Below are 57,671 nucleotides of genomic sequence, written 5' to 3'. Positions count from 1 at the left end.
CCTTCCATCACCCTGTTTCACATCGGCGTTCATGCCCAGTCGTGTCAGATTCTCATTAACCCGTTTCAGGCGCTGTGCATCAACGTCGACCGCCAGCACGCTGGCTTCAGGCGCGATTTCGAGAATATGGGTAGTTTTACCGCCGGGCGCCGCACACAGATCCAGAATCTGTTCGCCATTTTGGGGTTCAAGCAGCAGGGCGCAGCGCTGCGCGGAGACATCCTGCACGGTTACCCAACCCTGTTCGAATCCGGGTAACTGGCTGACCGGCGCCGGGGTATTGAGCCGCAGCGCATCCGGCACGTCGTCAGCGGGTTGCGCACTGCGGCCGTTTTCGGCCAGCAAGGCGAGCCAGGCATCGCGATCGTGGTGCTGACGATTGACCCGCAGCCACATCGGTGGACGCTGATTATTCGCTTCCACAATCTGCTGCCACTGCGCTGGCCAGGCGTGCTGCAGGCGTTTCAGCAGCCAGCCCGGATGCAGATAACGCTGCGGACCGTCCTGAATGCTGGCGAGCAAGGTTTCCCGCTGGCGCTGAAACTGGCGCAGCACGCCATTCAGCAGACCTTTCATACTGGTACGCTTCAGCGCCTCGGCACCCGCGACAGTTTCTGCCAGCGCGGCATGGGCAGGAACGCGGGTATACTCCAGCTGATAGAGCCCGACCATGATCAGATAGTGCAGTACCCGCTGTTTACCGGTCAGTGGACGTTCCATCAGTTTACCGATCAGAGCTTCCAGCTGCGGTAAAGTGCGCAGGACGCCGAAACAGATCTCCTGCACCAAGGCACTGTCTTTATCGGAGAGTTTTTTCTGGGCGGCAGGCAGGGCGGTATTCAGGGATTCACCTTTGTCGACGACGCGCTCGATAAGCTGAGCGGAGAGGCTACGCAGGTTGATTGATTTAGTCATAGGGTTTTGTCATCAAACAAAAAGCCCGGCGAGTCACCGGGCCAGAGAGTCAGTCCAGAAGGGTTCCAGGTTCAAACCATTCCCGGCGCGAGTTGAGAAGATCCTGAGCCGACATCGGTTTTTTACCGGCGGGCTGTAACTGCAGCAGGTTCAGAACACCCTGCGCCGTCGCAACCTGGATGCCTTGCTTATCGGCGCTGATGATTTCGCCTGGCGAGCGATCACAGTGCGGCAGAACACTTGCCTGCCAGACTTTGATCGGCTGATCGCCGACAGTGAAAAAGCTCATCGGCCAGGGATTAAATGCACGGATGCAGCGTTCAAGCTGCTCTGCAGAGAGGGTCCAGTCCAGACGGGCCTCTTCTTTGCTGAGCTTTTCAGCATAGTTCGCCTGCGTCTCATCCTGTTTCTCTGGTGAAGCCTGCTGCGTATTCAGTAACGTCAGCGTCTCCAGCAGTCCCTGCGGCCCGAGCCCGGCCAGCCGGTCATAGAGCGTGGCGCTGGTATCCTGAGCAGTAATCGGACAGGCAAGCTTATAGAGCATATCGCCGGTATCCAGACCCACATCCATCTGCATGATGGTGACGCCGGTTTCGCTGTCGCCTGCCCAGAGCGCACGCTGAATCGGCGCGGCGCCGCGCCAGCGAGGCAGCAGCGAGCCATGCACGTTGATACAGCCCAGGCGGGGCATATCAAGCACGGCTTTTGGCAGAATCAATCCATAGGCCACCACCACCATCACATCAGCCTGTAAATCAGCGACCAGCTGCTGATTCTCTTCAGGTCGCAGAGATTTAGGCTGAAAGACCGGGATGTCATGCGCCAGGGCCAGCGTTTTGACCGGACCAGGCGTTAATTTGTTACCGCGACCCGCGGGGCGGTCGGGCTGGGTGAATACGCCGATAACCTGATGTTCAGATGCAAGCAGCGCGTCAAGATGACGCGCTGCAAAGTCAGGTGTGCCGGCAAAAATGATTTTTAGCGGGGCAGACACGTTTATCCCTTTTTGAGTTCTCAGGAAGACTGGGCGTTCTGGCGCGCCAGCTTCTCTAACTTCGTTTTTATCCGTTGACGCTTCAGCGGCGACAGATAATCGATAAACAGCTTACCTTCCAGATGATCGATCTCATGCTGGATACAGATGGCCAGTAGCTCGCTGGCTTCCAGCTCGAAACTTTTACCGTCGCGATCCAGCGCGCGGACCTTCACCCGCTCGGCGCGCGGAACAAAAGCACGCTGTTCCGGAATAGAGAGGCAGCCCTCTTCAATACCGGTTTCACCGCTTTTTTCCAGCAGTTCAGGGTTAATCAGCACTAACCGCTCTTCGCGACTTTCAGAGACATCAATCACGATAATGCGCTGATGAATATCGACCTGCGTTGCCGCAAGACCGATACCTTCTTCGGCGTACATCGTGTCGAACATATCATCAACGATACGCTGAATGTCTGCGTTAACTTCTTTAACGGGCGCGGCGACTTTGCGCAGGCGCTCGTCAGGGAAATGTAATACCTGCAAAACTGACATAAATATCCAGATCTGTATTCGGTTATGAAAAGATTACTACCCCATATTGTAGACTTTTCGGGACCTGATTGACAGCATTGTGCGGCAGGAAGCCGGGGCGATCAGGGAGCCAGAGATGGAGAGATTAGCGCACTATATACGGCTGGCGGCCGTAAGTGGAATGACAGGGAAACGCTGGGTTGATGCGGTGCAGAAAACCGATACCGGAGCAGCAGACCCTGAGACTCTGATTCGGGCTGGATTAGATGCGAATCAGCGTCAGCAATATGATGGTTTCAGCGATCAAAAGGTTGCAGAGGTATACGCCTGGCTGGCGCAAAGCCCGTCCCATCATCTGGTCACGGCTTTGGACGTTGCCTACCCTCTCCGTCTCAGAGAAACGCGTCACTTTCCCCCGTTACTTTATATTGATGGCGACCCTGGCGTACTTAGCACCCCTCAGTTAGCCGTAGTGGGGAGCCGGAATGGTTCGCACAATGGACGATACTGGTGCGACTGGTTTACCCGGCACCTGTCGCTCAGCGGCCTGACCATCACCAGCGGACTGGCGCGGGGGATCGATGGTGTGGCTCACCAGGCCGCACTGAGCGCGGGCGGAAAAACGGTGGCGGTGTTGGGCAGTGGCCTGCAGCGGCTCTACCCAAAAAACCATACCCGGCTGGCCGCAGAGATCGTTGAGCAGGGCGGGGCTGTCGTGTCGGAGTTTCCACTGACGGCTATCCCGCATCCGTTTAACTTTCCGCGCCGTAACCGCATCATCAGTGGGCTGAGTCATGGGGTGCTGGTGGCAGAGGCAACGCTCAAAAGTGGCTCGCTGGTGACGGCCCGTTATGCGCTGGAACAGAACCGCAACGTCTACGCTTTGCCTGGCGCGCTCGGCAACCCTCTCAGTGAAGGCGTAAACTGGCTGATCCAGCAGGGAGCACTGCTGGTGGCACATCCGAATAACATCCTGGAAGACCTGGCCAGCGCACTCCACTGGCTGCCACCAATCCAGACCAGTGAAATTTATTCTGAGATGAGTGACGCTGCTCCATTGCCATTTGCTGATGTGTTGGCTAACGTAGGTGATGAGGTTACACCTGTTGACGTTGTCGCTGAACGTGCCGGCCAATCTGTGCCAGTTATCTCAGCTCAGTTGCTGGAACTGGAGTTAGCAGGATGGATCGCAGCTGTACCCGGCGGCTATGTCCGATTGAGGAGGGCATGCCATGTTCGACGTACTGATATATTTGTTTGAGACATATATCCACAACGAAGCAGAAATGGGTGTTGATCAGGACAGATTAACAGACGACCTGACGGATGCCGGGTTCCATCGTGAAGATATCTACAGTGCGCTCAACTGGCTGGAAAGACTGGCCGATTACCAGGAAGGACTGATTGCGCCAGTTTTGATGACGAATGATCCGCTCTCTATGCGCATCTATACCGATGAAGAGAGCAAGCGTTTAGATGCTGATAGCCGCGGTTTCCTGCTCTTTCTGGAGCAGATTCAGGTGCTGAATCTGGAAACCCGTGAAATGGTCATCGAACGCGTCATGGCGCTGGATACTTCTGAATTCGACCTTGAAGATCTCAAATGGGTGGTGCTGATGGTGCTGTTCAACATCCCGGGATGTGAGAACGCGTATCAGCAGATGGAAGAACTGCTATTCGACGTCAATGAAGGTATGCTGCACTGAATTTCCTTTCATGCATTGATCGCTATGAGTAAAGCTGCACTTTTCACAGTGCCTAAACAGGATCCCTGCCCCGCTTGCGGGGCAGAACTGGTTATCCGCTCCGGTAAACATGGTCCATTCCTTGGCTGTGCGAACTACCCGGCGTGCGACTATATTCGTCCTTTAAAAAGTCAGGCCGATGGCCATGTGGTTAAAGTGCTGGAAGGGCATTCCTGCCCTGAATGCGGTGCAGATAAAGTGCTGCGGCAGGGACGTTTTGGCATGTTCATTGGCTGCAGTCACTATCCGGAATGCGGATACACGGAAACTATCGACAAGCCGGATGAAACCACGCTGGCCTGTCCACAGTGTCATGAAGGTCACCTGGTTCAGCGTCGCTCCCGCTATGGCAAAACGTTTCACGCCTGCGATCGCTATCCGGCCTGCCAGTTTGTCGTAAACCTGATACCCGTTGCCGGAATCTGCCCTTATTGTCAGTATCCGCTGCTGGTTGAGAAAAAGACGGCGCAGGGCGTGAAACGCTTCTGCGCCAGTAAGCGTTGTGGCAAAGCCATTACTGAAGAGAATTGATCGTTCATGGAAAATCAACACCTCGCCGATTCGCTTGAAACCTGCTTAGCGCAGCTGAATCGACAGGCGGTCATCGCCTATCCCACTGAAGCCGTATTTGGTCTGGGCTGTGACCCTGACAGTGAATCTGCCGTTATGGCCCTGCTGGCACTGAAACAGCGTCCGGTTGAGAAGGGACTGATTCTCATCGCGGCTGATTACAGTCAGCTGGAGCCTTACATCTCTGCACGCGAACTCTCTGTGATCCAGCGGGAACGGATGTTTGCATGCTGGCCGGGCCCGGTCACATTTGTTGTTCCCGTTCCGCCTCAGACGCCACGCTGGCTTACCGGACAGTTTGATTCACTGGCGATTCGCGTCAGCGATCATCCGGATGTGCAGGCGATTTGCCGGGCATTTGGCAAACCGCTGGTATCAACCAGCGCAAATCTGACCGGTCTGCCTCCCTGCCGTACGGCAGAAGAAGTAAAGCGCCAGTTTGGTGAGCACTTCCCGGTGCTGTCAGGAAAAACGGGCGGACGACTCAATCCTTCCGAAATCCGCGATGTCATCAGCGGCGAACTTATACGTCAGGGTTAATGCATGGACCACTTCGCCGTTTTCGGTAATCCGATCAACCACAGTAAATCTCCGCTGATACATCAGGCTTTCGCTGAACAGACGGGCATCGAACATCGATATGGCCGTATCTGCGCACCGACAGAGGCGTTTCCTCAGGCGCTGACGGCTTTTTTTGAACAGGGCGGACGTGGCGCCAACGTGACGTTGCCTTTCAAACAGCAGGCATTTGAGTTTGCCGATCGGCTCACCGAACGTGCCGCAATGTCCGGCGCAGTAAACACGGTGAAGAAGCTCAGCGATGGGCTGATTCTGGGAGATAACACGGATGGTATTGGCCTGCTAAGCGACCTTGAACGGCTGGGGATGATCAATGCCGGTGACAATGTGTTGCTGGTGGGGGCAGGGGGGCAGCACGCGGGGTCATCCTGCCACTGCTTTCATCAGGCGTCACACTGACGGTGGTCAACCGCACCGCCGCGCGGGCAGAAGAGCTTGCCGGCCTGTTTAATCAGAGTGGCACTATCCGCGCATCTGACTTCGGCCAGCTGGCAAATCAGCGCTTCGATTTAATCATTAATGCCACCTCCAGCGGGGTAGAGGGGAAAACCCCTCCTTTACCTGCAGAACTCATCCATTCAGGCATGCGCTGTTATGACATGTTCTATCAAAGCGGGCTGACGCCGTTTCTGCACTGGTGCCAGGCGCACGGTGCGCAGCATCTTGCCGATGGCGCAGGCATGCTGGTTGGCCAGGCCGCCCACGCGTTCTATCTGTGGCACGGTGTGATGCCAGCAATCGCGCCAGTCATTGTTCAGCTTAAACAGGCTATGCAGTCGTGAATCAGGCTATCCAGTTTCCGGATGATGTAACCTATAACGCGGAATGGGACGCTGTTTGTTTCCCGGTGCTGGTCAACGGTATGCGGCTGAACTGTGCTATCGGCGCTACGTCGCTGGTGGCACGTTTTGGTGAAGGGGAGGCGGTGGCGCTATTTCAGCACCACCGCTGGGATCTGGAAGATGAGGCCGAAGCCGCGATAGGTCAGGATCGTATTGACGATCAGGGCTGGATCTGGTTATCGCCAGCCAGATAATCATCTTTCCAGGTAACGTAGTTGTTAGCGGAATAGCGTAAGCCTTCTTTCTCACTCTCATTCAGTGGCCTGATCTGTCTGACCGGGCTCCCCAGATAGAGATAGCCGCTCTCCAGTCTTTTACCCGGCGGCACCAGACTGCCGGCGCCAATCATCACCTCTTCTTCTACTATCACGCCATCAAGCAGAATAGATCCCATACCAACCAGCACGCGATTACCAATGGTACAGCCGTGAAGCATGGCTTTATGTCCGACCGTGACATCCTCGCCAATAATAAGCGGAAAGCCCTGTGGATTAGACGCAGACCTGTGCGTCACATGCAGAACACAGCCGTCCTGAACATTGGTGCGGGCGCCGATGCGAACCTGATTCACATCTCCCCTGATAGCAACCAGCGGCCAGATGCTGACGTCATCCTCCATAATCACATCGCCGACGACGACACTGCTGGGATCCACCATGACGCGCTGACCGGTTTGCGGAAAAAGATGCTTATAGGGACGTAGAGCGGAACTCATTATGTTCTCCTTTATCATGTTTTCAGCTCAGCCTGATGCGATTTCAACCAGCTGACAAGCCAATTCTTGCCTGGATCGCTGGCGATCTCATCAATCTGGATCATTTATAACCATTCAGAAAAAAGATCTAAAAAAAGGGTTGTGCTCTGAAACGGGATCCCTATAATGCGCCTCCATCAACACGGCACACCGGCAACGGGAAGCGTGCTGAGAGGTTCAGGAGACTGACCCGCCGGAGAAAAACTTCTGAAAAAGAGGTTGACTCTGAAGGAGGAAAGCGTAATATACGCCACCTCGCGACAGGACGCTAACGCACTGTTCGCGCTGCTCTTTAACAATTTATCAGACAATCTGTGTGGGCACTCGCAGGATTGATATCAGCGTCTCCGGACGCAAAAAATATCAAGTCTCACGAGTGAACACATAATGACATTCATTATGACGTTTTACAGATGAGCATCGCTGCACTGGTTGCAGCAAATCAAACTTTAAATTGAAGAGTTTGATCATGGCTCAGATTGAACGCTGGCGGCAGGCCTAACACATGCAAGTCGGACGGTAGCACAGAGGAGCTTGCTCCTTGGGTGACGAGTGGCGGACGGGTGAGTAATGTCTGGGGATCTGCCCGATAGAGGGGGATAACCACTGGAAACGGTGGCTAATACCGCATAACGTCGCAAGACCAAAGAGGGGGACCTTCGGGCCTCTCACTATCGGATGAACCCAGATGGGATTAGCTAGTAGGCGGGGTAATGGCCCACCTAGGCGACGATCCCTAGCTGGTCTGAGAGGATGACCAGCCACACTGGAACTGAGACACGGTCCAGACTCCTACGGGAGGCAGCAGTGGGGAATATTGCACAATGGGCGCAAGCCTGATGCAGCCATGCCGCGTGTATGAAGAAGGCCTTCGGGTTGTAAAGTACTTTCAGCGGGGAGGAAGGCGGTGCGGTTAATAACCGCGCCGATTGACGTTACCCGCAGAAGAAGCACCGGCTAACTCCGTGCCAGCAGCCGCGGTAATACGGAGGGTGCAAGCGTTAATCGGAATTACTGGGCGTAAAGCGCACGCAGGCGGTCTGTTAAGTCAGATGTGAAATCCCCGGGCTTAACCTGGGAACTGCATTTGAAACTGGCAGGCTTGAGTCTCGTAGAGGGGGGTAGAATTCCAGGTGTAGCGGTGAAATGCGTAGAGATCTGGAGGAATACCGGTGGCGAAGGCGGCCCCCTGGACGAAGACTGACGCTCAGGTGCGAAAGCGTGGGGAGCAAACAGGATTAGATACCCTGGTAGTCCACGCCGTAAACGATGTCGACTTGGAGGCTGTGCCCTTGAGGCGTGGCTTCCGGAGCTAACGCGTTAAGTCGACCGCCTGGGGAGTACGGCCGCAAGGTTAAAACTCAAATGAATTGACGGGGGCCCGCACAAGCGGTGGAGCATGTGGTTTAATTCGATGCAACGCGAAGAACCTTACCTACTCTTGACATCCAGCGAACTTTCCAGAGATGGATTGGTGCCTTCGGGAACGCTGAGACAGGTGCTGCATGGCTGTCGTCAGCTCGTGTTGTGAAATGTTGGGTTAAGTCCCGCAACGAGCGCAACCCTTATCCTTTGTTGCCAGCGATTCGGTCGGGAACTCAAAGGAGACTGCCGGTGATAAACCGGAGGAAGGTGGGGATGACGTCAAGTCATCATGGCCCTTACGAGTAGGGCTACACACGTGCTACAATGGCGCATACAAAGAGAAGCGACCTCGCGAGAGCAAGCGGACCTCACAAAGTGCGTCGTAGTCCGGATCGGAGTCTGCAACTCGACTCCGTGAAGTCGGAATCGCTAGTAATCGTGGATCAGAATGCCACGGTGAATACGTTCCCGGGCCTTGTACACACCGCCCGTCACACCATGGGAGTGGGTTGCAAAAGAAGTAGGTAGCTTAACCTTCGGGAGGGCGCTTACCACTTTGTGATTCATGACTGGGGTGAAGTCGTAACAAGGTAACCGTAGGGGAACCTGCGGTTGGATCACCTCCTTACCTTAAGATACAGTCCCGCGCAGTGCTCACACAGATTGTCTGATAAAAAGTAATGAGCAGGACGGCTGCGAAGTCGTGACACTATCGTGTCCCCTTCGTCTAGCGGTTAGGACTCCGCCCTTTCACGGCGGCAACAGGGGTTCGAATCCCCTAGGGGACGCCACCTGCTTGGTGACAGGTGAAAGGTGTCTCCACAGTATCTCAAAACCGTTTCCGCTGCGCGAGCAGGGAGACGCGTCTGAGATATTTGCTCTTTAACAATCCGGAACAAGCTGAAAATTGAAACGACGCGTCGCTTTCATTCTCCGTAATAAGAATGAAAAAGGCGATGCGTACGAGTCTCTCAAATCCCTGCAGTCCGCAGCGTGAAAAACGCCTGTGGGTTGTGAGGTTAAGCGACTAAGCGTACACGGTGGATGCCCAGGCAGTCAGAGGCGATGAAGGACGTGCTAATCTGCGTAAAGCGACGGTAAGGTGATATGAACCGCTACAGCCGTCGATGTCCGAATGGGGAAACCCGGTGCACTCTGTGCATCATTGCAGCATGAATACATAGTGCTGCAAGGCGAACCGGGGGAACTGAAACATCTAAGTACCCCGAGGAAAAGAAATCAACCGAGATTCCCCCAGTAGCGGCGAGCGAACGGGGAGCAGCCCAGAGCCTGAATCAGCCTGTGTGTTAGTGGAAGCGTCTGGAAAGTCGCAGGGTACAGGGTGATACTCCCGTACACAAAAGCACACACGCTGTGAGCTCGATGAGTAAGGCGGGACACGTGGTATCCTGTCTGAATATGGGGGGACCATCCTCCAAGGCTAAATACTCCTGACTGACCGATAGTGAACCAGTACCGTGAGGGAAAGGCGAAAAGAACCCCGGCGAGGGGAGTGAAAAAGAACCTGAAACCGTGTACGTACAAGCAGTGGGAGCCTCTTTTATGGGGTGACTGCGTACCTTTTGTATAATGGGTCAGCGACTTATATTCTGTAGCAAGGTTAACCGTATAGGGGAGCCGCAGGGAAACCGAGTCTTAACTGGGCGTTAAGTTGCAGGGTATAGACCCGAAACCCGGTGATCTAGCCATGGGCAGGTTGAAGGTTGGGTAACACTAACTGGAGGACCGAACCGACTAATGTTGAAAAATTAGCGGATGACCTGTGGCTGGGGGTGAAAGGCCAATCAAACCGGGAGATAGCTGGTTCTCCCCGAAAGCTATTTAGGTAGCGCCTCGTGAACTCATCTCCGGGGGTAGAGCACTGTTTCGGCTAGGGGGCCATCCCGGCTTACCAACCCGATGCAAACTGCGAATACCGGAGAATGTTATCACGGGAGACACACGGCGGGTGCTAACGTCCGTCGTGAAGAGGGAAACAACCCAGACCGCCAGCTAAGGTCCCAAAGTCATGGTTAAGTGGGAAACGATGTGGGAAGGCACAGACAGCCAGGATGTTGGCTTAGAAGCAGCCATCATTTAAAGAAAGCGTAATAGCTCACTGGTCGAGTCGGCCTGCGCGGAAGATGTAACGGGGCTAAACCATGCACCGAAGCTGCGGCAGCAGTAGCAATACTGTTGGGTAGGGGAGCGTTCTGTAAGCCGTCGAAGGTGTGCTGTGAGGCATGCTGGAGGTATCAGAAGTGCGAATGCTGACATAAGTAACGATAAAGCGGGTGAAAAGCCCGCTCGCCGGAAGACCAAGGGTTCCTGTTCAACGTTAATCGGAGCAGGGTGAGTCGACCCCTAAGGCGAGGCCGAAAGGCGTAGTCGATGGGAAACAGGTTAATATTCCTGTACTCGGTGTTACTGCGAAGGGGGGACGGAGAAGGCTATATCAGCCGGGCGACGGTTGTCCCGGTTTAAGCGTGTAGGTGTGTGTTCCAGGCAAATCCGGTTCACTTTACACTGAGGCGTGACGACGAGGCACTACGGTGCTGAAGTGATAAATGCCCTGCTTCCAGGAAAAGCCTCTAAGCATCAGGTAACACAGAATCGTACCCCAAACCGACACAGGTGGTCAGGTAGAGAATACCAAGGCGCTTGAGAGAACTCGGGTGAAGGAACTAGGCAAAATGGTGCCGTAACTTCGGGAGAAGGCACGCTGGCGCGTAGGTGAGGGGACTTGCTCCCGGAGCCGAAGCCAGTCGAAGATACCAGCTGGCTGCAACTGTTTATTAAAAACACAGCACTGTGCAAACACGAAAGTGGACGTATACGGTGTGACGCCTGCCCGGTGCCGGAAGGTTAATTGATGGGGTTATCCGTAAGGAGAAGCTCCTGATCGAAGCCCCGGTAAACGGCGGCCGTAACTATAACGGTCCTAAGGTAGCGAAATTCCTTGTCGGGTAAGTTCCGACCTGCACGAATGGCGTAATGATGGCCAGGCTGTCTCCACCCGAGACTCAGTGAAATTGAACTCGCTGTGAAGATGCAGTGTACCCGCGGCAAGACGGAAAGACCCCGTGAACCTTTACTACAGCTTGACACTGAACATTGAGCCTTGATGTGTAGGATAGGTGGGAGGCTTTGAAGCGCGGACGCCAGTCTGCGTGGAGCCATCCTTGAAATACCACCCTTTAATGTTTGATGTTCTAACGTGGCCCCGTGATCCGGGGTGCGGACAGTGTCTGGTGGGTAGTTTGACTGGGGCGGTCTCCTCCCAAAGAGTAACGGAGGAGCACGAAGGTCAGCTAATCACGGTCGGACATCGTGAGGTTAGTGCAATGGCATAAGCTGGCTTGACTGCGAGAGTGACGGCTCGAGCAGGTGCGAAAGCAGGTCATAGTGATCCGGTGGTTCTGAATGGAAGGGCCATCGCTCAACGGATAAAAGGTACTCCGGGGATAACAGGCTGATACCGCCCAAGAGTTCATATCGACGGCGGTGTTTGGCACCTCGATGTCGGCTCATCACATCCTGGGGCTGAAGTAGGTCCCAAGGGTACGGCTGTTCGCCGTTTAAAGTGGTACGCGAGCTGGGTTTAGAACGTCGTGAGACAGTTCGGTCCCTATCTGCCGTGGGCGCTGGAGAATTGAGGGGGGTTGCTCCTAGTACGAGAGGACCGGAGTGAACGCACCGCTGGTGTTCGGGTTGTCATGCCAATGGCACTGCCCGGTAGCTAAGTGCGGAAAAGATAAGTGCTGAAAGCATCTAAGCACGAAACTTGCCCCGAGATGAGTTCTCCCTGACCCTTTGAGGGTCCTGAAGGGACGTTGAAGACGACGACGTTGATAGGCCGGGTGTGTAAGCGCAGCGATGCGTTGAGCTAACCGGTACTAATGACCCGTGAGGCTTAACCTTACAACGCCAGAGGCGTTTTTGAGAGACGATTTTCAGCCCTGTTTTCCGGATAAGAATTTGCGGAAACGAAAGATTTTGCGGCGTGACAAGGCGCAGAGCGAAGACATCAGCGGGAGCATACTGACGTATGTGACCGGTGTGGCTGAGCGATGGCAACGCGGTCATAACGTAAAAGATTCGTTTCGTGCACCAAGATTTGCCTGGCGGCTTTAGCGCGGTGGTCCCACCTGACCCCATGCCGAACTCAGAAGTGAAACGCCGTAGCGCCGATGGTAGTGTGGGGCCTCCCCATGCGAGAGTAGGGAACTGCCAGGCATCAAATTTAGTGTGCTGATATGGCTCAGTTGGTAGAGCGCACCCTTGGTAAGGGTGAGGTCCCCAGTTCGACTCTGGGTATCAGCACCAGTTAAGACACGAGTTCGGTAAATAAAAGAATTTGCCTGGCGGCTGTAGCGCGGTGGTCCCACCTGACCCCATGCCGAACTCAGAAGTGAAACGCCGTAGCGCCGATGGTAGTGTGGGGCCTCCCCATGCGAGAGTAGGGAACTGCCAGGCATCAAATAAGAGAGAGCCCTTCGCGTATGCGAAGGGCTTTTTTCGTTGGGCGCAATAAATACTTTCAGCCTTCCTGATCTCTGTTGACCCATCACTCCGCTGTCTGGGCATCTTATACCTGTTAAAAAGCAAAGCTGTCTGTGGGATTCAGGCCATAAAAAACCCGGCACCAGGCCGGGTTAACAGACTGTCTGAACGGCTTGTCAGTGGATAACCTGCGACAGAAACGCTCGGGTGCGCTCCGATTTCGGATTGGCAAAGAACTCCTGAGGTGGCGCGACTTCGACGATCTCACCCCGATCCATAAAGATCACCCGGTCTGCGACCGTCCGGGCAAAGCCCATCTCATGTGTCACGCAGAGCATCGTCATTCCATCCTCAGCCAGGCCAATCATTGTATCCAGCACCTCTTTCACCATTTCAGGATCCAGCGCCGACGTTGGCTCATCGAACAGCATAATTTTCGGCTTCATACAGAGCGAGCGGGCAATTGCCACACGCTGCTGCTGCCCTCCCGAGAGCTGTCCCGGAAACTTATGCGCATGTTCAGCGATACGCACGCGCTGCAGATAGTGCATGGCCAGTTCATCCGCTTCCTTCTTTGGAATCTTTCTCACCCACGATGGTGCCAGCGTGCAGTTTTGCAACACGGTCAGATGGGGGAAGAGGTTAAAGTGCTGGAAGACCATACCGACTTCGGTGCGCACGCGCTCAATATTACGCACATCATCGTTAAGATGAATACCATCCACCACGATGCGCCCCTGCTGATGCTCCTCCAGATGGTTGATGCAGCGAATCGTGGTCGATTTACCGGAGCCGGAAGGGCCGCACAGCACGATACGTTCGCGGGGTTTTACCTGCAGATTGATGTCTTTCAGTACGTGGAACTGCCCGTACCATTTATTCACGTTCTCAAGCGAGATCATCAACGGGTCGGAAGAGTGTGTCATAGAGTCAGTCATGTAAAACCTCAGTGCGGTGTACGCCCGGTGTGAAAGCGCTTTTCCAGATACTGGCTATAGCGCGACATGCTAAAACAGAAAATCCAATAGACCAGCGCAGCAAAGACATAGCCTTCGGTCGACATGCCCAGCCAGGCCGGATCGACCGTGGCCTGCTGGACGCTGCTGAAGAGATCGAAAAGGCCGATGATGATGACCAGACTGGTGTCTTTAAACAGGGCGATGATGGTGTTCACCAGGCCGGGGATCGTGAGCTTCAGTGCCTGTGGCAGAATCACCAGCATCTGCGTCTTCCAGTAGCCCAGCGCCAGCGACTCGGCGGCTTCATACTGCCCTTTAGGCAGTGCCTGCAGGCCGCCGCGAACCACCTCGGCCACATAGGCGGACTGGAAAAGGATCACCCCAACCAGCGCGCGCACCAGCTTGTCGATCGTTGTTCCTTCTGACATAAACAGCGGCAGCATCACGGATGACATAAACAGCACCGTAATCAGCGGAACGCCACGCCAGAACTCGATAAAGATAATCGACAGTGTACGCACCACCGGCATCCGTGAACGGCGACCCAGCGCCAGCAGAATACCCAGCGGCAGCGCACCGGCAATCCCGACCGAGGCGATGATCAGCGTCAGCGTTAATCCGCCCCATTGACGGGTTTCAACCCGATCCAGCCCCAGATAACCGCCATAGAGCAGGAACCACACTGTCAGTGGATAGATGACCGCCCAGGCGGCGATATAGCGTCCGCGATAAGGCAGACTTTTCACGAACATCGGCACAATCGACAGCAGGCCAATCACCAGTGCCAGGTTAATGCGCCAGCGCAGTTCATGCGGGTAGAGCCCATACATGAACTGACCGAATCGTGCATGGATAAAGACCCAGCAGGCGCCCTCTTTGGTGCAATCGGCACGCGTGGAGCCAATCCAGTTGGCCTGAAAGACCAGCCAGTTAAGCGCCGGCGGAATGACATGCCAGATTATCCAGAGGCACAGCAGCGTCAGTAAGGTATTAAACCAGCTTGAAAACAGATTTTTACGAGCCCAGAGCCAGGCGCGACTGAACAGCGTCGTTGGGACGGGGGGCGTTTCATGTGTAGTGACAGACATAAGGATCCCGTTCTCTTAACGCTCAACCAGCGCAATCTTGCGGTTGTAGACGTTCATAAGCAGCGATATCAGCAGGCTGATAATCAGGTAAACGCCCATCGTGATTGCGATCGTCTCGATAGCCTGGCCGGTCTGATTCAGGACCGAACCGGCAAACAGCGACACCATATCGGGATAACCGATGGCGGCGGCCAGAGAGGAGTTCTTCACGATGTTCAGGTACTGGCTGGTCAGCGGCGGAATAATTACCCGCATGGCCTGCGGAATAATCACCTGACGCAGTGTCACCGGGTTTGGCAGGCCCAGCGATCGTGCGGCTTCATGCTGACCATGCGGCACCGACTGGATGCCGGATCGGATGACTTCCGCGATAAACGACGAGGTATAGATCGACAGTGCCAGCGTCAGTGCCGCCAGCTCCGGAATCATCACCGAGCCCCCGCGGAAGTTGAACCCGCGCAGTTGCGGCACATCCCAGTGCGTTGCCGGGCCAAACCCGATATAGGCCAGCAGCGGAAAGAGGATCAGCATCCCCACCCCAGCGGGCCATGTGCGACGTAACTGACCGGTTTTCAGCTGGTGCGTCCGGTTGAAGCGGAACAGACCATAGCTCACGGCTAATGCCAGAAGCAATGCGATAATAAACGGCCAGCTGCCCGGTGCGTAGGTCGGCCACGGCACGTAGAGCCCGCGATTGCTGACATAGGCCAGATCGAAGGCGTTCAGTGCCTGGCGCGGGCCGGGCAGGTTGCGCAGTACCGCAAAGTACCAGAAGAAGATCTGCAGCAGGGGCGGGATGTTACGGAAGGTCTCGATATAGATATTTGAAAGCTTCCGCAGCAGCCAGTTATCAGACAGGCGGGCCAGACCAACCGCAAATCCAATAATCGACGCGAAAACAATACAGAGCGCAGACACCAGCAGCGTGTTGGTTAATCCGACCATAAACACGCGCGCGTAGGTATCTCCCTCCGTGTACTCAATCAGGTGTTGCACGATGCCGAAACCGGCCGTGCGCTCAAGAAATCCAAATCCCGATGTAATGCCGCGACTGGCAAGGTTGATAATGGTGTTGTGTACCAGATAACCCACCACACCAAGCACCGCGACAACGGCGATGAGCTGATAAATCCAGGCGCGAACCGTGGGATTACCAAATGAAAAATCCCTTTTCACGGTTGGGCGTTGTGACATGTTGAAACCTCAGTAACGAAAGCTGGGGTAGGGCACCGCAGAATACGGTGCCCGATTGGCGAGGTCTGTTAACGTACCGGCGGAGCGTACTGAATGCCGCCCTGGTTCCACAACGCATTCTGACCGCGAGCGATCTTCAGTGCGCTATCTTTACCGACGTTACGGTCAAAGCTTTCCTGATAGTTGCCCACCTGCTTGATGATGTTGTAGGCCCACTTATTATCCAGCTTCAGATCTTTACCAAAATCACCTTCTGCGCCCAGCAGGTGCGCCATATCAGGCGTCGTTGGCTTCGCAGCCATCTGGTCGACATTCTTCGAGGAGATACCCATCTCTTCCGCATTCAGCATGGCGTAAAGAGACCATTTCACAATAGTGAACCAGTCATCATCACCGCGGCGTACCAGCGGTCCTAACGGCTCTTTGGAAATCACTTCTGGCAGCACAATGAAGTCGTCAGGCTTGCCCAGCTTGATACGCAGTGCATAAAGCTGCGACTGGTCAGAGGCCAGCGTGTCGCAGCGGCCGCTATCCAGCGCTTTGGCCGACTCATCGGAACGGTCAAAGGTCACCGGGGTATATTGCATTTTGTTGGCTTTGAAGAAGTCTGCCACGTTCAGCTCAGTGTCGGTGCCCGCCTGGATACAGACAGTGGCGCCATCCAGCTCTTTTGCACTTTTCAGACCGGCTTTCTGGTGAGTCAGGAAGCCGATACCGTCGTAATAGTTCACGCCCGCAAACAGAAAGCCCATGCCGCCATCGCGTGATGAGGTCCAGGTGGTGTTACGTGACAGCACATCGACTTCGCCGGATTGCAGGGCGGTAAAACGCTCTTTGGCGGTCAGCGGGGTATATTTCACTTTGGTGGCATCGCCAAATACTGCGGCAGCCGCAGCACGACAGACATCCACATCGATACCCGTGAACTTGCCACTGGCATCGGCATAGGAAAAGCCCGGCAAGCCGTCACTGATCCCACATTGAACAAATCCTTTTTTCTTTATCGCATCCAGTGTGGTGCCTGCGTGTGCCTGCTGAGCAAGGCCAGCCAGCGAGGCCGCGGCGATCAGCGTAGAGAGCATCATCTTTTTCATAAAGCATCCTGTGTGGCGGGATTATGTTGTTATGTTTGCGCACTTTACTGTGCGTTTTTCCTGTCTGTGGCTGTCAGCCATCCACGACTCTGCAAAGCTGGTGCCAGGTTTGCAGAGGCCTGAACAAGGCTGAAAGAACGGTTAATAATCGGAAGCACCTGGAAAAGTTCCGCTAATATCGCGCACCAAAAGGAAGCAATGCGAGTCGACCCGATCACAATTAGTGCAAATAGTTTCACTCTATGAGAGCAGTGTGAGCGTTCACTCAGGCAGGAATGTATGAAAAGAATCTGTTGCTTTTTAATGCGCAGAAAATCACACAATCAGTGATGACAGGGAAAGAGAGCCAGATCAGAAATAAACAGTCGCGAAAGGAGGAAAAGAAGAGAGGGCAAAATATCACGTCAGCAACTGCAACTATAGTTACCATAATACGGGAAACTGTTTCATGCTCATTGCCGTGACTTTGTGGGATGACGCACAAATAAAAACGCCAGCCCGAAGGCTGGCGTGATTAACAGACTGAACTAAAACTCAGTTCATGCCGTATTTTTTCAGTTTCTTACGCAGCGTGCCGCGGTTGATACCCATCATCAGGGCAGCACGGGTCTGGTTGCCACGGGTATACTGCATCACCATGTCCAACAGAGGCTGCTCGACTTCAGCCAAAACCAGCTCATACAGGTCGCTCACATCCTGACCATTCAGTTGAGCAAAATAGTTCTTCAGTGCCTGTTTAACCGAATCACGTAAAGGTTTTTGAGTTACCTGATCCTGTGAGTTAACGGTAGAAACGGTCAGTACGTCAGAATTTACGCGTTGTTCGAACATAGTTCTTTCAGCTCTTTATTTCGTTACGCAAGATTTTCGAAGTATGCCTCCAACGCCTCCAGCTGTTCGCTGGCATCCTCAATGGCGTTGAATGTGCGCCGAAACTGGTCATTAGGGGCATGCTCCTGCAGGTACCAGGAGACGTGCTTACGCGCTATACGGTATCCCTTGCCTGAACCGTAAAAGTCGTGCAGCTCACGTATATGCGAAACAAGCAAGCGCTTGACCTCTGCCAGTGGCAGCGGGGCAAGCAGCTCCCCAGTGTCCAGATAATGCTGGATTTCCCGGAAGATCCACGGTCTTCCCTGAGCAGCGCGTCCTATCATCAGAGCATCGGCCCCTGTATAGTCGAGCACCGCTCTGGCTTTATGCGGGTCAGTTATGTCTCCATTCGCGATAATCGGAATGGAAACACTCTGCTTAACTGTCCGAATGCTGTCATATTCAGCTTCTCCGTTGAACAGGCAGGCACGAGTGCGGCCATGTATCGTCAGAGCCTGAATACCGCAGCGTTCAGCCAATTGGGCAATCGCGACACAGTTCCTGTTTTCAGGATCCCAGCCAGTACGAATTTTCAGCGTGACCGGCACGTTCACTGCATTAACCACTGCGGAGAGAATGGACTCCACCACGGCAGGATATTGCAGCAAGGCTGAACCCGCCATTTTGCGGTTAACCTTCTTGGCAGGGCACCCCATATTAATGTCGATGACCTGTGCACCAGCCTCGACATTAATGCGTGCAGCTTGCGCCATTTCGCTGGGATCGCAACCGGCAATCTGCACGGCGCGAATGCCTGGCTCATCACTGTGCACCATACGTAATCGAGATTTGTCGCTTGCCCAGACTTCGGGGTTAGATGACAACATCTCAGAAACTGCCATGCCTGCGCCCATTTCATGACACAACGTCCTGAACGGCCTGTCGGTAATACCGGCCATAGGCGCTGCAATCAGTCGATTTCTCAGCTGGAGGTTTCCAATACGCATGAAGTCAGAATGGCCATACTGTGTCTGCAAGGCGGCGTATATTACGCATTTTTGCAGGAAGATGAAAGGCCAAACTTTGAACAATCAGCAAGAAAGATCAATGAAAACCGGGCGATGATGGGAACTATTAATAATTATTCTTTAATATCATAAGCTTACTAATTTATGCTGAAATTGTGAGCAAAAATTTTTCCAGAAAAGTACGGCAATTCACCAGATAATAAACGTCACATGCCGTGATTAACGATACAAGCATCCAATTCAGGTAAAAAAAGCCCGCAACTTACGCTGCGGGCTGGTCGAATATGCTGTTACGACGCTTTGCGCCTGAAACCACGCTATCTGCGGGGAAGACCTGAGCAAAAAATCAGGATTTAATTCCGGTAATCCGACACCACTCCTCTTTAACCGCCACCGGGTCAAGCGCAAATTCGCTGGCGTAAGCTTCGCAGACGCCCTCTGCCTGACTCTCTAACACCCCGGACAGTCCCAGATGACCACCAGACTTCGGCAGCACGCTAATCAATGGCGCCAGCTCACGCAGCGGACCAGCCAGAATGTTGGCGACAACCACATCTGCCTGCAGATTGTCGGGCTGCTGGTGGGGCAGGTAGAGCGACAGACGGTCGGCAACGCCGTTGCGCTCGGCATTATCCCGGCTGGCCTGAATCGCCTGAGGATCGATATCAATGCCGATCGCCTGAGCGGCACCCAGCTTCAGGGCGGCGATCGCCAGGATCCCCGAACCACAGCCGAAATCGATCACGGTCTTGCCCGCCAGATCCAGCCCGTCAAGCCAGGTGAGGCAGAGCGAGGTCGTGGGATGGGTGCCAGTGCCAAACGCCAGGCCGGGATCCAGCATCACGTTGACGGCGTCAGGTTCCGGCACGTCGCGCCAGCTTGGACAAATCCAGAGGCGCTCACCAAAACGCATCGGGTGGAAGTTTTCCATCCACTCGCGCTCCCAGTCTTTGTCTTCGATCTGCTCGATCCGGTGGCGAAAACCTGCGCCCAGCAGCGGATGCTGAGCCAGTTCGGCGGTTACCACAGCCATATCTGTTTCTGCATCGAACAGGCCGATAACATCGGTATCGCCCCACAGGCGCGTTTCACCCGGCAGCGGCTCATAAACCGGCGTGTCGTTGGTATCCTGAAAAGTCACGGAAACGGCACCGATCTCCATCAGTGCGTCGCTCAGCGTTTCCGCATGTTCACCTGAGCTATTTATCTTGATTTGAATCCACGGCATAACGTCTCTCTTTCCGTCAATGTTGCGGCGCGTCGACCCTATGCGGCGCGCGTCCAAACAGGTTGCCCACTAAAAAGGCCAGCAGGCTCAGAATCAGTGAGGGCACGATGGGGTGAAACCCCAGAATCTGCAGGTTGAGGCTCGCCAGAAAGGCGTAGCACCCTCCGCCTGCCACCATGCCGGTAATGGCACCCGCGGCATTAGCGCGTTCCCAGTAGAGGCCCAGAACCAGTGGCCAGAGGAACACCGCCTCAAGGCCGCCAAATGCCAGCAGGTTGAGCCAGATAATCATATCGGGCGGGTTCCATGCTGCAATCAACAGCAGAAGGCCCAGTGCAAAGGTAATGGTGCCAGACAGGCGTCGCAGCCGCGGCTCATTCTCCAGATGTTGCGGGGCGACACGCAGATAGAGATCTTTGATCAGCGTAGCCGACGCCTGCAACAGCTGGGCATTGATGGTCGACATAATGGCGGCCATTGGTGCAGCCAGAAACAGACCGGCTGCCAGCGGGGGCAGGACGGTAATCATCAGGGTCGGTATGACACTGTCCGGCACGGTCAGATTCGGCAGCACCGCGCGGCCCAGGGCTCCGGCCAGATGCATACCCAGCATCAGGATTACCACCACAATGGTACCCAGAATAATGGCCCGATGGACGGCCTTGCTGTCTTTATAGGAGATGCAGCGCACCGCCGTGTGGGGCAGGCCAATGACGCCAAAGCAGACCAGAACGATAAACGAACTCAGAAAAGTCGGGGTGATAATCTCGCCGGGTCCCTGCGGCGACAGCAGCGCAGGGTCAATCGCATGCAGTTTTTCAACGGCCATGCTGAGGCCGCCAGCCTGATGGATCACCGCAAACAGCAGCAGGAAAGTGCCAATCAGCATTACGATGCCCTGCATCGCGTCGTTGAGAACGCTGGCACGGAAGCCGCCAAACGCCGTATAGAGCGCGATGGTGCCGCCAAAAATCAGCAGTCCCTTGTCATACGGGATGCCTGCGGCGGTTTCGAGCAGCCGGGCACCGCCGATAAACTGCACCGTCATGGCACCGATAAAGGCAACCAGCAGGCTCAGACTCGCCAGCCAGATCAGCAGCGGGCTCTGATAACGGGCATAGAGCATGTCATTCAGCGTGACCGCATTGTATTTGCGCGCCAGGATGGCAAATTTTTTGCCCAGTACCCCCAGTGAAAGCCAGACGGCGGGCACCTGAACCATCGCCAGCAGAACCCATCCCAGCCCATATTTGTAGGCTGCACCCGGTCCGCCGATAAACGAGCTGGCGCTGATGTAGGTGGTGGTGAGGGTCATCGCCAGCACAAATCCGCCCATCGAGCGGCTGCCAAGAAAATATTCTGTCAGAAAGCTGCCCTGACGCCTTTTGCGGACGGCAAAGATCGACAGCGCGGCGATCAGCACCAGATAGATCAGTAACGGCAGGATAATTTCACCGTTCATTTTTATCCTCCAGCGGCATATCGCGGAAAATCACCCGCACCATCAGCCAGCATAGAAAAATGAACAACAGGGGAGCAAACAGGCAGGAGAGTTCAAACCAGCGCGGCAGTCCGGTCACACCGCTTGCGCTGCCACCCAGCCAGGCGGAAAGCCCCCAGGCAGCGAGCCAGAGCAGGGTGAGATAGAGAGACCAGCGCGCCTCTTTATGTGCCTGGATAAAACGAGCATCCATGATTCAACCTTAACGCCAGCGGCAAAAGAAAAAGGCCGGATTAACCGGCCTCTGACTGACTCAGCGTTGCGATTACTTCTCGTGCAAGCCGAGTTTTTTCTCCAGATAGTGGATATTGGTTCCACCGTGCTGGAAATTCTCATCGGACATGATTTTCATCTGCAGATCAACGTTGGTCTTGATACCGTCGATGATCAGTTCCGCCAGCGCATTCTTCATGCGGGCGATGGCCACGTCACGCGTTTCGCCATAGGTGATCAGCTTGCCGATCATAGAATCGTAATACGGAGGAACGGTATAACCGGAGTAAATATGCGACTCCCAGCGCACGCCAAAACCGCCTGGCGCGTGGAAGCGGGTGATTTTACCCGGGCTTGGCAGGAAGGTCACCGGGTCTTCGGCGTTGATACGGCACTCAACCGCATGTCCGCGAATTACCACTTCATCCTGTTTGATCGACAGGGGCTGACCGGCAGCAATACGCAGCTGCTCTTTGATCAAATCCACACCAGTGATCATTTCTGTCACCGGGTGTTCCACCTGAATACGGGTGTTCATTTCAATGAAGTAGAACTCACCGTTTTCATACAGGAACTCGAAGGTGCCTGCGCCACGATAGCCGATCTCAATACAGGCTTTTGCACAGCGATTGCCGATGAAGCTGCGCAGCTCTGGCGTGATGCCTGGGCCTGGTGCTTCTTCAACGACTTTCTGGTGACGACGCTGCATGGAGCAGTCGCGCTCGCCCAGATAGATCGCATTGCCCTGGCCATCAGCCAGAACCTGAATCTCGATATGACGCGGATTCTCCAGATACTTCTCCATATACACCATGTCGTTGTTGAAAGCCGCTTTGGCTTCCGCTTTCGTCATGTTGATGGATTGTTCCAGATCTTTGTCGCTGCGCACGACACGCATACCGCGACCGCCGCCGCCGCCGGATGCCTTGATGATGACCGGATAACCGATGCGCTTAGCAAAGGCACGGTTCTTTTCCATATCATCCGTCAGCGAACCGTCAGAGCCTGGTACGGTCGGAACACCGGCTTTCTTCATCGCGTTGATCGCAGAAACTTTGTCGCCCATCAGGCGAATCGTGTCGGCTTTCGGACCGATGAAGATAAAGCCAGAACGCTCAACCTGCTCGGCAAAATCGGCATTCTCAGACAGGAAGCCGTAGCCCGGGTGAATCGCTACCGCACCCGTGATCTCTGCAGCAGAGATCAGCGCCGGGATGTTGAGATAACTTTTAACTGACTGCGCCGGGCCGATGCAGACGGTTTCATCTGCCAGCAGCACGTGCTTCAGGTCACGATCCGCGCTTGAGTGTACCGCAACAGTCTTGATGCCCAGTTCTTTACAGGCACGCAGAATGCGCAGCGCAATCTCACCGCGGTTAGCAATAACAATTTTATCCAGCATGATCTGCCCCGTTACTCGATGATAACCAGTGGCTCGTCAAATTCGACCGGCTGACCGCTCTCAACCAGGATCGCTTTCACCACGCCTGATTTGTCTGCTTCGATCTGGTTCATCATTTTCATGGCTTCGACGATGCACAGGGTATCGCCTGCATTCACTTTCTGACCGACTTCCACAAAGGCTTTCGCATCCGGGCTCGGCGTGCGGTAGAAGGTACCTACCATCGGTGAACGCACGATGTGACCGCTGATCTCAGCCGGTGCCGCTTCGGCAACCGCGGCAACAGGCGCAACCGCCGACGCCAGCGCAGGCTGCTGAACAGGCGCAGCGTAAGCCTGCTGCATCATCGGGTAACCGCTATTTGCAGGTGCACGGCTGATGCGAACGGACTCTTCACCTTCAGAGATTTCCAGCTCAGAAATGCCAGACTCTTCAACCAGTTCGATCAGTTTTTTAATTTTACGAATATCCATGAGTGGGGTTCCGTACTCAGTTTGATTAATTAGTTTGAGACAGGCGTTTGACTGCCGTTTGTAAAGCCCAGGTGTAGCCGTCAGCGCCCAGCCCGCATATCACGCCAGCAGACACATCAGAAAGATAGGAGTGATGACGGAAGGGCTCGCGGGCATGCACATTAGAGAGATGAACCTCAATGAAGGGTATTTCTACCGCTAACAAGGCATCACGCAGTGCGACACTGGTATGGGTAAACGCGGCAGGATTAATGATGATGTAATCCACCTTGCCTTTGGCCTCATGAATGCGATCAATCAGCTGAAATTCAGCATTACTTTGCAGGTGGCTCAACTCCACATTCAGCTGGTCTGCCTGCCGGGTCAAATCGTCAACGATCTGACGCAGCGTAGTGTGACCATACTTCTCAGGTTCACGGCTTCCCAGCAGATTAAGGTTGGGTCCGTTCAAAAGCAGAATATGTAATTTATGCGCCATCGTGCTGCCATCTCCCGCAATCATTGAGGCATCGCGTAAAATACCTTGCGAATCTTCATTTGTCACCTTTCAGAATGAAAAAGAAGACCCGACGAGCAATAAAGCCGGGCATTATATCCGTTTCGTGTCATTTCGCAGCAAAATACTGGTCTTATCTGCGAAGATGATCGGATGTGACCGGGAGGCCACATCTTTTATCAGAAAACAGCAGCGGAAAACAACGGGCGATGCGCTAGCGGGACCACCATCTGAGCACTTTTTTGTAACGCCAAGCTAACAGGATCGCGGCCAGCAGCGCATAGATAAGTGGCTGGGGAGAGAGGATTTTCACCGACCAGATGTAGTGGATTGGCACCAGAATAGCGACCAGATAGACCAGATTGTGCAGGGTCTGCCAGCGTTTGCCGAGTTTGCGCTGCGCACGCTGAAACGAGGTTATCGCCAGGGCCAGTAATATCAGCCAGCTGATAATGCCCAGCGTCAGATAAGGACGTGAGATCAGCTCGCTGCCCAGCAGACGCAGGTTATCCACGCCCAGTTCCAGCAGGTAGTAACTCAGCAGGTGGAGAGAGGCCCAGACAAATGTCCAGACGCCCAGCAGACGACGGGTGCGGATTAACAGCGGCTGCTTGCCGTAACGGGCCAGCGGCGAAACCAGCAGTGTCCCCAGTAGCAGCTTCAGCGCCATGCGGCCGGTAAAGTGCTGAATATCTTTTGCCGGATCCGCGCTGAGCCCCCCTGCATCGCAGCAAAAACCAGATAAACCAGCGGCAGAAACGCCGCCAGATGCAGAATCACCTTCAGCCACACGATCTGTTTTATCGACAGGCGCACCACTTAGTAGTTCTCCCGTAAGTCCATGCCACGATAGAGTGAGGCAACCTGATCGGCATAGCCGTTGAACAGCAGGGTGGGCTGACGCTCAACCTTCAGCGTACCGCCCGGACCGATGAACCGCTCAGTCGCCTGTGACCAGCGTGGATGATTAACGTGCGGATTCACATTGGCATAAAAACCATATTCATCAGCGGCGATCTGGTTCCAGGTGGTCGGCGGCTGTGTCGCGGTCAGCGTGATTTTGACGATCGACTTGATGCCCTTAAAACCATACTTCCACGGCACGGTCAGTCGAATCGGCGCGCCGTTCTGTGGCGGCAGCGCTTTACCATAGACGCCGGTCGTCAGTATCGTTAGCGGATGCATTGCTTCATCCAGACGCAGGCCCTCGACGTAGGGATAATTGAGGCCGCCGCCGATAAAGCGATCTTTCTGGCCCGGCATCTGCTCGGGATCATACAGGGTCTGGAAGGCGACAAAGCGCGCCTTGCTGGTGGGTTCTGCCAGAGAAAGCAGCTTATTCAGTTCAAAGCCTATCCAGGGCACGACCATCGACCAGGCTTCGACGCAGCGCATGCGATAGATTCGCTGCTCCATGGCGAACTTTTTAAAAATGTCATCTATATCCAGCGTCACAGGTTTTGCAACTTCCCCGTCGATGGTCAGTTTCCAGGGTTCCGTTTTCAGCGTCCCGGCATTGGCCGCCGGGTCGGCCTTGTCGAGCCCGAACTCATAGAAGTTGTTATAGCCGGACACTTTATCCGCGGGTGTTAACGTGAGATCGGCCTGATATTGCGCGGGTTTAGTGAAGTCTAGTGGCCGGCCTGCGGGAGCAGCCGGACGGTCGTTGCCTTTAAACCAGCTGAGAATATCGGCATTTGCCACGCCTGGCATCCCCATCGCCGCCGCGCTGAGTCCCAGCGTTTTCAGCACCTGACGGCGCTTCATATTAAAAATGCTTTCTGGCGTTACGTCGCCTTCGGTCAGATAGGGTATGCGTTTCATGGGTCTTCTCCAGACAGGATGTCATCAACCAGCATGATGACTATTACTGATATCAGCCATTTTCGCCGCAAAAATGTGAAATTTCCTGGCTGTGGTTAACGATGAGAATGCACTGAAAAGTATCCCGGCCAGCGTCAGCTGCGCTATCCCGACGATATACTTCGGCTTCATGCGACCCGGCGCTGTCGACAGCGGCAAATTATGCTATTTTTGCTCGCGTTTTCGTCAGGCTGACGGTACAAGGTTGGGTGATCCGGTTATCACCCCAGTAAGACAGGCACAGGGATGCGACTAACCACAAAATTATCGGCGATTATCACGTTTTTAAGTCTGCTGGCCATGTCACTGATGCTGGCGGGCTGCGCATTCAGTGTTTTCTGGTTCAGTCATGAACGGGTTGAACATCGGGCGCAGGCGCTGGCTACGGAGGTGGATCAGGCGATGTTCACCCAGACGCCGTCAGAAATGCAGCGCTGGCTGGTGCGCATGATGCCAGTCATGAATGCCGAGCAGATCCTGCTTCACAACGGCAGGCAGACGTTTCTTACCCTTTCCCGACATGAAAACCCGATGCTGGAGGATGAGCCAAACCGGTTTATCCAGGTCGATGTGCCGCTGATACATCAGACCGGGTTAACCCTGCGGGTCGTCACGCTCGACCCTGCCAGAACCTGGCTGGGCTCGATCACCGGCACCTCCACGCTGACCCTGCTGTTTGTCATCATGCTGATAATGAGTCTGATGCTGCTGATGATGCATCGCTGGCTTGCACGCCAGTGGCGCGGCATGGAGCATCTTGAGGTGCGGGCTGAGGCGATTATCAGCGGTGAGAGGGGCGTGGTGCCGAAGCGCGCAATAGATGAGTGGCCACCCCAGGCCAGCCGCGCACTGGATGTGCTGCTGGCCGATTTGCAGGAGGCGGGCGAACAGCGCCTGCGTATCGACACGCTGATCCGCACCTTTGCCGCTCAGGATGGCCGCACCGGCCTGAATAACCGGCTCTTCTTTGATAACCAACTGGCGACGCTGCTGGAGGATCAGGAAAATGTCGGTACCCACGGCGTGGTGATGATGATCCGTCTGCCCGATCTGGACACGCTGAGAGACGTCCTGGAGCCCGGTCTGCCAGAGGAATACCTCTTTAACTTCGTCAATATGCTCTCTACCTTTGTGCTGCGCTATTCCGGTGCGCTGCTTGCGCGTTACTTCCGCAGCGATTTTGTCGTGTTGCTGCCGCATCGCAGCCTCAAAGAGGCTAACGCGATTGCCGATCAGCTGATCAATGCGGTGGATTCTCTGCCTCCGATGCGACTGCTGAATCGGGATGATCTGATTCATATCGGCATCAGCGCCTGGTGTAGCGGTCAGACCGTGCCGCAGGTGATGGAAAACGTTGAAATGGCCACCCGGCGCGCAGCCCTGCTGGGCGGTAACAACTGGACTAACGGCGCCGGTAATCCTCAGGATGCGGGGCGGGGGAGTGTGCGCTGGCGAACGCTGCTGGAGAACACGCTAAGCCGTGGCGGTCCGCGGCTGTATCATAAACCTGCTGTAAACACCGAAGGAAAGGTGCAGCATCGGGTCATGCTGACCCGCATTTTCGACGGAGATAAAGAAGTCCTGGCCGCAGAGTATATGCCACTGGTTCAGCAGCTCGGCATGGCAGAAAGCTGGGATCGTCAGCTGATGACCCGCATCGCGGCGCTCTCTGAACTCTGGCCTGAAGAGACGCTGGTGATTCCGGTGACAATCAACTCGCTTCTGCAGCGTACCTTTGTGCTCTGGCTACAGAACATGCTGTTGCAGTGCCCGAAATCGCAAAGAAAGCGATTTTTATTTGAACTTGCCGAGGCAGATGTTTGTCAACACATCAACCGGTTAGCGCCGGTATTCCGTGCGCTAAAGGCCTTTGGCTGCCGGATTGCTGTTAATCAGGCCGGTTTAACCGTGGTCAGCAGTGCCTATATACGGCAGCTGCCACTGGAAGTGATCAAGCTTGATGCCGGACTGGTGCGCAACATTGAGCGGCGGACTGAAAATCAGCTGTTTGTACAGAGTCTGCTGGAGGTCTGTAAGAGCACGGATGTTCAGGTATTTGCGGCTGGCGTCCGGACCAAAGCAGAGTGGCAGACGCTGCTGTCGCTGGGTGTGGCAGGCGGACAGGGCGACTTTTTTGCCCCTTCGCTTCCGGTTAACAGTAACGTGAAAAAGTATTCACAACGTTACCGTATTTAATCTATTGCCTTCATACCGAGGGCAATATGCGGTTTTTTTATGTTTAGCCGCGTCTGAACTGCGGCCCGTTCTGCCGTAAATGTTAGATTTTATGTCGGGAAGAAAGCGGGCAGTAATCGGGAAAGGCAGTGCTGATGGCCTCTGGTCGCCATTCTGCCATGATGAATCATGAGTTCAGATGACTTAAACGCAATCAGGCGTCTTTTTTCACCGAAGCAGAACGTTTTTGCGCCTTGTGGCTGCTTCGTGTGGTTGGTAAAGTAAGCGGATTTTATTTTCCGCCCCCAGCTTGCAGGATTATCCCTTAGTATGTTTAAAAAATTTCGTGGCATGTTTTCCAACGACCTGTCCATTGACCTGGGTACTGCGAATACCCTGATTTATGTAAAAGGACAGGGCATCGTGCTGAACGAGCCTTCCGTTGTCGCTATCCGACAGGACCGTGCCGGTTCACCGAAAAGTGTCGCGGCCGTAGGTCATGACGCCAAACAGATGCTTGGCCGTACGCCCGGTAATATTGCCGCTATCCGTCCGATGAAAGATGGCGTTATCGCTGACTTCTTCGTGACCGAAAAGATGCTGCAGCACTTCATCAAACAGGTTCACAGCAACAGCTTTATGCGTCCCAGCCCTCGCGTGCTGGTCTGTGTACCCGTGGGTGCAACGCAGGTTGAACGCCGCGCTATTCGTGAATCCGCACAGGGCGCAGGCGCACGCGAAGTCTTTCTGATTGAAGAGCCGATGGCTGCCGCGATCGGTGCAGGACTGCCCGTCTCTGAAGCGACCGGTTCAATGGTAGTTGATATTGGTGGCGGTACCACTGAAGTCGCCGTGATTTCTCTGAACGGCGTGGTTTACTCCTCCTCCGTCCGTATTGGCGGCGACCGCTTTGATGAAGCTATTATCAATTATGTGCGTCGTAACTACGGTTCACTGATTGGTGAAGCGACCGCAGAGCGCATTAAGCATGAGATCGGTTCAGCCTATCCGGGCGACGAAGTGCGTGAAATCGAAGTGCGTGGTCGTAACCTGGCAGAAGGTGTGCCGCGTGGTTTCACGCTGAACTCCAACGAAATTCTGGAAGCACTGCAGGAGCCGTTAACCGGCATTGTGAGCGCGGTAATGGTTGCCCTTGAACAGTGTCCGCCTGAGCTGGCGTCTGATATCTCAGAACGCGGCATGGTGCTGACTGGTGGTGGCGCGTTGCTGCGTAACCTGGACCGTCTGCTGATGGAAGAGACAGGTATTCCGGTCGTCGTCGCTGAAGATCCGCTGACCTGTGTGGCACGCGGTGGCGGCAAGGCACTGGAAATGATCGACATGCATGGCGGCGATTTGTTCAGCGAAGAATAATTGCCTCAACCGGCTGAGAACGCGATGATCATGCAAGGGAGCGGCATGTGAACCGGCGATGTCTTTACCGGTACATTGCGTTCAGCCCAGGGAAGCACGGTATTCTGCCGCTGCTTCCTCTCCTGTTGTCGAGGATCACGCAGATTATATGAAGCCGATTTTTAGCAGGGGGCCTTCCCTGCAGTTGCGTCTTTTTCTGGCGGTCATTGTGGCAATTGCCATCATCATCGCCGACAGCCGTGTCGGGTCTTTCACCCAAATACGCAACTATCTGGATACGTCGGTCAGCCCGTTTTACTTCCTGGCCAATGGGCCACGTCAGCTGCTGGATGGCGTGTCAGAGTCGCTGGCGTCCCGTCAGCAGCTGGAGCAGGAAAATAAAGCCTTACGTCGCGAGCTCTTCCTGAAAAACAGTAACCTGCTAATGCTGGGGCAATATAAGCAGGAAAACGCACGTCTGCGTGAACTGCTGGGTTCACCGCTGCGCCAGGATGAGCAAAAGATGGTGACGCAGGTCATTTCGACCGGCACCGATCCTTACACGGATCAGGTCGTGATCGACAAAGGCAGCGTTAACGGCGTCTATGAAGGGCAGCCGGTGATCAGTGATAAAGGCGTGGTCGGTCAGGTCATTGCAGTCGGACAGCTCACCAGTCGCGTGCTGCTGATCTGCGATGCCTCACATGCTCTGCCGATTCAGGTTCTGCGTAATGACATTCGTGTGATTGCGGCGGGTAACGGCTGTACCGAAGATCTCCAGCTTGAGCATCTGCCAGGCAATACGGATATCCGGGTCGGCGATGTGCTGGTCACGTCTGGCATCGGCGGGCGTTTCCCTGAAGGGTATCCGGTCGGGGTGGTTTCCTCGGTGAAAGTGGATACGCAGCGTGCTTACACGGTGATTCAGGCTCATCCGACCGCCGGCTTGCAGCGTCTGCGCTACCTGCTGCTGTTATGGGGTGCCGATCGCAATGGCGATATGCCGTTGCCGCAGGATGAAGTTCATCGCGTAGCGAATGAGCGTCTGATGCAGATGATGCCGCAGGTCTTACCGCCTGCGGGGGAAATGGGACCGCCTGCGCCTGCCACGCAGATGGGGCCGCCTGCACCGTCAACCAGCAGCAGTGGGCAGAGCGGTACCTCGCGTTCACGCGGGGGCCAGCCTTGAGTCGATATCGCAGCCAGGGACGTTGGGTCATCTGGCTCTCATTCCTGGTGGCGCTCGTTCTGCAGATCATGCCGTGGCCGGATGATATTTACATGTTCCGGCCTTCATGGCTGCTATTGATTCTGATCTACTGGGTGCTTGCTCTGCCGCATCGGGTCAATGTCGGCACCGGTTTCGTGCTGGGTACCATCATGGACCTCATCGCGGGCTCCACGCTCGGTGTGCGGGCGCTGGCGCTCAGTATCATCGCCTACCTGATTGCTTTTAAGTTTCAGCTATTCCGCAACCTGGCATTATGGCAGCAGGCGCTGATGGTAATGGTCCTGTCGCTGGCGATGGATGTGATTGTCTTCTGGGCGGAATTCCTGGTAATCAACGTTTCATTCCGACCTGAAATTTTCTGGAGCAGTGTTGTCGACGGTATTCTCTGGCCCTGGCTATTCTTGTTAATGAGAAAAATTCGTCGTCAGTTCGCTGTCCAATAAGGAAATTTATGGTATCCCTCTATCTTGCTTCCGGTTCACCGCGTCGTCGTGAGCTGCTGACTCAGCTTGGCCTGACATTCGAACGCATCGTGACTGATGTTGAGGAGCAGCGTCAGCCCGGTGAAGCGGCGGCGATCTATGTCCGCCGTCTTGCTAATGACAAAGCGCAGGCGGGCGTCAGACTGGCCGCACAGGATCTGCCTGTACTGGGTGCGGATACAATCGTGATACTGAATGGCGAGGTGCTGGAAAAACCGCGCGATGCCGCCGATGCACACGCGATGCTGCGCAAACTTTCCGGACAGACGCATCAGGTGATGACCGCTGTGGCGCTGGCCGACCGTCAGCAGACGCTGGATTGTGTTGTGACAACGGATGTGACTTTCCGCACCTTAACCGGAAGCGACATCGACGACTACATCGCGACCGGCGAACCGATGGATAAAGCGGGCGCGTACGGTATTCAGGGCAGGGGAGGAAACTTTGTCCGTAAAATTAATGGAAGTTATCACGCAGTGGTGGGACTGCCTCTGGTGGAAACGGCAGAGCTGATCAGCCATTTCCAGTCACTGCGTGCCGTAAGGGGTCAACATGACGGCTGAATTACTGATTAACGTCACGCCTTCTGAAACGCGTGTCGCCTATATCGACGGCGGCATCCTTCAGGAGATACACATTGAGCGTGAAGCGCGGCGCGGCATTGTTGGCAATATCTATAAAGGCCGTGTAAGCCGTGTTCTGCCGGGTATGCAGGCTGCCTTTGTTGATATCGGTCTGGAAAAAGCGGCGTTTCTGCATGCTTCGGACATCATGCCACACACGGAATGTGTGGCAGGCGATGAAAAGAAAAACTTTATCGTGCGCGACATCGCCGAACTGGTACGCCAGGGCCAGGACCTGGTAGTACAGGTCGTTAAGGATCCGCTCGGCACTAAAGGTGCCCGTCTGACGACAGATATTACGCTGCCCTCGCGTTACCTGGTCTTTATGCCCGGCGCGTCGCACGTAGGAGTTTCTCAGCGTATCGAAAGCGAAAAAGAGCGCGACCGGCTTAAAGCGGTGGTGGCGGACTATTGCGATCATCTGGGTGGCTTTATTATCCGTACGGCAGCAGAAGGGATTGGCGAAGAGGAGCTGGCACAGGATGCCGCTTTTCTTAAACGTCTGTGGACCAAAGTCAGTGAGCGTAAAAAGCGCAATCAGACCCGCTGTCTGCTTTACGGCGAGCTGGCGCTGGCCCAGCGTATTCTGCGCGATTTTGCCGGTGCCGCGCTGGACCGGATCCGGGTAGACTCGCGTCTGACCTGTGACATGCTGGTGGAATTTACCGGTGAATATATTCCGGAGATGGCCGGTAAACTGGAGCTCTACAACGGCAAACAGCCTATTTTTGACCTGTTTGACGTCGAAAATGAGATTCAGCGCTCGCTGGATCGCAAAGTTGAACTAAAGTCAGGCGGATATCTGATCATCGATCAGACCGAAGCGATGACGACGATAGATATCAATACCGGTGCCTTTGTCGGACATCGCAATCTGGATGAGACAATATTTAACACCAACGTTGAAGCCACTCAGGCGATTGCGCGCCAGCTGCGACTGCGCAATCTGGGCGGCATTATCATTATCGACTTCATTGATATGAGCAACGAAGACCATCGTCGGCGGGTCCTGCATTCGCTGGAGAGCGCACTCAGTAAAGACCGGGTCAAAACCGGCATCCACGGTTTCTCTGCGCTGGGACTGGTAGAGATGACGCGTAAGCGAACCCGTGAAAGCATCGAGCATGTGCTGTGTCAGGATTGCCCGGTCTGCAAAGGACGCGGTACGCTGAAAACGGTTGAAACCGTCTGCTACGAAATCATGCGTGAAATTGTCAGAGTCCATCACGCCTACGATTCTGACCGTTTTCTGGTCTATGTCTCACCGACGGTCGGTGAGGCGTTGAAAACCGATGAGTCACATGCGCTGGCCGAAGTGGAAATCTTTGTCGGCAAGCAGGTTAAAGTGCATGTCGAAGCGCTCTACACGCAGGAGCAGTTCGACGTCGTTATGATGTAATGTCAGCCCGGGCGTCGGGCTGACTCAACGCCCTTGTTGGAGATAAAATGCGTGCGGGCGCTTTTATCTTAAAACGATCGGGTACACGAACCATCTATCCATCGTTTACGGAACACAAGGAGAGGCGTGAGTGAGGCAGTTGCCGAGGATTTTGTTACTGCTGGTCGCGACAATCATTGTGATTGTTGCGCTGCTGGTCAGCGGAATGCGTCTGGTCATGCCGCATCTCGACAGCTATCGCAGCAACCTTCTGCAATTCATCTCAGACCGCAGCGGGGTGCCGGTCGATGCCAGCCAGCTTCAGGGCAAATGGGAAAGTTTCGGCCCGACCCTGCAGGTGCGCGATCTCCGTGTCGATCTGCACGACACGGGCAGACTTTCCATCAGGCGCATCAATCTCGCACTCGACGTCTGGCAATCTCTGCTGCACTGGCGCTGGCAGTTCCGCGATCTCACCTTCTGGCAGCTCCATCTCGACAGCAATCGTCCACTGTTGGATAACGACAAAGAGAAAAACAGTTTCCGTCCGGCGCAGATCAACGAACTCTTCCTGCGTCAGTTTGACCACTTTGATCTGCGTGACAGCACCATCCGTTTCCGGACCCCCTCCGGTCAGCACGCTGAGCTGGCAATCCCCCGGCTGACCTGGCTCAACGAAGATAATCGCCACCGGGCCGAGGGCGAAGTCAGCCTGTCGAGCTTTACCGGCCAGCATGGCGTGGTTCAGGTGCGGCTCGACCTCAATGACAGTAATGGTCTGCTGAACGATGGCCGGATCTGGATGCAGGCCGACGACGTGGATATGCGGCCGTGGCTGGGCCGCTGGATGCGTGATAATACCCGTCTGGACAGTGCCCGGTTCAGCCTGGCGGCCTGGGTGAACCTGCGCGATGGCGACATCTACGCGGGCGATCTGCTGTTACGTCAGGGCGGCGCCAGCTGGCAGGGCGAAACCGGCCAGCATCAGATAACGGTTGACGGACTCACCGCGCATCTGTCCCGCTTCCAGAATGGCTGGGTGGTTAATGTGCCGCAGACCCGCCTCAGTACCGACAACCAGCCCTGGCCCGCAGGCCACTTTTCGCTGTTATGGCGTCCTGAAGACAAGCAGCTGCTGGGCACCGCGAGTCAGGCGGAAGTCCGCGTGCGCGCCACGCAGCTGGTGCTGAAACACATTGCGCCGATCGTTCCGCTGTTCGCGCCGCTCTCTCCGGCACTGTTTGAGAACTGGCAGGCGCTGCAGCCGCAGGGCACCGTCGAGGGTCTGGCGCTGGATATCCCGCTGCAGCAGCCTGAACAAACCCGCATGCAGGTGAAGTGGCATGATTTCAGCTGGCAGCACTGGAAGCTGCTGCCGGGCATCAGCCACCTCAACGGCGAGGCGCGCGGCAGTCTGACTAATGGGCAGGTCAGCGTCGATATGGGCGCGGCGACCGTTCCCTATGGCGACATGTTTCAGGCCCCGCTGGAGATTAAAGGGGTAACCGGTGCGCTGCGCTGGCTGCGTGATGAGCATGGGCTGACGCTGGCGGGCGAAAATCTGGATCTGCAGGCGCGTTCACTCCACGCGCGCGGTGATTTCCGTTACCAGCAGAATAGCGGGGGCGAGCCCCGTCTGGATATTCTGGCCGGTATACGGGTGACGGATGCGGGTGATGCCTGGCGCTACTTCCCGGTTCCGCTAATGGGCAACGGCCTGACGCACTATCTGAGCGGGGCCGTAAAAGGCGGTAAAGTTGATAACGCCACGCTGCTGTTTGCCGGGAATCCGGCGCTGTTCCCGTTTAAGCACAATGACGGCATGTTCCAGGTCTGGGTGCCGCTGCGCCAGGCGACCTACGCGTTTCAGCCGAAATGGCCCGCGATCAGTCATCTCGATATCGATCTCAACTTCCTGAATGATGGCCTGTGGATGAACGCGCCGGTGGCCAGGCTGGGCGAGGTGGAGGCGCGCAACGTCAGTGCGGTGATCCCGGACTATCTTAAAGAGAAGCTGATTATCGATGGCGATATCAGCGGGCAGGGTCCGCAGGTCGCCGGTTACTTCCAGCAGACCCCGCTGAAACCCTCTCTGGGTGCCGCGCTGGAGCAGCTGCAAATCAGCGGGCGGGTCGGCGGTCATCTGAACCTGGATATCCCGCTGGATGGCAGGCAGGTGCATGCCCGGGGCAACGTCGACCTGAAAGATAACGCGCTGTTTATCAAACCCTTAAAAACCACAATTGACCATCTCTCCGGCCGCTTCCGCTATGACAACGGCAATCTGGTCAGCGACGATTTGCGCGCGACGTGGTTTGGGCAGCCGATGGGCGTACGTTTCAGCACCCAGGAGAACCCGGATGACTTCGGCGTCGACGTCAGCCTTCAGGGCGACTGGCAACCCGCTAAAATCCGCGAGATCCCGGCCGCCGTCAGCAGACAGCTGGGCGGACATCTGCCGTGGCAGGGTAAAGTCGGTATCACGTTACCGCATCAGGGCGGCGCGCGGTATGACGTCGCGCTGAACGGAAATGCAAAAGAAGTAAGCAGTCGCTTACCTGCGCCACTGGAAAAACAGGCGGGTGAGTCGATGCCTGTGGCCATTCAGGCCAGTGGCGACCTGCACCATTTCGATCTCAGCGGCAGCATCAATGGCAGCCAGCGTTTTAACAGCCGCTGGCTGCTGGAGCCGACGCTGCGGGTGGATCGCGGCATCTGGCTGAATGATGCACACAAAACCCCGGCACTGCCTGAACACACGGGGATGGTGCTGAATCTGCCCGCGCTGAATGGCGAAGCCTGGGTGGCGATGCTGGCCGCCGGAGATTCCGCTGGCGGACGGCAGTCGGGCAACGGTGATTTCCAGACCGGCGGCGTCACGCTGCCTGGCAACGTCACCCTGCGCAGCCCGGCGGTCACCCTGGGCGGACAGCAATGGCATGATGTCGATGCGACGCTGGCACAGCGTGCGGGCGGCAGGAGTCAGGTTAGCGTTAATGCGAAAGAGCTGCGCGGCAGACTGACCATGGCCCCTGCGTCACCCTGGCAGGTCAGCCTGGATTATCTTTATTACAATCCGCAGTGGGAGAACGGGAAGCACGAAGGCGGCACAGGGTCTTCTCAGCAGGCCACGCAGATCAACTTCAGTCAGTGGCCTGCTCTGCAGCTCTTCTGCAAAGAGTGCTGGGTACTCGGCCAGAAATATGGCCAGGTCTCCGCGATGCTTCAGCCACGCGGAGATACGTTAGTGCTTACTAACGGCAAGGTGGATACCGGCAGTTCACAGCTGAAAATCGACGGCGAGTGGGTCAATCGTCCGGGCGATCAGCGCACCTCACTGAAAGGCACGCTGAAAGGGCCGAATATCAATAACGCGACCAACTGGTTTGGCATGAATACACCACTGCGCGATGCGCCTTTTAACATCGCCTATGATTTACACTGGAAATCAGCGCCGTGGCAGCCTGCCGCAGAGACCCTGAGCGGCACCCTGAAGACCCACTTCGGCAAAGGTCAGATTGCGGATGTGAACACCGGCACGGCGGGGAAAATCCTGCGTCTGGTGAGCTTTGATGCGCTGTTACGCAAGCTGCGTTTTGACTTCAGCGACACCTTCACCAACGCCTTCTACTTTGATTCCATCAACGGTACGGCATGGATCGAAAACGGCGTCATGCGCACCGACAATCTGCTGGTGGATGGACTGGAAGCCGATATCGCAATGCAGGGTAAACTCGACCTGGTGAAGCGCCAGATAGATATGCAAGCGGTTGTCGCACCTGAGATATCCGCCTCGGTCGGCGTGGCAACGGCGTTTGCTATTAACCCGGTGATTGGTGCGGCCGTCTTTGCGGCCAGTAAAGTACTGGGGCCACTGTGGAATAAGATCTCTCTGCTGCGTTATCACATCAGCGGCCCGCTGGATAAACCAGAAATTAACGAAGTGCTGCGGAAACCGCGTGAAACGGATAACAAGTGAATTTGACGCCGTACCGGAATTACCGCAGGCTATGATTATCTGAGCACATAATGAGTGAGAAACGATGACTCTGAACCTGGTAAGTGAGCAGTTACTGACTGCAAACGGCATTAATCAGCAGGACCTATTTTCCCTGTTAGGGCAGCTTTCAGAACGTCGTCTGGATTATGCCGATCTCTATTTTCAGTCCAGCTTTCACGAATCCTGGGTGCTGGAAGATAAAATCATTAAAGATGGCTCATACCATATCGATCAGGGTGTGGGCGTGCGCGCGGTCAGCGGTGAGAAAACCGGCTTCGCCTATGCGGACCAGATTACGCTGAATGCGCTGCGTCTCTCGTCTGATGCGGCACGCAGCATCGTGCGGGAACAGGGCAATGGCAAAGCTCACACGCTCTCAGCCGTGATGAACCGCTCGCTTTACCCGGCGGTCGACCCGCTGAGCAGCCTGACGCGGGAAGAGAAAATTGCCCTGCTGCATCGCGTTGATAAAGTGGCCCGTGCCGAAGACCCGCGCGTGCAGGAGGTGAATGCCAGCCTGACCGGCGTCTACGAGCAGGTGCTGGTGGCGGCGACCGACGGCACGCTGGCCGCCGATGTGCGACCACTGGTACGCCTTTCTGTCAGCGTTCAGGTAGAAGATCAGGGTAAGCGTGAGCGCGGCGCAAGCGGCGGTGGCGCCCGAACCGGCTATGCGTTTTTCCTGGCGGATGAAAACGGTGAAGTCCGCGCTGACGCCTGGGCGCGGGAAGCGGTACGCATGGCGCTGGTCAATCTCTCTGCGGTCGCCGCGCCAGCCGGTGCCCTGCCAGTGGTGCTGGGGGCCGGCTGGCCTGGCGTCCTGCTGCATGAAGCGGTCGGTCACGGCCTGGAAGGCGACTTCAACCGTCGTGGTACCTCCGTTTTCAGCGGTAAAATCGGTCAGCAGGTCGCGTCCGAGCTTTGTACAGTGGTTGATGATGGCACCCTGGAAGGCCTGCGCGGATCGCTGGCAGTCGATGATGAAGGTGTGCCGGGTCAGTACAATATGCTGATCGAGAATGGTGTGCTGAAAGGCTACATGCAGGATAAGCTGAATGCGCGACTGATGGGCGTGAGCCCGACCGGTAACGGCCGTCGGGAATCTTATGCGCACCTGCCGATGCCGCGTATGACCAACACTTATATGCTGGCGGGTAAATCCTCACCGCAGGATATTATCGAAAGCGTGGATTATGGCATCTATGCGCCGAATTTTGGCGGCGGCCAGGTCGATATCACTTCCGGTAAATTTGTCTTCTCAACTTCTGAGGCCTATCTGATCGAGAACGGCAAAATCACCAAACCGGTTAAGGGCGCCACGCTGATTGGCTCCGGTATCGAAGCGATGCAGCAGATCTCGATGGTGGGTAATGATCTGGCGCTGGACAAAGGCGTCGGCGTCTGCGGCAAAGAGGGGCAGAGCCTGCCGGTCGGCGTTGGTCAGCCGACCCTGAAACTGGATAAACTGACCATCGGCGGCACCGCCTGATGTGACCTTGACAACCCGCCGCCCGGCGGGTTGTCAGCTTTTACGGTGCTGCTGATACTGTTCAGCCACCTGCTCAAAATAGCCAGTCAGATAATCGATACAGACCTGCACCTTCAGCGGTAACTTATCTTTCTCGGTGTAAAGCGCATAAACCGGACGCGGATCGGACTGATACTGCGGAAACAGAATATCAATCTTACCTGCGGTGATCTCATCGATAACCCACATCATCGGGACATAGGCGATGCCATTACCCGACTTCAGCCAGCGCAGCAGCGTCAGCGAATCGTTGGTGACAAAGCGCCCCTGTGGTGCCAGACGGGTCACTAATCCTTCCGGTGCAATCAGCTCGAAGTTGTTGTCGGGCCGCACGCTATATTCCAGCCAGGAAAAATTGTCGATGTCACCCGGTTTCTCCGGCGTACCGTGTTGCGCCAGATAGCTTTTGGCGGCGCAGACCACCATTGGCATCGCGCCAAGACGGCGTGAAAAGAGGCTGGAATCCTTCAGCGCGCCGACGCGAATCACCAGATCCAGACCGTCGGCAATCAGATCCGGTGCCGGCACGCCGGTCACCAGGTTCACGCTCAGCCCCGGATACTCCCGCAGCATCTCGCTGGTCATGCCGGCTAACACGTTTTGCGCCATGGTCGAGGAGCTGCCAATTCGCAGTACACCAATCGGTGTATTGTTAAACGCATAGAGCTGTTCATGCACCTGTGTCGCTTCCGCCAGCATCCGGCGGCAGCCCTGATAGTAGATTTTGCCCGCCTCAGTCAGCCCGATACTGCGGGTACTGCGATTCAGCAGCTTGACCTGCAGGGCATCCTCCAGTCTGGCGACGATCTGGCTGATTGAGGAGACACTCAGATGAAGCTGACGCGCCGCGGCGGTGAACGAACCCAGTTCGACCACCCGGGCAAAAACGGACATACCTTTCAGTCGTTCCATTATTTACTCTGGCTTAAAAGTGATTTAGATCACATTCTGTAGAAAATGGTTAGTAATGCACGTTATTATAAGCGGGCCGGGGTATTTTCCGGTGATTCTTCATTGCCTGATACCCCTCGATGATACGCTATTATTAAGCCAGCTGCGGTTCAGATAGCGCTGGCAGAGGGGTTTCCTGTGGCATCTGCAGAAGGCAAAGGCGTCTCCCGGCAAGGTCGAACTAAGGATTTCTGATGAGTGTGCTTCCGGTATTTGTCATGTTTGGGCTCTCTTTCCCGCCCGTTTTCATCGAACTTATTATTTCACTTATGCTGTTCTGGTTAGTGAAACGCGTGCTGACGCCGAGCGGCATCTACGATCTTGTCTGGCATCCGGCACTTTTTAATACAGCGCTTTACTGCTGTGTGTTTTACCTTGTCTCCCGTTTATTAGTCTGAGGTTTAAGTGAAAGCACTCATAAGAAAAATCGCGCGTTACGCGATTACGCTCCTGCTGGTCATCATCGCAGTGGTTATCATCTTTCGTGCCTGGGTCTTCTATACCGAATCCCCCTGGACGCGTGATGCACGTTTTGCAGCTGACGTAGTGGCGATCTCGCCTGATGTCACCGGCCTGATCACCGATGTTCCGGTGCACGATAACCAGCTGGTGAAGAAGGGCGATACGCTGTTTGTGGTGGATCGGCCGCGCTATCAGAAGGCGCTGGCACAGGCTCAGGCGGATGTTGAATATTACCAGGCTCTGGTCAGCGAGAAACGTCGCGAAGCCGGACGTCGTAATCAGCTTGGTACCTCCGCAATGTCGCGCGAAGCGATTGAACAATCCAATAACGATCTGCAAACCAGCGAACATCAGCTGGCGAAGTCGATGGCGACTCGCGATCTGGCGGAGATCGATCTGGAGCGCACCACCATCAAAGCCCCGTCCGATGGCTGGGTCACCAACCTGAATGTCTATCAGGGCGAGTTCATCACCCGGGGTTCCGTGGCGGTGGCGCTGGTTCAGCAGCACTCCTTCTATGTGCTCGCTTATCTGGAAGAAACTAAACTCCACGGCGTGGAGAAGGGCTTCCGCGCCGAGGTGACCCCGCTCGGCAGCAACGTCGTACTGCGCGGCACCGTCGACAGCGTGGCTGCCGGCGTCACCAACAGCAGCAGCTCGGTTGACAGCAAAGGGATGGCGACGGTGGACTCCAACCTGGAGTGGGTCCGTCTGGCACAGCGTGTGCCGGTACGCATCCGGCTGGATCAGCAGCCCGGCAACCGCTTCCCGGCAGGCACCACGGCGACGGTGGTGATCACCGGGCCGGGTGACCGCCAGCCCGAACAGGTTTCCCCGCTGGTCCGTCTGCTGAATCGCCTGCGTGAGTTTGGTTAAGAGGGCGATATGATCGAGTTCCTGCGGTTCCCGGTAAAGCTCACCTTCGCGCTGGTTTTAGCGCTGATGGTGGGTTTCCACCTTAACCTCGAAACGCCACGCTGGGCGGTGATGACCGCCGGGATTGTGGCGGGCGGCACCGCCTTCGCTGCCGGTGGCGACCCCTATTCAGGGGCGCTACGCTACCGCGGTGTTTTGCGTATTATCGGGACCTTTATCGGCTGTATCGCCGCGCTGACTATTATGATCGCCACTGTCCGTGCGCCGGTCGTGATGCTGCTGCTGTGCTGCATCTGGGCAGGACTCTGCGTCTGGCTCTCCTCGCTGATCAAAGTTGAAAACTCATACGCGCTGGGTCTCGCGGGCTACACCGCGCTCATTATCGTCGTGACGGCGAACGCCAGCGGCGGGCTGACGCTGGTGCCACAGTATGCGGTCGAGCGCTGCAGTGAGATTGTGCTCGGCATCCTGTGCGCCATCCTGGCCGATATGATCTTCTCGCCCCGTTCGATCAAAAAAGTGATCGATGCGGAGGTCGATTCGCTGCTGGTGGCGCACTATCAGCTGCTGCAGCTCTGCGTAGCGCACGGTGACAAAGAGGAGGTCGATAAAGCCTGGAGCGCGCTGGTCCGGCGCACCACCGCCCTTAACAGCATGCGCAGCCAGCTGATGATGGAGTCGTCACGCTGGAAGAACAGTCACCGTCGGCTGCAGATGCTGAATACCCTGTCGCTGACCCTGATTACTCAGGCAGCCGAAACCTTTCTGATCCAGAACTCTCGCCCTGACTACATCCCGCCTCAGTATCGTTTGATGGTTGAGAAGCCCGCTACAACGGTGGAGGAGGTGCACAAGCGGATGAAGGTGATGCGGCGGGTGATGCGGGCCAGAGATAAAACGGCCCCGGTGACGCTGAGCAGCTGGGTGGGTGCCGCAACGGAATATCTGCTGCTGCTGAAAGGCATCCGAAGTAACAGCCGGATCACGTCGCTGGAGGAGGAGATTTTGCAGCGCGAGGTGGTGATTCAGGCGCGTTCTGCTGAAACGCACCACGCGATGATCAACGGAGTCCGCACTTTCGTGGCGACCGCGCTGGGTTCGCTGTTCTGGCTCTACACCGGCTGGACCTCCGGCAGCGGCTGCATGGTCATGCTGGCGGTGATCACCGCGCTGGCGATGCGTATGCCAAATCCGCTGATGATGGCGAAAGACTTCCTCTACGGCATGACAGTGGCGGTTCCGCTGGGGGCGCTCTACTTTATGTATGTTCTGCCCGCCACGCAGCAGAGCGCGCTGTTGCTCTGCATTGCCATCGGGCTGCTGGGTTTTATTGGCGGAATCTTTATTCAGCGGCGTCAGCTCGGCACGCTGGGGGCACTGATTGGTACGCTCAACGTACTGGTACTCGATAATCCCATGCAGTTCCACATCAACGTCTTTCTCGATAACGTGCTTGGCCAGGTCATCGGCTGCTTCGTGGCGATGATGGTGATCCTGCTGATCCGCGATAAATCGAAAGCGCGCACGGGCCGCAAACTGCTGAACCGCTTTATGTACGCGGCGGTGTCGGCGATGACCACTAATCAGGCGCGCCGGCGTGAAAACCATTTACCGGCGCTCTATCAGCAACTGTTTCTGCTGCTGAACCTGTTTCCCGGTGATATCAACAAATACCGTATCGCCCTGACGCTGATCATCGGTCATCAGCGGTTGCGGGACGCGGAAGTGCCGGTCAATGCTGATCTTTCGGCATATCACCGGCAACTGCGCTACACCGCAGATCGGGTCATCTCCGCCAGCAGCGATGACAAGCGTCGTTACTACTTTACACGGCTGCTAAAAGAGCTGGAGGTCTATCAGGAAAAACTGGCCCATTACGAGGCGCCTGAAAGCGTTACGGAGCCGGTCAAACGGCTGGCGCTCATGCTCGATAAATACCAGAACACCCTCATCCAGATCTGAATCCGGCCGCTGCCACCGGCAGCGGCCTGCCCAATCCCCGTCCGTCATAAAACCTGTCGCGTTTGCCAACTATACTCTTCATACGGAAGCGTAAAACTGACAGGAGCATATCAATGAAATCACTGCAAGAGAGCGAGCTGTTCCGGACCGGCTATTTAGCTGATGGCCAGTGGCATCAGGCGGCCTCCACCTTCGATGTCACTAATCCGGCGACTGGCGAAGTGATTGCGCAGGTGGCAAAAGCAGGCAAAGCAGAAACGGAACAGGCTATTGCCGCCGCTAAGCGCGCTTTTCCCGCCTGGCGGGCGCTCACTGCAAAAGCGCGCTCAGAGATTCTCATGCGCTGGTACCAGCTGATTATTGAAAACAAGCGCTGGCTGGGTGAGCTGATGACCACGGAGCAGGGCAAACCGGTGAAAGAGGCGGAAGGGGAAGTTGAATATGCCGCCAGCTTTATTCAGTGGTTTGCCGAGCAGGCGAAACGGGCTAACGGTGAGATCATTCCGCCCGCCAAACCAGGCTCCCGTATTCTGGCTACCCGCGAACCGATTGGCGTGGTGGCAGCCATTACGCCGTGGAACTTCCCGATGGCGATGCTGACCCGCAAACTGGGGCCAGCCCTGGCTGCAGGCTGCACCGGCATCATTAAGCCCGCCAATAACACGCCGCTCTCCGCTTTTGCGCTGCTGGCGCTGGCGAAACAGGCGGGTGTACCTGATGGAGTACTGAATGCAGTAGCCGGTGACACCCATGCCATCAGCGACGCGATCATGGCCAGCAGCGAGGTGCGCAAAATCTCGTTCACCGGTTCGACGCAGGTTGGCAAACTGCTGATGCGCAATGCCGCTGAAACCATGAAAAAAGTGTCGATGGAGCTGGGCGGCAATGCACCCTATATCGTGTTTGAGGATGCTGACATTGATGCCGCCGTAAAGGGCGCGATCGCCAACAAATTTCGTAACGCAGGCCAGGTGTGCGTCAGCGTGAACCGCTTTTACATTCACAATGCGGTCTATGATCGTTTCACGCAGCAACTTGCGGCTGAAGTGAACAAGCTGAAGGTCGGCAACGGCATGGATGAGGGCGTGATTGTTGGTCCCCTGATCGAAGCCTCGGCGGTGGAAAAGGTGGAGCAGCACGTCAAAGACGCCGTTGCAAAAGGTGGCAAATTACTGGCGGGGGGCGGACGGCACGCGCTGGGCGGCAATTTCTGGCAACCCACGGTGATTGCCGAAGCCCACGAAGAGATGCAGCTTGCGCAGGAGGAGACGTTTGGCCCGGTGGCGGCCTGTTTCCGCTTTGATGATGAAAAGGATGTCATCCGCCGCGCTAACGCCACGCCGTTTGGTCTGGCCGCCTACTTCTACACCCAGAATCTGCAGCGGGTGTTCCGCGTTTCAGCGGCGCTGGAGAGTGGCATGATCGGCATTAACGAATGTGCCGTTTCGACCGAACTGGCGCCCTTTGGCGGCGTGAAAGAGTCGGGACTGGGCCGTGAAGGGTCGGTGCTGGGGATGGAAGAGTATCTGGAGGTCAAAGCGCTGCACCTGGGCGGTTTGAGCTAACGGAGAGGAACGGGCGGCTGAGGCCGCCCGCAGACGGAGCATGGGAGCGGTCAGCATGAAAATCGAGCGTTTTGATTTTAATGAAATTGTCGATCAGGCCCATTTTTTCCGGCAGTTCAGCGAGCGATTTGCGCTGGAAGAGCGCCGCATCTGCGATCTGGATGGATTATGGGATGTGGTGACAGGCGATCTGTTACCCATGCCGCTGGAGATTGAATTTGTCAATCTGGGCAGAGGGCAACGACGGCGTTATGGCGCGCTGATTTTGTTGTTCGATGAAGCGGAAGAAGAGCTGGAAGGGCAGCTTTACTTTAACGTCAGATAAAAAAAGGCCCCGGAGAGCGGGGCCAAAGGGTTCGTCATCTGTCTGACGAGGAATTACTTATAAAGCTGAGCGGTGATGTGGTAGTTATCACCAGTGCGTGCCTCGATAACTTTATAGGCGCTGGCACCCTGCGCATCGGCTTTCTGAGAAAGCTCAGCACGGTAATCCATTGGCGCACCCGCCGTACCACTGATGGTTACAGTTCCCGCAGGCTGCAGACTTTGTGTCTGGTCGCCGGTTACCAGCTGAGCGGCAGAAGCGCCGAACGCCATAACGGAAAGCAGGCTGACTGTCGCGATGGTTGTTTTGATATTCATGTTCATCTCCTCAATAGGGTCAACAACCTGCGGTTAATCGTAAAGGCGGGTCGTCGATATTTTTAACGCCGTTCTGGCGTCATCATAGTCGGTTATTTATAGAGTTCAGCGGTGATATGCCAGGTGTTATCCTGGTTGTTTTCGATGATGCGATAGTGGCCAGCACCCTGGGCATCCGCTTTCTCTGACAGCACCTGACGTACGTGCGTCTGGTCGCCATTGCGGCCGCTGATGCTGATGGTCTGGTTCATCGACTGCAACCCCTGAGCTTCCTGATTGGTCACCAGGCTGGCAGCGCCAGCACCCATTGAAATCAGGGAAAGGCCAAGGGTGGCGATAGCTAATTTCATTTTCATGATTCACTCTCCTGCAATATCTGTTTCTGTCTCTGCTCTCCGGTGCGGCTGTGCGCATCTGACAGAGAGCGGCAGGCTAAACCAGGCTGCGTTTTAGTTATAAAGCGCGGCGGTGGCGTGATAGTTGCCGTTGTTATAAGCCTCGATCACACGATAGGCTTTTGCGCCCTGCTGATCGGCTTTGTCACTCAGCTGCTGACGGATATCCATCGGTGAACCCGCGACGCCGCTGACGCTGATGGTGCCTGCGGGCTGAAGATTCTGCGCCTGAGCAGCATCAATAGATTCTGCTGCTACAGCACCAAATGAAAGCGCAGAAAGGATGCTCAGGGTGGCGATAGTAGTTTTAACGTTCATAGATATTTCCTCGTCTTCTGTTTTTATCTTTCTGGTTTGTGTGATTTGGATCACGAAAAGAAGTATAGAACTAATAACGAGAGAAATTAATACCCCGCTAATAATGTTTTCTTGTGATACTTTATCGTTATGGCTACTTTTAATAACTCAACGTTATAAAAAACGTTTAAAAAATAGCCTTTATGCTGCTTTTAATTGCAAAAACAGTGATATAAATCACTTTAACTTTTAGTGCGAAATGCAGTGGAGTTTCAGGCTGGGGTTTGATCTGGATCCGGGCGATGGCGCCGTATTAATGATGTAGAGCAGCGTAAAATAGCGCAGAAAGTGAAGAAGAGGACGATTATCGCTTAGCGGCACAATGGCTGATGTGGACGCCTGCGCGCGGACGGGCGGTTATCTGAAGAGCCATTGTCAGGCGAAAGACGCTGACGGCCCGGTCTGTACCGGAAGCCGTCAGTCTGCCCTCAAAGCTCCTGCTCAAACAGGTTGAGAATGGCGCTGTGCAGTTGCTTAACGGTGAAGTCGCGCGCACGGGTAATGAAAATTGTATCATCACCGGCAATGGTTCCCAGAATCCCTTCTGATTTACCCAGTGAATCCAGCAGGCGGGCTATCAGCTGTGCGGCGCCCGGGCTGGTATGGATCACCACCAGCGCATCGTTGTAATCGATATCCAGTACCAGGTTTTTCAGTGGGCTGGTGGTGGTTGGTACGCCCAGTTCTGCCGGCAGGCAATAAACCATCTCCATTTTAGCATTGCGCGTACGCACGGCACCAAACTTAGTCAGCATGCGAGAGACTTTGGACTGATTGATATTTTCAAAGCCTTCATCCTGCAGCGCCTGAACAATTTCGCCCTGGGAACTGAATTTTTCTTCTTTTAATAAGGCTTTGAAAGCCTTAATCAGATCGTCTTGTTTCGATGGGTTTCGCATAGGTTACCAGTGTAGAGAGAAAATAACCGCGCACCCGCCCGCGGCAGAGTGGTGATTATGCATTTAAATGAATTTTTATGCAATCGTTCAATGGGTAAGCAAAGGTCAGGCGGCTGGCGGGCGGCGATAATAGCAAATAAATTCGCTCAGACCAAAACCCCCGTCACAGCCGCAAAAAGCGAAGGTTGCAAAGTTGTTATATTATTGGTGGTGTAGTAACGGAAAATGCACGCAGCCGTTCTCTGTCTGACGACGGCAAAGTTGTCGGTCATTCAGGCGTCATGATAAGTAACTTTTGAATCCGGAGATTAAGTGCAAAAGCACGTAGAATTAACAGCGGATAATTATCATTGCCTGAGCAGTTGATTAAGGTCTGACACAGATAGAATTTCGGCCCATCTCTGCCCCACCTTAATAAGGAGTTAAGAATGAAAGTTGCCGTTCTCGGTGCCGCTGGCGGCATAGGCCAGGCGCTCGCACTTCTGCTCAAAACCCAGCTTCCTGCAGGTTCAGAACTCTCACTGTATGACATCGCGCCGGTTACACCTGGCGTTGCCGTTGACCTCAGTCATATTCCGACTGCCGTGTCTGTTCAGGGATTCAGCGGTGAAGATGCCACACCGGCCTTACGGGGCGCGGATGTGGTTCTTATCTCCGCTGGCGTTGCCCGTAAGCCCGGTATGGATCGCGCAGATCTGTTCAATGTGAATGCCGGTATCGTTCGTAACCTGATTGACCAGGTGGCAACGACTGCGCCTGAGGCGTTAATTGGCATCATTACCAATCCGGTCAATACCACAGTAGCCATTGCAGCAGAAGTACTGAAAAAGCACGGCGTGTATGACAAAAATCGTCTGTTCGGTGTCACAACGCTGGACATCATCCGCGCTAACACCTTTGTTGCGGCGCTGAAGGGCAAGCAACCTGATCAGGTTGAAGTCCCGGTCATTGGCGGTCATTCTGGCGTAACGATTCTGCCGCTGTTATCCCAGGTTAATGGCGTCAGCTTTAGCGATCAGGAGGTTGCCGATTTAACCAGGCGAATTCAGAACGCAGGAACTGAAGTAGTGGAAGCCAAAGCGGGTGGCGGATCGGCGACGTTGTCGATGGGCCAGGCTGCGGCACGTTTTGGTCTGTCTCTGGTACGTGCGCTGAAAGGTGAGCCAGATGTAGTGGAGTGTGCTTATGTGGAAGGGGATGGCGAACATGCACGCTTCTTCTCACAGCCGCTGCTACTGGGGAAAAAGGGTATTGCAGAGCGCAGGCCGATTGGCACGCTTAGCGCGTATGAACAGCAGGCGCTCTCCGGCATGCTGGAGACGCTGAAGAAAGATATTGCTCAGGGTGAAGCGTTCGTTAAGCAGTAACGCATCGTACAGAATGAAAACGCCCGACTCAGCCGGGCGTTTTGCCTTACAGACCGCCAGATTTATAGGCGCGGGCAGCTGGCGTACCGTTGCTGGCAGGCAGCTTCTTACCCAGGGTTTCCATCCGCATCTGGAAAGGCGGGAACGGCATTTCAATACCGTGCTGATCGAATCCACTCAGAATCAGCTGATGCAGCTCATGGCGCAGCGGCATCCGATGCCCCATTTCTGCGGCATGCACGCGCAGCTCAAACAGCTGAATACCCTGCTGCAGATCCACGAGAAAGGCTTCCGGTTGTGGCGTATCCAGCACATAGCTACAGCGTTCAGCCGCCTGTATCAGAATGGTGGTAACCTGCTCGCTGCTGACTTTGGCTGGGGCCGGAATAGTCAGTACCACACGCGTGACAGAATCGGACAGCGACCAGTTAATAAACTGCTCGGTGATAAAAGCTTTATTCGGCACGATAATCTCTTTGCGGTCCCAGTCGGTAATGGTAGTCGCGCGGGTATTAATCCGGGTGATACTGCCGGTCAGGTCCCGAATCGTCACGGTATCGCCGATGCGGATCGGCTTTTCAAACAGGATGATCAGACCAGAGATAAAGTTGGCAAAAATCTCCTGCAGACCAAACCCCAGTCCTACACCAAGCGCCGCAACCAGCCACTGCAGCTTTGACCACTCAATCCCGATCATCGAGAACCCGATCAGACCGCCAACCAGCAGCAACAGGTATTTGGTCAGGGTAGTGATGGCATAGCCTGTGCCGGGTGTCAGATTAAGATGCTGCAGCAGCGCCAGTTCGAGGAGCGCAGGCATATTGCGCACCAGCTGGGTGGTGATAATAAACACCAGAATGGCGATGAGCACCGCGCCAAGGGTGATCGGCTGAATCGACTCCACCCCCTGTACAGAAGTACTGACATCCCATAGCTGAATATTCTCCAGGAAGCCGAAGGCGGAGTGGATTTCCGACCAGAGCACAATGACAGAAACCAGGGCGATTAGCGTCAGGATAGAACGCACCAACCGCAATGACTGGGCGCTGATCGCATCCAGATCGATGACCGGCTCTTCGATTTCGATCGCGTCTGTGTTCTGAGTGCCTTGCTCTTTCTCTTCTTCGCTGCGGGCCCGGTTGGCTAGCATGTCGGCACGACGCTGTCGGGCCCGGTCAAAGCCCAGCCGGCGCCGCTGAATCAGCATCCAGCGACGGATGATGTAATAGATGACCAGCAGCAGGAACCAGATGGCGACAGAGGTTTCAAGACGCGCCAGCAGTGCCTGCGCGGTCGCCAGATACCCCACGGCAGAGGCAAGCGCTGCCATCAGCGGCATAGCGATCATCAGATTCCACAACATCCGATTCACGATGTTCTCGCCATTCCCCTCTTTATCGAGATAGAGCGGAATGCCGGAACGCTTCAGGCTTACCGTGACAATACTGATTGCGCCACAGATCAGAATGAAGCAGAGACGGCCCAGAGACGCGGAGAACTGGCGATCTTCCAGATTACCTAAAGCAATGAGTAACATGATCAGCGGCACAATCAGGCCGATGCTCAGCGAGTAGTAGCGCATGGCGCGCGCCACCCGGTTCTGCGGCCAGCGGAAATGGACAATAAACAGGCCGTTAGGGCGGGCAAAGGCGGCGCTGATCATAAAGACCCACAGCAGGGGCAGTGTGGCGGTAATGCCATCACCAATCGCCACGGCGATAGGGTAGGGCCAGGCGTTCTGCAGGCCATAACCCAGCGCCCCCCACAACACCGGCAGCGGCAGCGCCACCAGAATCGACCAGAACACCGTCCTGATGGTCAGGCGGAAGCGATCCTGTGTGACCTTCCCCACTTTGCTGGCGGAGCGCGCAAGAAACGCATTAAAGTGACGGCGTGAACTGATGCTGAAGCCGACCAGCAGCAGGGCGCCAATAATGGGCAGCACTGAATGGCGGCTGGTAAACATCATTGCCATCGCTTTGCCAAGCTGACCCAGGGTATCCAGCGACAGCAGGCGGGAAAGATCTTTCGCCAGATCCAGCGGATAACTCAGGCTAATCGGGCTGACATCGGCGGTCCAGAACAGGTAGCGGTGGGTCGCATCTTTGACCTCAGTTAGCGCATCCTGCAGCTGGGTATTACCGACTTTCAGTTTGGTGATCTCCAGGATCAGCGTATCGCAGCCGGAAATCAGGGAGTTAAGCAGCTCACGCTGGGTGCGGAGCTGAGCATCAAGAATACGTTTCTGATCGGCCGTGTAGGCCTGGCCATCAGCCTGGTGTCCTTTGCGCAGAGCCTCCTGGCGTTCCAGCAGATCTTCGTAATAGAGACGCTGCACGCGAAGCTGCGCCATCTCATTGTCAATCTGCTGAGATTTTGGCATTTCCGGCAGACGCGCGACCTGGGCCCGCAGCGCCTCCCCCAGCAGATTCGAGGCACCCAGCCACTGTGATTGTTCGCGCAGGGTAGAGAGCGCCTGACGGACCTGAATAATCTGGTTAGTGGCAAGACGCTGCTGCGACGCCACCAGATCCATGCGCTGCGCCTGCTGATTCAGAGCACCAGAGAGTTCGCGGTTGACCCGGAACTGATCGCTGATCGCTGGCGGCAGATCGCCACTGTTTTCGGCCAGCTGTTCGGTGCGCGCCAGCGCCACTTCCGCCTCACGCTGCCGTTGATCGTTAAGCTGATTGCGCAGCGCCTGCAGATAGTTATCCAGCTGAGTTGCTTTTCGCTGATGGGCTTCCGCCCGCATCCGCGCCAGCTCCTGGCGGTTATTGGCCGAGAGCTGCGCGAGTTCAAGTTCATCGACGCGTGCTTTATCGGCGGCGTTTTCTGCCTGGCGGGCCGCCAGTTGCAGCTGACCCTGAGGCGACGTACTGCTGACACCCTGTAACCGGCGTTCACTTTCCGTCATCGCCCGGCGGGCGTCAGTCTGCTGCTGGGGCAGCTGAGATAAGGAGTCACTGATTTCCCGCGCCCGATCCTGCTCCTGCCGCGCCTGCCGGCCCTCTTCCAGCAACTGACTGCTGACCTGCAGGATCTCCTGATCCAGCTCGGCGCTGCTCATGTTGCTGCGTACCGTTTTCCCGCTGTCGCTCAGTGCCGCAATCTGCTGGCGCAGCTCACGCGCCAGACGCGGAAAGTCATCAATAACCTGCTGGTATTGCGCGGCGCGCTCCAGAGATTCATCGCGTTCAGAGAGAAAATTCAGGGCAGCTTCGATCGTCTGGATCTGCTCCGCCTGCGTCGGGGAGCTTTTCGCTGATTTGATCTCTTCCAGCTGCTGTTTCAGCTGGCTGGCGTCAGGAAGGCTGGCCGCAGAGGCCGGGCTGCTGAGCCAGAGGCTCAGCAGCAGGAGGAGAATGGGGCGCACAGGACTCTCACTTTAGTCTGTGGTGACGTCAGATATGTCTGTGGCAACCGGCAGCGCAATCGCCAGCGGCTGGCCGAGACGGGTTTTGCTTTCCGCTTCCAGACTTTCCGCCAGTTTGACGCGGCCCGGCGCAAACAGGTTGATCACGGTTGAGCCGAGTTTAAAACGGCCCATCTCCTGACCTTTCAGCAGGACGACCGCGCCTTCATCTTCGGCTGCCGGATAGTGCCAGCGTTTAATCACCCCTTCACGCGGTGGTGTGATGGTACCCGCCCAAACGGTTTCGATGCTGCCAACGATGGTGGCACCCACCAGGATCTGCACCATCGGGCCAATATCGGTTTCAAAGTAACAGATCACGCGCTCATTGCGGGCAAACAGGTTCGGAATATTACGTGCGGTCAGCGGATTAACCGAGTAGAGATCGCCAGGCACATAGATCATCTCACGCAGAATGCCGTTGCACGGCATGTGGACACGGTGATAATCACGCGGGGCCAGATAGGTAGTGACAAACTCACCCTCCACAAAGCGGGCGGCCATGCGCTCATCGCCCGCCAGCAGCGCTTCCAGAGAGTAGTGATGACCTTTCGCCTGGAAAATCTGATCGCCATTAATATGACCGAGCTGGCTGATCGCGCCATCAGCGGGCAGGGCGATCAGGCTGGCGTCGGCATCGACCGGACGTGCGTCATCTTTGAGCGGACGCACGAAAAAGTCATTGAAGGTGCGGTAGCTGGCCGTGTCAGGCTTGCGTGCTTCCGCCATGTCAACCTTGTAAAACCAGACAAAGATGTCAATGACCAGTTTGGTCAACCAACCACCGCGGCGACTGGCGCCCCAACCGGCAAGTTCAGTCAGCCATTTCTTCGGGAGAATATGATTCAAGCCGAGTTTTAAACGATCAAACACCTTAGCCTCCTGGCTATTTATGACGTTACAAAAAAAGGGGGCGGATTGTAGCAGTGCCCCGTTCAGATCGCGACTATATACGATTTCCGGCACGCTGCACGTTCCTTGTGCACGACTGGAATACATTTCGCAAAATTCAGCGGCGAATGGCTGAGAGGCGGTTATACCGGTTAACTCTCACCGTCAGGGAAATTTTTACGCGTTTTTACCTGCGCCATGCTCTCCAGGATACGGTGGTAGTTATCGAAACGGGAACGGTTAATTTTTCCCTCATCGACCGCTTCACGAATAGCACAGCCCGGATCGCTGCCGTGCTTACAGTCGCGGAATTTACACGCACCCAGAAATGCACGGAATTCGACAAACCCACGGGTAACCTGTTCCGGCTCCAGATGCCATAAGCCGAACTCACGTACGCCCGGAGAGTCAATCACATCACCGCCGTGCGGGAAGTGATAGAGCCGTGAGGCCGTGGTAGTGTGCTGGCCTAGTCCTGAGCCATCGGAAACGTCGTTTGTCAGGATAGCGGACTGCTCATCCTTGTCGAAGCCGAGCAGGGCATTCAGCAGGCTCGATTTTCCCACACCTGACTGACCGGCAAAGATACTGATACGGTCAGTTAACGCCGCTTCCAGATCGGCCAGACCCTTTTTCGCCCGGCTGGAAACCATCACCACGCGATAGCCAATCTGGCGATAGATATCCATCTGCTGATTAACGCGAAGACGCGCCTCATCATCCAGCAGATCGGTTTTGTTCAGGACCAGCAGCGGCTCAATCTCCAGCGTTTCGCTGGCCACCAGGTAACGATCGATAATATTCAGTGACAGCTCCGGCAGGATGGCGGAGACGATAATAATCTGATCGATATTCGCTGCCATCGGCTTCACGCCGTCGTAAAAATCGGGACGGGTCAGGACGCTGGTGCGCTCATGCACCGCTTCGACGATACCCTTGCCGCCGCTGGTTGCCGGACGCCACAGTACCCGATCGCCCGTGACCAGCGAACGGATAGTCCGGCGGATGTTGCAGCGGTGGGTGACGCCTGCGCTATCCTCAACGTCAGCGTGCATGCCAAAACGGCTGACAACGACCCCATCTGCAGCTTCACCAAACAGGTTGTCATCCGCTTCCGGACGCTCTCTGCGCTGGTTGAGACGGCGATCGTGGTTTGCGCTTACGCGGCGTTGTTGGCCCTTTGACAGTTTATTTTTACTCACTCACCCTCACAGCGTTAGCCAGATTTCGCCCGGCTGGGCAAAACGTCTATGATACACCTTATTCATTGTGAATGACGACTATAGCAACCGCAGGAAACAGCATGGCTACTGGAAATGAACAGAATCTGATCTGGATTGATCTTGAGATGACCGGGCTTGATCCGACCCACGATCGCATTATTGAGATTGCGACCCTGGTGACTGACGCCAACCTGAACATTCTGGCGGAAGGGCCGGTCATAGCCGTTCATCAGTCGGATGAACAGCTTGCGCTGATGGATGAGTGGAATGTCCGGACCCACACCAATAGCGGTCTGGTGGCGCGGGTCAAAGAAAGTAAAATCGACGATCGCGCAGCGGAGCTGGCGACCATTGAATTTCTTAAACAGTGGGTGCCGGCCAATACCTCGCCAATCTGTGGCAACAGCATCGGGCAGGATCGCCGCTTCCTGTTTAAATATATGCCCGAGCTGGAAGCGTACTTCCACTATCGCTACCTGGATGTCAGTACGCTGAAAGAGCTGGCCCGTCGCTGGAAACCGGCGATTCTGCCAGGCTTCAAAAAAGGCGGCACACACCAGGCACTGGATGATATCCGTGAGTCCGTAGCGGAGCTGGCTTACTATCGCGAACACTTTTTGCAGCTTTAACCGGCAAGGGGTGCGCATGAAATCGCCACATTGACGATTTAATCGGCAAACGCGCAGAAAGCGAAAAATTTTGCTTTCAGACGCTTGCAGCAGAAACGATTTCTCGTATAATGCGCACCCCGTACCGGTGAAGAATTTTGTAACGGTACAGGGCGCGGGAATAGCTCAGTTGGTAGAGCACGACCTTGCCAAGGTCGGGGTCGCGAGTTCGAGTCTCGTTTCCCGCTCCAGATTTAAGCAGTACCCTCTTTGCGGGAATAGCTCAGTTGGTAGAGCACGACCTTGCCAAGGTCGGGGTCGCGAGTTCGAGTCTCGTTTCCCGCTCCAGTTTTATATAGCAGTGCCCTTCTTTATGCGGGAATAGCTCAGTTGGTAGAGCACGACCTTGCCAAGGTCGGGGTCGCGAGTTCGAGTCTCGTTTCCCGCTCCAGATTTAACATCCTCTCTGTTTCAGTCAATTTGTCCGGCTGGTTTGCGTCGGAGAGTATTGATAGTTTGCTGAAGGTTATCCACAGCGCGACACCCCATTCTTAGCGCCCATTAGCGCGATCTGTAAAATGTTTCTGAACAGACTTATCCACAGCTTTATGTTTTAAACGAAGCGCTAGTCTCATTATCAAATAAACACAAATTTTTTATAAAGCATTGATATATATGCTTTTGATAATATTTCAATTTGTTATTTAACAGCAAATTCAGCGTTGTTGCAGTTGAATGACAACAGATTTTTATTTTTATTCACAGCGTGTGGAAAACGCTTATCTTTGCCGGGCTGGTTAATCACGCATCACGCGGTAACCCTTTTTCAACGACACGTACCAGCCGTTTCTGCTGGGCTGGCTGCACATCGATAACGAGCTGTTCGCGTTTCTGCTGCTGCTGCGCAATTGCCCACTGAATATGTTCATCCAGCAGCTCACTCTCGCCGAGACGCCCTTCCAGCACCGGCAGGATATCGGCCGACCAGGGCGCATTACCCAGCGCGACGGCGACATTGCGTAGCCAGCGTAAATGACCAATCCGACGAATGGCCGAACCTTCGGTGATACGCAGAAACTTCGCTTCATCCCATTGAAACAGCGCGATCAGCTCCGGCGCATGCAGCGCGGCGCGTGGCGAAAAGTCGCTTTCGTCACTGAGCTGACCATAGCGATTCCACGGACAGATGAGCTGACAGTCATCACAGCCATAAATCCGGTTACCCATCAGTGGACGGAATGCTTCCGGTATTGCGCCTTCCAGCTCAATAGTCAGATAGGAAATACAGCGACGGGCATCCACGACGTAGGGCTCGACGATAGCGCCGGTGGGGCAGATGGTCATGCAGGCGACACAGCGGCCACACTGCTCCGGTTGCGGGGTATCCACCGGCAGCGGAATGTCGATCAACAGTTCACCAAGGAAAAACCACGAGCCCGCTTCCCGATTCAGAATCAGCGAATGTTTGCCGGTCCAGCCGAGCCCGGCTTTCGCCGCCAGCGGACGTTCCAGTAGCGGGGCGGAGTCGACAAAGGGACGAAAATTAAGTGTGCTGCAATGCGCCTGGATCATTTCTCCAAGCTTTTTCAGTCGATTGCGCAATACTTTGTGGTAATCGCGGCCTAATGCATAACGGCTGACATAGCCCAGGCGGGGATTTTTCAGCGTGCTGGCAAAGGCGGCTTTGGCCGGAAGGTAGTTCATGCGAACGCTGATCACACGCAGCGTACCAGGCAGCAGTTCATGCGGACGCGCCCGCATCATGCCGTGTCGCGCCATCCACTCCATCTCGCCATGATACTGCTTGTCCAGCCACGCCTGCAGACGCGGCTCTTCGGCACTGAGATCGGTATCGGTGATGCCGACCTGCTGGAAGCCGAGTTCGGCGCCCCACTGTTTAATCTGTTGTGCGAGTTGTTCAAGATCGAGAGGGTATGACATGAGTAACCAGGATTCGAAGAAAAACAGTTGCAGTTTACCATATTCTGTCTGGCCTGCGCAGGCGGTGGCGCAGCTTGAGCAAAGGGGAGCCGATGCGCTCGGGATCACCCTGTATGAGCTGATGTTACGCGCCGGGCAGGCGGCTTTTATGCATCTGACTGCGCACTGGCCGCAGGCCAGCCACTGGCTGATTCTGTGCGGGCATGGCAATAACGGTGGGGATGGCTATGTGGTGGCGCGGCTGGGCCAGGCCGCAGGCAAAACGGTAACGCTGCTGGCGTGCGAAAGCGACAAAGCGTTACCGCAAGCGGCGCAGCGTGCACGCGATGCCTGGCTGGACGCAGGTGGTGAAATTCATGCCGCCGATGCGGTCTGGCCAGAGCAGATCGATGTGATTGTCGATGCCTTGCTGGGGACAGGTTGCCAGCGTGCGCCGGACGAACCTTACGCCTCGCTGATTGCGCGAGCCAATGCTCATGCGGCACCCGTTCTCGCGATAGATATCCCGTCCGGCTTATCGGCCCGCAACGGCACGGCACCGGGGGCAACCATAGATGCCTGCCATACGCTGAGTCTGGTGGCGCTTAAGCCGGGTCAGATTACCGGCAAGGCACGTGATCACATTGGCAAACTCTATTTTGCCGATCTGGGGCTGGCTACTTTTCTGGCAGGCGAGACGGCACCCATTGCCCGCTACGATGCTCGCGCATTATCCCGCTGGCTTAAGCCACGTAAGCCTACCTCGCATAAGGGCAGTCACGGTCGTCTGCTGGTCGTAGGGGGGATGCCGGTACGGCCGGAGCGGTGCGCATGACGGCTGAGGCTGCGCTGCGCTGCGGCAGTGGGTTAGTGCGAGTGCTTACTCATAAACATAACATTATCCCGATTCTCACCGCCCGTCCCGAAATTATGGTCGATGAACTGACCGATGAACGGCTGACGGAGGCGCTGGCGTGGGCTGATGTCATTGCCATCGGTCCCGGTCTGGGTCAGCGGGAGTGGGGAAAGCGGGCGTTAAAGCAGGTAGAGGGCAGTCAAAAGCCAATGCTTTGGGACGCGGATGCACTTAACCTGCTGGCAATCAGTGCAGAGAAACGTCAGAATCGCATTATTACGCCGCATCCTGGCGAAGCGGCGCGTTTGCTTAATATTGAGACCAGTGAAATTGAGAGTGACCGCTTACATGCAGCGAAGACACTGGCGCAGCGTTATGGTG

The 57,671-nt window shown here is 55.5% G+C and carries 46 protein-coding genes, 5 tRNA genes, 4 rRNA genes and 3 pseudogenes (2 of these 58 running past the window's edge); 31 read left to right on the top strand and 27 right to left on the bottom strand.

The features are described from left to right. The 3 genes in view from rsmB to def are tightly spaced (at most 49 nt apart) and all read right to left on the bottom strand, a layout consistent with a single transcriptional unit that may run on beyond the window. Positions 1-915, bottom strand: the 5' portion of a protein-coding gene (rsmB, locus tag ACLHDD_RS13595; protein ID WP_427104525.1) for a 16S rRNA (cytosine(967)-C(5))-methyltransferase RsmB. Its footprint begins 387 nt before the window's first position; the window shows 915 of its 1,302 coding nt (coding positions 1-915); its start codon is at positions 913-915; its stop codon lies beyond the left edge, outside the window. Positions 916-964: 49 nt separating this feature from the next. Continuing rightward, entirely contained in the window at positions 965-1,909 is a 945-nt protein-coding gene (gene fmt / locus ACLHDD_RS13590) for a methionyl-tRNA formyltransferase (RefSeq protein WP_427104524.1), read from the bottom strand. Between the two features lie 20 nt (positions 1,910-1,929). Then, positions 1,930-2,442, bottom strand: a complete 513-nt coding sequence (def, locus tag ACLHDD_RS13585) for a peptide deformylase (protein WP_427104523.1) — start codon at positions 2,440-2,442, stop codon at positions 1,930-1,932. Positions 2,443-2,557: 115 nt separating this feature from the next. Here def and dprA point away from each other — a divergent pair, with 115 nt between their 5' ends. From dprA to ACLHDD_RS13555, 6 genes and pseudogenes are all read left to right on the top strand, one after another. Further along, positions 2,558-3,682 (top strand): DNA-protecting protein DprA, encoded by a 1,125-nt coding sequence (gene dprA, locus ACLHDD_RS13580; protein ID WP_427104522.1) that lies wholly within the window; start codon positions 2,558-2,560, stop codon positions 3,680-3,682. After that, positions 3,654-4,127: a DUF494 family protein Smg gene (gene smg / locus ACLHDD_RS13575; RefSeq protein WP_427104521.1), complete on the top strand. Its 474-nt coding sequence runs from the start codon at positions 3,654-3,656 to the stop codon at positions 4,125-4,127. The genes dprA and smg overlap by 29 nt, the downstream gene beginning before the upstream one ends. Positions 4,128-4,151: 24 nt before the next feature. Beyond that, positions 4,152-4,697 carry a topoisomerase DNA-binding C4 zinc finger domain-containing protein gene (locus ACLHDD_RS13570; protein ID WP_427104520.1) on the top strand — a complete coding sequence of 182 codons (546 nt, stop codon included), beginning with the start codon at positions 4,152-4,154 and terminating at the stop codon, positions 4,695-4,697. A 6-nt stretch (positions 4,698-4,703) separates the two neighbouring features. Then, positions 4,704-5,276, top strand: a complete 573-nt coding sequence (gene tsaC, locus ACLHDD_RS13565) for an L-threonylcarbamoyladenylate synthase type 1 TsaC (RefSeq protein WP_313656343.1) — start codon at positions 4,704-4,706, stop codon at positions 5,274-5,276. Between the two features lie 3 nt (positions 5,277-5,279). Then, positions 5,280-6,097, top strand: a pseudogene (gene aroE / locus ACLHDD_RS13560) (shikimate dehydrogenase). Next, complete coding sequence (locus ACLHDD_RS13555) at positions 6,094-6,351, top strand: DUF1488 domain-containing protein (protein WP_427104519.1); 258 nt, start codon at positions 6,094-6,096, stop codon at positions 6,349-6,351. The pseudogene aroE and the gene ACLHDD_RS13555 overlap by 4 nt, the downstream one beginning before the upstream one ends. Here ACLHDD_RS13555 and ACLHDD_RS13550 read toward each other — a convergent pair. Continuing rightward, positions 6,318-6,872 carry a gamma carbonic anhydrase family protein gene (locus tag ACLHDD_RS13550; protein WP_427104518.1) on the bottom strand — a complete coding sequence of 185 codons (555 nt, stop codon included), beginning with the start codon at positions 6,870-6,872 and terminating at the stop codon, positions 6,318-6,320. The genes ACLHDD_RS13555 and ACLHDD_RS13550 overlap by 34 nt on opposite strands. Positions 6,873-7,362: 490 nt before the next feature. Here ACLHDD_RS13550 and ACLHDD_RS13545 point away from each other — a divergent pair. The 6 genes from ACLHDD_RS13545 (at position 7,363) to rrf (ACLHDD_RS13520) (ending at position 12,752) form a co-directional block, all read left to right on the top strand. Beyond that, positions 7,363-8,904: ribosomal RNA gene (locus ACLHDD_RS13545) — 16S ribosomal RNA — on the top strand. Positions 8,905-8,992: 88 nt separating this feature from the next. After that, positions 8,993-9,067, top strand: a tRNA-Glu gene (locus ACLHDD_RS13540). Positions 9,068-9,293: 226 nt separating this feature from the next. Further along, a 23S ribosomal RNA gene (locus ACLHDD_RS13535) occupies positions 9,294-12,197 on the top strand. A gap of 199 nt (positions 12,198-12,396) precedes the next feature. Then, a 5S ribosomal RNA gene (gene rrf / locus ACLHDD_RS13530) occupies positions 12,397-12,512 on the top strand. A 14-nt stretch (positions 12,513-12,526) separates the two neighbouring features. Continuing rightward, positions 12,527-12,602: transfer RNA gene (locus tag ACLHDD_RS13525), tRNA-Thr, on the top strand. Positions 12,603-12,636: 34 nt separating this feature from the next. Further along, a 5S ribosomal RNA gene (gene rrf / locus ACLHDD_RS13520) occupies positions 12,637-12,752 on the top strand. The 16S, 23S and 5S rRNA genes sit together here with 2 tRNA genes alongside, the layout of an rRNA operon. Before the next feature lie 203 nt (positions 12,753-12,955). On the opposite strand, the gene ACLHDD_RS13515 is transcribed toward rrf (ACLHDD_RS13520), so the two are convergent. From ACLHDD_RS13515 to msrP, 14 genes and pseudogenes are all read right to left on the bottom strand, one after another. Then, entirely contained in the window at positions 12,956-13,717 is a 762-nt protein-coding gene (locus tag ACLHDD_RS13515; protein ID WP_111139686.1) for an amino acid ABC transporter ATP-binding protein, read from the bottom strand. A gap of 8 nt (positions 13,718-13,725) precedes the next feature. After that, entirely contained in the window at positions 13,726-14,826 is a 1,101-nt protein-coding gene (locus ACLHDD_RS13510) for an amino acid ABC transporter permease (RefSeq protein WP_427104517.1), read from the bottom strand. 15 nt (positions 14,827-14,841) lie between these two features. Then, positions 14,842-16,020 carry an amino acid ABC transporter permease gene (locus ACLHDD_RS13505; protein WP_427104516.1) on the bottom strand — a complete coding sequence of 393 codons (1,179 nt, stop codon included), beginning with the start codon at positions 16,018-16,020 and terminating at the stop codon, positions 14,842-14,844. A 68-nt stretch (positions 16,021-16,088) separates the two neighbouring features. After that, positions 16,089-17,114: an amino acid ABC transporter substrate-binding protein gene (locus ACLHDD_RS13500; RefSeq protein ID WP_313656305.1), complete on the bottom strand. Its 1,026-nt coding sequence runs from the start codon at positions 17,112-17,114 to the stop codon at positions 16,089-16,091. Between the two features lie 534 nt (positions 17,115-17,648). Beyond that, positions 17,649-17,945: a DNA-binding transcriptional regulator Fis gene (fis, locus tag ACLHDD_RS13495; RefSeq protein ID WP_003855228.1), complete on the bottom strand. Its 297-nt coding sequence runs from the start codon at positions 17,943-17,945 to the stop codon at positions 17,649-17,651. 23 nt (positions 17,946-17,968) lie between these two features. Continuing rightward, complete coding sequence (gene dusB / locus ACLHDD_RS13490; RefSeq protein WP_009087532.1) at positions 17,969-18,934, bottom strand: tRNA dihydrouridine synthase DusB; 966 nt, start codon at positions 18,932-18,934, stop codon at positions 17,969-17,971. Between the two features lie 367 nt (positions 18,935-19,301). Then, a complete protein-coding gene (prmA, locus tag ACLHDD_RS13485; RefSeq protein WP_427104515.1) occupies positions 19,302-20,183 on the bottom strand; it encodes a 50S ribosomal protein L11 methyltransferase in 882 nt (293 codons plus the stop codon). Positions 20,184-20,199: 16 nt separating this feature from the next. Beyond that, positions 20,200-21,645, bottom strand: a complete 1,446-nt coding sequence (panF, locus tag ACLHDD_RS13480) for a sodium/pantothenate symporter (RefSeq protein WP_427104514.1) — start codon at positions 21,643-21,645, stop codon at positions 20,200-20,202. Beyond that, positions 21,635-21,877 carry a YhdT family protein gene (locus ACLHDD_RS13475; RefSeq protein ID WP_427104513.1) on the bottom strand — a complete coding sequence of 81 codons (243 nt, stop codon included), beginning with the start codon at positions 21,875-21,877 and terminating at the stop codon, positions 21,635-21,637. The genes panF and ACLHDD_RS13475 overlap by 11 nt, the downstream gene beginning before the upstream one ends. 72 nt (positions 21,878-21,949) lie before the next feature. Next, the gene (accC, locus tag ACLHDD_RS13470) at positions 21,950-23,299 is read right to left on the bottom strand and encodes an acetyl-CoA carboxylase biotin carboxylase subunit (protein WP_128084845.1); all 1,350 of its coding nucleotides are present in this window, start codon (positions 23,297-23,299) and stop codon (positions 21,950-21,952) included. Positions 23,300-23,310: 11 nt separating this feature from the next. Further along, positions 23,311-23,772: an acetyl-CoA carboxylase biotin carboxyl carrier protein gene (gene accB, locus ACLHDD_RS13465; protein ID WP_427104512.1), complete on the bottom strand. Its 462-nt coding sequence runs from the start codon at positions 23,770-23,772 to the stop codon at positions 23,311-23,313. 25 nt (positions 23,773-23,797) lie between these two features. Then, a complete protein-coding gene (gene aroQ, locus ACLHDD_RS13460) occupies positions 23,798-24,250 on the bottom strand; it encodes a type II 3-dehydroquinate dehydratase (RefSeq protein ID WP_427105216.1) in 453 nt (150 codons plus the stop codon). 232 nt (positions 24,251-24,482) lie between these two features. Next, positions 24,483-25,084 (bottom strand): annotated as a pseudogene (msrQ, locus tag ACLHDD_RS13455) (protein-methionine-sulfoxide reductase heme-binding subunit MsrQ). A 3-nt stretch (positions 25,085-25,087) separates the two neighbouring features. Further along, complete coding sequence (gene msrP / locus ACLHDD_RS13450) at positions 25,088-26,092, bottom strand: protein-methionine-sulfoxide reductase catalytic subunit MsrP (RefSeq protein WP_427104511.1); 1,005 nt, start codon at positions 26,090-26,092, stop codon at positions 25,088-25,090. Between the two features lie 285 nt (positions 26,093-26,377). On the opposite strand from msrP, the gene csrD reads away from it, so the two are divergent. The 8 genes from csrD to tldD all read left to right on the top strand — a co-directional run bounded on the left by csrD (position 26,378) and on the right by tldD (position 38,862). After that, positions 26,378-28,327, top strand: coding sequence for an RNase E specificity factor CsrD (gene csrD / locus ACLHDD_RS13445; protein WP_427104510.1), 1,950 nt, complete (start codon positions 26,378-26,380; stop codon positions 28,325-28,327). A gap of 309 nt (positions 28,328-28,636) precedes the next feature. Beyond that, positions 28,637-29,680, top strand: coding sequence for a rod shape-determining protein MreB (gene mreB, locus ACLHDD_RS13440; protein WP_003855260.1), 1,044 nt, complete (start codon positions 28,637-28,639; stop codon positions 29,678-29,680). A 148-nt stretch (positions 29,681-29,828) separates the two neighbouring features. Next, positions 29,829-30,848 carry a rod shape-determining protein MreC gene (gene mreC, locus ACLHDD_RS13435; RefSeq protein WP_427104509.1) on the top strand — a complete coding sequence of 340 codons (1,020 nt, stop codon included), beginning with the start codon at positions 29,829-29,831 and terminating at the stop codon, positions 30,846-30,848. After that, on the top strand, positions 30,845-31,333 hold the full coding sequence (mreD, locus tag ACLHDD_RS13430) for a rod shape-determining protein MreD (RefSeq protein ID WP_427104508.1): 489 nt from the start codon (positions 30,845-30,847) through the stop codon (positions 31,331-31,333). Before mreC ends, mreD begins: the two co-directional genes overlap by 4 nt. Before the next feature lie 8 nt (positions 31,334-31,341). Further along, positions 31,342-31,935: a Maf family protein gene (locus ACLHDD_RS13425; protein ID WP_427104507.1), complete on the top strand. Its 594-nt coding sequence runs from the start codon at positions 31,342-31,344 to the stop codon at positions 31,933-31,935. After that, the gene (rng, locus tag ACLHDD_RS13420; RefSeq protein WP_313656317.1) at positions 31,925-33,394 is read left to right on the top strand and encodes a ribonuclease G; all 1,470 of its coding nucleotides are present in this window, start codon (positions 31,925-31,927) and stop codon (positions 33,392-33,394) included. Before ACLHDD_RS13425 ends, rng begins: the two co-directional genes overlap by 11 nt. Before the next feature lie 130 nt (positions 33,395-33,524). Further along, on the top strand, positions 33,525-37,352 hold the full coding sequence (gene yhdP / locus ACLHDD_RS13415; RefSeq protein ID WP_427104506.1) for an AsmA2 domain-containing protein YhdP: 3,828 nt from the start codon (positions 33,525-33,527) through the stop codon (positions 37,350-37,352). A 64-nt stretch (positions 37,353-37,416) separates the two neighbouring features. Beyond that, positions 37,417-38,862 carry a metalloprotease TldD gene (tldD, locus tag ACLHDD_RS13410; RefSeq protein WP_427104505.1) on the top strand — a complete coding sequence of 482 codons (1,446 nt, stop codon included), beginning with the start codon at positions 37,417-37,419 and terminating at the stop codon, positions 38,860-38,862. A gap of 33 nt (positions 38,863-38,895) precedes the next feature. Here tldD and aaeR read toward each other — a convergent pair whose 3' ends face one another. Then, positions 38,896-39,813: an HTH-type transcriptional activator AaeR gene (gene aaeR / locus ACLHDD_RS13405; protein ID WP_427104504.1), complete on the bottom strand. Its 918-nt coding sequence runs from the start codon at positions 39,811-39,813 to the stop codon at positions 38,896-38,898. A 233-nt stretch (positions 39,814-40,046) separates the two neighbouring features. Between aaeR and aaeX the strand changes: the two genes are divergently transcribed. The 5 genes from aaeX (at position 40,047) to ACLHDD_RS13380 (ending at position 45,042) form a co-directional block, all read left to right on the top strand. After that, a complete protein-coding gene (aaeX, locus tag ACLHDD_RS13400; protein WP_003855277.1) occupies positions 40,047-40,250 on the top strand; it encodes a p-hydroxybenzoic acid efflux pump operon protein AaeX in 204 nt (67 codons plus the stop codon). Between the two features lie 7 nt (positions 40,251-40,257). After that, positions 40,258-41,190 carry a p-hydroxybenzoic acid efflux pump subunit AaeA gene (gene aaeA / locus ACLHDD_RS13395; RefSeq protein ID WP_427104503.1) on the top strand — a complete coding sequence of 311 codons (933 nt, stop codon included), beginning with the start codon at positions 40,258-40,260 and terminating at the stop codon, positions 41,188-41,190. Between the two features lie 9 nt (positions 41,191-41,199). After that, complete coding sequence (aaeB, locus tag ACLHDD_RS13390; RefSeq protein ID WP_427104502.1) at positions 41,200-43,152, top strand: p-hydroxybenzoic acid efflux pump subunit AaeB; 1,953 nt, start codon at positions 41,200-41,202, stop codon at positions 43,150-43,152. Between the two features lie 113 nt (positions 43,153-43,265). Continuing rightward, positions 43,266-44,717 carry an NAD-dependent succinate-semialdehyde dehydrogenase gene (locus ACLHDD_RS13385; protein ID WP_427104501.1) on the top strand — a complete coding sequence of 484 codons (1,452 nt, stop codon included), beginning with the start codon at positions 43,266-43,268 and terminating at the stop codon, positions 44,715-44,717. A gap of 55 nt (positions 44,718-44,772) precedes the next feature. Then, the gene (locus ACLHDD_RS13380) at positions 44,773-45,042 is read left to right on the top strand and encodes a barstar family protein (protein WP_427104500.1); all 270 of its coding nucleotides are present in this window, start codon (positions 44,773-44,775) and stop codon (positions 45,040-45,042) included. Between the two features lie 53 nt (positions 45,043-45,095). On the opposite strand, the gene yhcN (ACLHDD_RS13375) is transcribed toward ACLHDD_RS13380, so the two are convergent. The 4 genes from yhcN (ACLHDD_RS13375) to argR form a co-directional block, all read right to left on the bottom strand. Beyond that, entirely contained in the window at positions 45,096-45,359 is a 264-nt protein-coding gene (gene yhcN / locus ACLHDD_RS13375) for a peroxide/acid stress response protein YhcN (protein WP_427104499.1), read from the bottom strand. A gap of 92 nt (positions 45,360-45,451) precedes the next feature. Beyond that, positions 45,452-45,715 (bottom strand): YdgH/BhsA/McbA-like domain containing protein, encoded by a 264-nt coding sequence (locus tag ACLHDD_RS13370; RefSeq protein ID WP_427104498.1) that lies wholly within the window; start codon positions 45,713-45,715, stop codon positions 45,452-45,454. Between the two features lie 93 nt (positions 45,716-45,808). Further along, positions 45,809-46,072, bottom strand: coding sequence for a peroxide/acid stress response protein YhcN (yhcN, locus tag ACLHDD_RS13365; protein ID WP_111139663.1), 264 nt, complete (start codon positions 46,070-46,072; stop codon positions 45,809-45,811). Positions 46,073-46,539: 467 nt separating this feature from the next. Next, on the bottom strand, positions 46,540-47,010 hold the full coding sequence (argR, locus tag ACLHDD_RS13360; protein WP_009087485.1) for a transcriptional regulator ArgR: 471 nt from the start codon (positions 47,008-47,010) through the stop codon (positions 46,540-46,542). A 428-nt stretch (positions 47,011-47,438) separates the two neighbouring features. Between argR and mdh the strand changes: the two genes are divergently transcribed. After that, entirely contained in the window at positions 47,439-48,377 is a 939-nt protein-coding gene (mdh, locus tag ACLHDD_RS13355) for a malate dehydrogenase (protein ID WP_427104497.1), read from the top strand. A 46-nt stretch (positions 48,378-48,423) separates the two neighbouring features. On the opposite strand, the gene mscM is transcribed toward mdh, so the two are convergent. The 3 genes from mscM to rsgA all read right to left on the bottom strand — a co-directional run bounded on the left by mscM (position 48,424) and on the right by rsgA (position 53,885). After that, positions 48,424-51,753: a miniconductance mechanosensitive channel MscM gene (mscM, locus tag ACLHDD_RS13350; RefSeq protein ID WP_427104496.1), complete on the bottom strand. Its 3,330-nt coding sequence runs from the start codon at positions 51,751-51,753 to the stop codon at positions 48,424-48,426. Positions 51,754-51,765: 12 nt separating this feature from the next. Continuing rightward, complete coding sequence (asd, locus tag ACLHDD_RS13345) at positions 51,766-52,665, bottom strand: archaetidylserine decarboxylase (protein WP_427104495.1); 900 nt, start codon at positions 52,663-52,665, stop codon at positions 51,766-51,768. Positions 52,666-52,835: 170 nt separating this feature from the next. Beyond that, positions 52,836-53,885 (bottom strand): small ribosomal subunit biogenesis GTPase RsgA, encoded by a 1,050-nt coding sequence (rsgA, locus tag ACLHDD_RS13340; RefSeq protein ID WP_427104494.1) that lies wholly within the window; start codon positions 53,883-53,885, stop codon positions 52,836-52,838. Positions 53,886-53,986: 101 nt separating this feature from the next. Between rsgA and orn the strand changes: the two genes are divergently transcribed. The 4 genes from orn (at position 53,987) to ACLHDD_RS13320 (ending at position 54,965) form a co-directional block, all read left to right on the top strand. Further along, positions 53,987-54,535, top strand: coding sequence for an oligoribonuclease (orn, locus tag ACLHDD_RS13335; protein ID WP_427104493.1), 549 nt, complete (start codon positions 53,987-53,989; stop codon positions 54,533-54,535). Between the two features lie 154 nt (positions 54,536-54,689). After that, a tRNA-Gly gene (locus ACLHDD_RS13330) sits at positions 54,690-54,765 on the top strand. A 21-nt stretch (positions 54,766-54,786) separates the two neighbouring features. After that, positions 54,787-54,862: transfer RNA gene (locus ACLHDD_RS13325), tRNA-Gly, on the top strand. Positions 54,863-54,889: 27 nt separating this feature from the next. Beyond that, positions 54,890-54,965, top strand: a tRNA-Gly gene (locus tag ACLHDD_RS13320). A 350-nt stretch (positions 54,966-55,315) separates the two neighbouring features. Here ACLHDD_RS13320 and queG read toward each other — a convergent pair. Beyond that, a complete protein-coding gene (gene queG / locus ACLHDD_RS13315) occupies positions 55,316-56,455 on the bottom strand; it encodes a tRNA epoxyqueuosine(34) reductase QueG (protein WP_427104492.1) in 1,140 nt (379 codons plus the stop codon). Between queG and nnr the strand changes: the two are divergent. After that, positions 56,454-57,671, top strand: a pseudogene (nnr, locus tag ACLHDD_RS13310) (bifunctional ADP-dependent NAD(P)H-hydrate dehydratase/NAD(P)H-hydrate epimerase) (it continues 302 nt past the right edge of the window). The gene queG and the pseudogene nnr sit on opposite strands and share 2 nt — an antisense overlap.

The organism is Pantoea sp. NSTU24 (assembly GCF_050157905.1).
Lineage (GTDB): Bacteria > Pseudomonadota > Gammaproteobacteria > Enterobacterales > Enterobacteriaceae > Pantoea.
Note: the sequence above shows the minus strand (reverse complement) of the source record. Positions and strands in the feature narration are given on the sequence as shown.

Excerpts from the sequence above, each read along its gene's own strand:
- ACLHDD_RS13385 (WP_427104501.1), top strand. The coding sequence starts at position 43,266 with ATGAAATCACTGCAAGAGAGCGAGCTGTTCCGGACCGGCTATTTAGCT.
- mdh (WP_427104497.1), top strand. The coding sequence starts at position 47,439 with ATGAAAGTTGCCGTTCTCGGTGCCGCTGGCGGCATAGGCCAGGCGCTC.
- accC (WP_128084845.1), bottom strand. The coding sequence starts at position 23,299 with ATGCTGGATAAAATTGTTATTGCTAACCGCGGTGAGATTGCGCTGCGC.
- ACLHDD_RS13505 (WP_427104516.1), bottom strand. The coding sequence starts at position 16,020 with ATGTCACAACGCCCAACCGTGAAAAGGGATTTTTCATTTGGTAATCCC.
- tldD (WP_427104505.1), top strand. The coding sequence starts at position 37,417 with ATGACTCTGAACCTGGTAAGTGAGCAGTTACTGACTGCAAACGGCATT.
- mreB (WP_003855260.1), top strand. The coding sequence starts at position 28,637 with ATGTTTAAAAAATTTCGTGGCATGTTTTCCAACGACCTGTCCATTGAC.
- argR (WP_009087485.1), bottom strand. The coding sequence starts at position 47,010 with ATGCGAAACCCATCGAAACAAGACGATCTGATTAAGGCTTTCAAAGCC.
- prmA (WP_427104515.1), bottom strand. The coding sequence starts at position 20,183 with ATGCCGTGGATTCAAATCAAGATAAATAGCTCAGGTGAACATGCGGAA.
- ACLHDD_RS13500 (WP_313656305.1), bottom strand. The coding sequence starts at position 17,114 with ATGAAAAAGATGATGCTCTCTACGCTGATCGCCGCGGCCTCGCTGGCT.
- msrP (WP_427104511.1), bottom strand. The coding sequence starts at position 26,092 with ATGAAACGCATACCCTATCTGACCGAAGGCGACGTAACGCCAGAAAGC.
- ACLHDD_RS13515 (WP_111139686.1), bottom strand. The coding sequence starts at position 13,717 with ATGACTGACTCTATGACACACTCTTCCGACCCGTTGATGATCTCGCTT.
- ACLHDD_RS13510 (WP_427104517.1), bottom strand. The coding sequence starts at position 14,826 with ATGTCTGTCACTACACATGAAACGCCCCCCGTCCCAACGACGCTGTTC.
- orn (WP_427104493.1), top strand. The coding sequence starts at position 53,987 with ATGGCTACTGGAAATGAACAGAATCTGATCTGGATTGATCTTGAGATG.
- def (WP_427104523.1), bottom strand. The coding sequence starts at position 2,442 with ATGTCAGTTTTGCAGGTATTACATTTCCCTGACGAGCGCCTGCGCAAA.
- smg (WP_427104521.1), top strand. The coding sequence starts at position 3,654 with ATGTTCGACGTACTGATATATTTGTTTGAGACATATATCCACAACGAA.
- ACLHDD_RS13475 (WP_427104513.1), bottom strand. The coding sequence starts at position 21,877 with ATGGATGCTCGTTTTATCCAGGCACATAAAGAGGCGCGCTGGTCTCTC.
- accB (WP_427104512.1), bottom strand. The coding sequence starts at position 23,772 with ATGGATATTCGTAAAATTAAAAAACTGATCGAACTGGTTGAAGAGTCT.
- aaeX (WP_003855277.1), top strand. The coding sequence starts at position 40,047 with ATGAGTGTGCTTCCGGTATTTGTCATGTTTGGGCTCTCTTTCCCGCCC.
- ACLHDD_RS13370 (WP_427104498.1), bottom strand. The coding sequence starts at position 45,715 with ATGAAAATGAAATTAGCTATCGCCACCCTTGGCCTTTCCCTGATTTCA.
- dprA (WP_427104522.1), top strand. The coding sequence starts at position 2,558 with ATGGAGAGATTAGCGCACTATATACGGCTGGCGGCCGTAAGTGGAATG.
- dusB (WP_009087532.1), bottom strand. The coding sequence starts at position 18,934 with ATGCGTATTGGAAACCTCCAGCTGAGAAATCGACTGATTGCAGCGCCT.
- yhcN (WP_427104499.1), bottom strand. The coding sequence starts at position 45,359 with ATGAATATCAAAACAACCATCGCGACAGTCAGCCTGCTTTCCGTTATG.
- fis (WP_003855228.1), bottom strand. The coding sequence starts at position 17,945 with ATGTTCGAACAACGCGTAAATTCTGACGTACTGACCGTTTCTACCGTT.
- csrD (WP_427104510.1), top strand. The coding sequence starts at position 26,378 with ATGCGACTAACCACAAAATTATCGGCGATTATCACGTTTTTAAGTCTG.
- aaeB (WP_427104502.1), top strand. The coding sequence starts at position 41,200 with ATGATCGAGTTCCTGCGGTTCCCGGTAAAGCTCACCTTCGCGCTGGTT.
- ACLHDD_RS13425 (WP_427104507.1), top strand. The coding sequence starts at position 31,342 with ATGGTATCCCTCTATCTTGCTTCCGGTTCACCGCGTCGTCGTGAGCTG.
- ACLHDD_RS13380 (WP_427104500.1), top strand. The coding sequence starts at position 44,773 with ATGAAAATCGAGCGTTTTGATTTTAATGAAATTGTCGATCAGGCCCAT.
- ACLHDD_RS13570 (WP_427104520.1), top strand. The coding sequence starts at position 4,152 with ATGAGTAAAGCTGCACTTTTCACAGTGCCTAAACAGGATCCCTGCCCC.
- yhcN (WP_111139663.1), bottom strand. The coding sequence starts at position 46,072 with ATGAACGTTAAAACTACTATCGCCACCCTGAGCATCCTTTCTGCGCTT.
- queG (WP_427104492.1), bottom strand. The coding sequence starts at position 56,455 with ATGTCATACCCTCTCGATCTTGAACAACTCGCACAACAGATTAAACAG.
- aroQ (WP_427105216.1), bottom strand. The coding sequence starts at position 24,250 with ATGGCGCATAAATTACATATTCTGCTTTTGAACGGACCCAACCTTAAT.
- aaeR (WP_427104504.1), bottom strand. The coding sequence starts at position 39,813 with ATGGAACGACTGAAAGGTATGTCCGTTTTTGCCCGGGTGGTCGAACTG.
- panF (WP_427104514.1), bottom strand. The coding sequence starts at position 21,645 with ATGAACGGTGAAATTATCCTGCCGTTACTGATCTATCTGGTGCTGATC.
- rng (WP_313656317.1), top strand. The coding sequence starts at position 31,925 with ATGACGGCTGAATTACTGATTAACGTCACGCCTTCTGAAACGCGTGTC.
- ACLHDD_RS13550 (WP_427104518.1), bottom strand. The coding sequence starts at position 6,872 with ATGAGTTCCGCTCTACGTCCCTATAAGCATCTTTTTCCGCAAACCGGT.
- tsaC (WP_313656343.1), top strand. The coding sequence starts at position 4,704 with ATGGAAAATCAACACCTCGCCGATTCGCTTGAAACCTGCTTAGCGCAG.
- mreC (WP_427104509.1), top strand. The coding sequence starts at position 29,829 with ATGAAGCCGATTTTTAGCAGGGGGCCTTCCCTGCAGTTGCGTCTTTTT.